Raw genomic sequence first — 57,671 nt, forward strand, 5'->3', positions numbered from 1 at the left:
CAACCAAACATTATCGTTGTTCGTACAGAAATGCCTGTTTCTCAAGATATGAAAGACAAGCTTGCATTATTCTGTGACATCGATACAAAAGCAGTTATCGAAGCTCGCGATGCAGATACTTTATATGCGGTTCCATTATCTCTTCAAGAACAAAACATGGACCAAATCGTTTGTGATCACTTAAAATTAGACAATCCAGCTGCAGATATGACAGAGTGGACTGCGCTAGTTAACAAAGTGCGTAATCTTTCTAAGAAAACAAAAATCGCTCTTGTTGGTAAATATGTAGAACTTCAAGATGCTTATATTTCTGTTGTAGAAGCACTTCGTCATGCTGGTTACTCATTCGACACAGATGTAGAAGTAAAATGGGTAAATGCTGAGCATGTAACAGCAGAAAACGTAAAAGAATTAGTTGGCGATACAGATGGTATCCTTGTACCAGGTGGCTTCGGCGATCGTGGTGTAGAAGGTAAAATCGTTGCGATTCAATATGCTCGTGAAAACAAAGTTCCATTCTTAGGAATTTGCTTAGGTATGCAACTTGCATCAATCGAATTCGCACGTAATGTATTAGGTTTAGAAGGTGCTAACTCTTCTGAAATCAACCCTGACACACCATATGCAATCATCGACTTATTACCAGAACAAAAAGATGTAGAGGACCTAGGTGGTACACTTCGTCTTGGTCTATACCCATGTAAGCTTGCTGAAGAAACAAATGCTTACAATGCTTATAATGAGCCGGTTGTATATGAGCGTCATCGTCATCGTTATGAGTTCAACAACCAGTTCCGTCCTGATATGGAAAAAGAAGGATTTGTATTCTCTGGTACAAGCCCAGACGGCCGTCTAGTTGAAATCATTGAATTAAAAGACCACCCTTGGTTCGTGGCAGCACAGTTCCACCCAGAACTTGTTTCTCGTCCAAACCGTCCACAACCATTGTTCCATGACTTCGTAAGAGCTTCTATTACGAATAAAGAGAGCAAGTAATAAAAAAAGCGCCTGAAATAAGGCGCTTTTTTTAATATTCATTTAACATTTCATCGATTGTAAATTTGATTCCGTGATAAGCAAATAAAGCTACTATTAAACTTGGGAATCCGTAGCGATTACCTTCATCGTCTGGAATAAGACCTTTTAACAGTTTTGTATCAATATGTACGTCTGTATATCGTTCGAGTGATTCCGTACCTTCTTGAAGAGCAGAAATGCCGACAATAGAGTGTCCCTCTTCTTGTAGTTTTTTTGCAATTTCTACAACCGCTTCATCTGTTGAAAAACGGCTAATAAGAAGTACACGATCTGCAGAAGTTACTTCTACTTCTTTACCATTTTCAAATAAGCGTTTTGCTTGCTTCATTGGTTCAGCACCGAATAGTGCCTCGGCAACAACGCCCTCCATTTCATTTGTACCATGTAAATAAATGAAACCATCGCCAACTAGTGCTTGAGCAAGTAAACGAGCGCTATCTTCTATATTCATTTCTTCTTTTTGAGAAACTCTGGAGAAATAACCACTTAATTGAGTTGAAAAAATTTTTAACATAATGTTACTCCCTTCGTACGTGTTTGCCGGCTTTCATTATAATTTATTTTTTTAGAAAGGTGAAATCGTAGGGTAGCATAACAAAATAGGAAACGGTAAAATAAGAAAGAATAGGAAGGAATTTGCCAAAGAATAGCGAAAATAAATCGTTAAGATATAAGAAGCTTTAAATCTTGTACTTACACAGAAAGGTTGGGAATTATGGAAGGTAAAATTTTAATCGTTGATGATCAATATGGGATTCGTGTGTTATTACATGAAGTGTTCCAAAAAGAAGGTTATCAGACATTCCAAGCAGCGAATGGATTTCAAGCTTTAGATATCGTGAAAAAAGATAATCCAGATTTAGTAGTGTTAGATATGAAAATTCCAGGCATGGATGGTATAGAGATTTTAAAGCATGTAAAAGAAATTGATGAGAGTATTAAAGTAATTTTAATGACTGCTTATGGAGAGCTTGATATGATCCAAGAAGCAAAAGATTTAGGAGCTTTAATGCATTTTGCTAAACCATTTGATATTGATGAAATTCGTCAAGCTGTGAGAAATGAGCTCGCTGTAGAGGCGTAAAAATGAATTTTTTATAAAAAATATGGAAAAAAGCGTTTACATGGACTATTGTGCAGGTGAATACGGTTGAGTTTTTGAGTACAAGTTGTTATCCTATTGAGTGTAGAAAAAAGTCCGGTATGTAGATATACATATTTTACCTTATTCTGGTCATACTACCAGCGATAAGAACTTATCGGATACAAAAAACGTTTTTTAGGAGGATTCACCATGCCTTTAGTTTCTATGAAAGAAATGCTAAACAAAGCACTAGAAGGAAAATACGCAGTTGGTCAATTCAACATGAACAACTTAGAGTGGACTCAAGCTATCTTAGCTGCTGCGGAAGAAGAAAAATCTCCTGTAATCCTAGGTGTATCTGAGGGTGCAGCTCGTCATATGACTGGTTTCAAAACAGTTGTAGCTATGGTTAAAGCTTTAATCGAAGAAATGAACATCACTGTTCCTGTAGCGATTCACCTTGACCATGGTTCAAGCTTCGAAAAATGTAAAGAAGCAATTGATGCAGGTTTCACATCTGTAATGATCGACGCTTCTCACCACCCATTCGAAGAAAACGTTGAAACTACTAAACAAGTAGTAGAATACGCACACGCTCGTAACGTATCTGTTGAAGCTGAGCTTGGAACAGTTGGCGGACAAGAAGACGACGTAATCGCTGAAGGCGTAATTTACGCTGACCCAGCAGAGTGTAAGCACCTTGTTGAAGCAACAGGTATCGATTGCCTAGCTCCAGCTTTAGGTTCTGTACACGGTCCTTACAAAGGTGAGCCTAACTTAGGATTCGCTGAAATGGAACAAGTTCGTGACTTCACTGGCGTACCTTTAGTATTACATGGTGGTACTGGTATCCCAACTGCTGATATCGAAAAAGCTATCTCTTTAGGTACTTCAAAAATCAACGTAAACACTGAGAACCAAATCGAGTTTACAAAAGCTGTTCGTGAAGTATTAAACAAAGACCAAGAAGTTTACGATCCTCGTAAATTTATCGGACCTGGCCGCGACGCTATCAAAGCAACTGTTATTGGTAAAATTCGCGAATTCGGTTCTAACGGTAAAGCGTAAGAATAAAATTCCGTTTTGGAAACCGTCTAGTCTTTTAGACGGTTTCCTTTCGTTGTATAATGAAAGCGTGAACAAGTCTAAAGATTTTATCATTTTTGGTTTTTAAATAGAAAATAATGTGCATAGTCCTATTAATAAATGTGATAACGTATCTAAATTGATAAAGTGAATTCGATGAATAGTTGATCTTTATCTATTCGTGCTACAGGAGAAATGAAGATAATGGTTTCCTATTTATTGAGTTTTGGGATGGAAAGAGTAATTGAGATTCTTAAGGGGAGCTTTCTATAAAAAGATAGAAAGTAAATACATTCACAAGAAGGGAGCTCAATATGGAAAAATTGCTAATTGAAGGCGGAAGAGCTTTAAATGGAACAATTCGAGTAAGTGGTGCAAAGAACAGTGCCGTTGCATTAATTCCAGCGACAATTTTAGCAGATACTCCAGTAACTATTGGTGGTATCCCTAATATTTCGGACGTGAAAATGTTAGGAGACTTACTAGAGGAAATTGGAGGGAAAGTAACTTATGGACAGGAGGAAGAGATGGTAGTCGATCCTTCTAACATGGTTGCAATGCCTTTGCCAAATGGAAAAGTGAAAAAATTGCGCGCTTCTTATTATTTAATGGGTGCAATGCTTGGCCGTTTTAAAAAAGCTGTTATTGGGCTTCCGGGTGGATGTCATTTAGGACCGAGGCCGATTGATCAGCATATTAAAGGGTTTGAAGCGCTAGGTGCACATGTTACGAATGAACAAGGTGCCATCTATTTAAGAGCAGATGAGCTACGCGGGGCACGTATTTATTTAGATGTTGTTAGTGTAGGAGCTACGATTAATATTATGCTAGCAGCTGTACGAGCGAAAGGTAGAACTGTTATTGAAAATGCAGCGAAAGAGCCTGAGATCATTGATGTAGCTACATTGTTAACAAGCATGGGAGCACGTATTAAAGGTGCTGGTACTGATGTAATCCGAATAGATGGTGTTGACTCTTTACATGGTTGTCACCATACTATCATTCCAGATCGTATTGAAGCTGGTACGTATATGATTCTAGGAGCTGCATCAGGAGGAGAAGTAACGGTTGATAACGTTATTCCTCAGCATTTAGAATCAGTTACTGCAAAGCTAAGAGAAGCTGGTGTTCAAGTTGAAACGAACGATGATCAAATTACGGTGAACGGTAATAGAAAGTTAAAAGTAGTTGATATCAAAACGCTTGTATATCCAGGTTTTCCAACGGATTTACAACAGCCGTTTACGACGCTTTTAACAAAGGCACACGGGACGGGAGTTGTAACAGATACAATTTACGGTGCCCGTTTCAAACACATTGATGAATTACGTCGTATGAATGCTCAAATTAAAGTAGAGGGTCGTTCGGCAATTGTAACTGGTCCTGTGTTACTGCAAGGTGCAAAAGTGAAGGCGAGTGATTTACGAGCAGGAGCGGCACTTGTTATTGCAGGGTTAATGGCAGATGGAATTACAGAAGTAACAGGACTTGAGCATATTGATCGAGGTTATGAGAATATAGTGGACAAGCTTAAAGGGCTTGGTGCAAACATTTGGCGAGAACAAATGACAAAGCAAGAAATTGAAGAAATGAAGAACGCATAAGTGATACTTCCGCAAGGGGGAAGCGAAGCATCACTACTTGCGGAAGTACACTTTATAGAAAAACACGGTTCACAAAATACGGCAGAAATATAAAGGCTTAAAGGAGAGGGATTATCGTGGAAAGAAGTTTATCTATGGAGTTAGTACGTGTAACAGAGGCTGCAGCTTTATCATCAGCGCGTTGGATGGGGCGCGGGAAAAAGGATGAGGCAGACGGTGCAGCAACATCAGCTATGCGTGATGTATTTGATACAATTCCGATGAAAGGTACAGTTGTAATTGGTGAAGGTGAGATGGATGAAGCACCAATGCTATATATCGGAGAGAAATTAGGTACAGGATATGGACCACGTGTAGACGTTGCGGTTGATCCTTTAGAAGGGACAAACATCGTAGCAGCTGGTGGCTGGAATGCTCTTGCTGTCATTGCAATTGCAGACCATGGTAATTTGTTACATGCCCCTGACATGTACATGGATAAAATCGCGGTTGGCCCAGAAGCAGTTGGGGCGGTCGACATTGATGCGCCTATTATTGATAACTTACGTGCAGTTGCGAAAGCGAAAAATAAAGATATTGAAGATGTTGTAGCGACAGTTTTAAATCGTCCACGTCATCAAGAAATTATCGAAGAAATTCGTAAAGCTGGTGCGCGCATTAAATTGATTAATGATGGAGATGTAGCTGGAGCGATTAATACAGCGTTTGATCGTACAGGTGTAGATATTTTATTTGGGTCTGGTGGAGCACCTGAAGGTGTATTAGCAGCAGTTGCTTTAAAATGTTTAGGTGGAGAAATTCACGGAAAACTATTGCCACAAAACGAAGCTGAATTAGCACGTTGTAAAAAAATGGGCATAGAAGACATTAATCGTATCCTTCGCATGGAGGACTTAGTAAAAGGTGACGATGCAATCTTTGCAGCAACAGGCGTAACAGATGGAGAACTATTACGCGGTGTTCAATTTAAAGGTAGCGTAGGAACAACGCAATCCCTTGTTATGCGCGCAAAATCAGGCACAGTTCGCTTCGTGGATGGACGTCATAGCTTGAATAAAAAACCAAACTTGGTTATTAAATAAAAAGCGTAAGCAGCTCGTTCAGAAAGGTTAAAATGGTCGATCTTTCTAACTATCGGAGCTGGAACTAAATTAAATAAGAAGCGAAGACAAATTTTCTTGTCTTCGCTTCTTGTATTTGTGTTCCAACGTATTGATTAAAACTAGATAAAAGGGTTACAATAGTGAATATTACCCTACTTGAACTTATTGCCTTTCATTATTAATTATTTGCCTTCCGTATTTTTTCCCTTTACCCATGAAAAAAGAGAATAACGTTAAAGTGTGGTGTCTGAATGAATTTGTCAATTGCAGCATTAGAAAACATGAAATTAAAAGAGTTATACGAGCTTGCGAAAGAATTTAAGATTTCGTATTATAGCAAGTTAACGAAAAAAGAGCTGATTTTTTCTATTTTGAAAGCTCGAGCAGAAAAAGAAGGTTTCTTTTTCATGGAAGGCGTATTAGAAATTATTCAATCAGAAGGATTTGGATTCCTACGTCCTATCAACTATTCTCCAAGCTCAGAAGATATTTATATCTCAGCTTCGCAAATTCGTCGTTTCGATTTACGTAATGGAGATAAGGTTTCTGGTAAAGTACGACCTCCGAAAGAAAATGAACGCTATTTTGGGTTATTACAAGTTGAAGCTGTAAACGGAGATGATCCAGATTCAGCAAAAGAGCGTGTGCATTTCCCTGCATTAACACCATTATACCCAGATCGCCAAATGAAATTGGAAACGGAACCGAAAAAGTTACCGACACGCATCATGGATTTAATCGCACCAGTTGGATTTGGACAACGTGGTTTAATTGTTGCGCCTCCAAAGGCTGGTAAAACAAGTCTATTAAAAGAAATCGCGCACAGTGTTACAACAAATCATCCGGAAGCAGAACTAATTGTACTTTTAATTGATGAGCGTCCAGAGGAAGTAACAGACATTGAACGTTCTGTTAAAGGAGATGTTGTAAGTTCTACTTTTGATGAAGTACCAGAAAATCATATTAAAGTAGCTGAGCTTGTGTTAGAACGTGCGATGCGTCTTGTAGAGCACAAGAAAGATGTTATCATTTTAATGGATAGTATTACCCGTTTAGCTCGAGCTTACAACCTCGTTATTCCACCAAGTGGTAGAACATTATCAGGTGGTATCGATCCAGCTGCCTTCCATAGACCGAAGCGTTTCTTTGGAGCTGCACGTAATATTGAAGAAGGCGGTAGCTTAACAATTTTAGCAACAGCCCTTGTTGATACAGGATCACGTATGGACGATGTTATTTACGAGGAATTTAAAGGAACTGGAAATATGGAACTTCACTTAGATCGTTCATTAGCTGAACGTCGTATCTTCCCAGCGATTGATATTCGTCGTTCTGGTACACGTAAAGAAGATCTATTAATTCCAAAAGAACATTTAGACAAGTTATGGGGCATTCGTAAGACAATGCGTGATACACCAGACTTTGTTGAAAGTTTCTTACGTAAGCTTCGTCAAACGAAGACAAATGAAGAGTTTTTACAAAACATTGTTGCAGACTCGAAAAGGTATGTAACAACTAAGTAAAGGGAAAAAAATCAGGACTCGCTTATTTTATAGTAAGCGAGTTTTTTATGCTGTTTAGGTGATATTAAAGAGAGAGATAAGTGAGAGAACCTTAGCCAGTCAGAGCTGGATGAGCTCCCTCCAGCGGCTAAAATCTCCGGTCATTTCACTCTCTCGCATGAAGCAAAAAGCGCTTCAAGGTTGAGAGTTCGAAGTGTCCTGGATTCTGAACGAGCCGCTTCTGCTTTTAAATGATATCCAGTTCCGGTGGCTAGCTCTTCGCATCTAAGAACCTTCCGCCCGAAAGGTAAAAAGCACCTTTAGGGCGAAAGAACCTTAACTGGTCAGAGCTGAGCGAGCCACCTCCACTTTTAAGATAATACCAGCTCCAGCGGCTAGAATGGTCGGTGGCTTCGCGTCTTCCTACGAGGTAAAAAGCACCTCTACGTCAGAAGCTCCATCCCCCTCCCATTCTGAGCGAGCCGCTTCTGCTTTTAAATTGTATCTAGTTCCGACGGCTAGCTCTTCGTGTCTAAGAACCTCCCACACTAAAGGTAAAAAGCACCTTTTGTGCGAGAGAACCTTAGCCAGTCAGAGCTAAACGAGCCGTCTACACTTTTAATTTCAAAAGACAAAAACAGGTAGTTGCAAAATGAAGTTAGCCTTGTTATAATTTCATCATATGTGTTTCATCAATATAGTTGTGTATGCAGCTGAAGATGAAAAACTCTGTTTCGAAAATGATTCAGGGCGGAAGGAGATGAAAAGAATGAAAGCAGGAATTCACCCAGATTACAAGAAAGTTGTATTCATGGACACAAACACAGGCTTCAAATTCTTAAGCGGATCTACTAAAGGATCTAACGAAACTGTTGAGTGGGAAGATGGTAACACTTATCCATTACTAAAAGTTGAGATCAGTTCTGATTCTCACCCATTCTACACTGGACGTCAGAAGTTTGCTACTGCAGACGGACGCGTTGACCGCTTCAATAAGAAATACGGTCTTAAGTAATAAAAACATAAAACAGGCAAGTGTATGTATTCGCTTGTCTGTTTTTTTTGCGAAAATATTATACCTTTACCCTACTTTTAACTGAAAAGTAGATGAAAGGAGAGCTTCATGTACTTAATAAATCAAAATGGCTGGATTGAAGTGATTTGCGGTAGTATGTTTTCTGGCAAGTCAGAAGAGCTAATCCGCCGTGTGCGCCGTACGCAATTTGCAAAACAACATGCAATTGTATTTAAACCATGTATTGATAATCGATATAGTGAAGAAGATGTTGTATCACATAACGGATTAAAGGTAAAAGCAGTTCCTGTTTCAGCTTCAAAGGATATATTTGAACATATTACAGAAGAGCTGGATGTTATTGCAATCGATGAGGTGCAATTTTTTGATGGGGACATTGTGGAAGTGGTGCAAGTATTGGCAAATCGTGGCTATCGTGTCATTGTAGCTGGTTTAGACCAAGATTTCCGTGGTCTACCATTTGGACAAGTTCCTCAGCTGATGGCGATTGCTGAACATGTGACAAAACTACAAGCAGTATGTTCTGTATGTGGATCTCCAGCAAGTCGTACACAACGATTAATTGATGGAGAACCAGCGGCATTTGATGATCCAATTATTTTAGTTGGAGCTTCAGAATCGTATGAACCACGTTGTCGTCATTGTCATGCAGTACCTGCAAACAAAGATAAGTAAAACTCGCTGCGCAAGGCGGGTTTTTTTCAAAATAGAGAGAATGAGCGGTGTGAGCCGCTTACGCTTTTAAATATATCTAGTTCCGGTGGCTAGCTCTTCGCATCTAAGAACCTTCCGCCCGAAAGGTAAAAAGCACCTTTAGGTCGAAAGAACCTTAGCTGGTCAGAGCTGAACAAGCCACCACCACTTTTAAATATAATTTGCGTTTTTTTGAGTAAGTACCATATACTATTTGTATTAGATACTAGGATGTAGAGGTGAATGATGTGTTAGATCGTTTGCAAGCTGTAGAAAATCGTTATGAGAAGTTAAATGAATTGTTAAGTGATCCAGCGATTATTAGTGATTCAAATAAGCTTCGTGAATATTCAAAGGAACAGTCTGATATACAGGAAACGGTAGAGGTGTATCGTGAGTATAAGGATGTTCGTGAGCAATTAAAAGATGCGAAAGCAATGTTAGAAGATAAGTTAGACGCAGAAATGCGTGAAATGGTAAAAGAAGAAGTTTCTGAGTTAGAATCACAAGATAAAACATTATCAGAGCGTCTGAAAATTTTACTTGTTCCAAAAGACCCTAATGATGATAAGAACGTTATCGTTGAGGTTCGTGGAGCTGCTGGTGGAGACGAGGCAGCTTTATTTGCTGGTGACTTATACCGTATGTATAGCCGTTACGCTGAGGTACAGGGCTGGAAAACGGAGATTATTGAGGCTAGCTATACAGAGTTAGGTGGATATAAAGAGATTATCTTTATGATTAATGGTAAAGGTGCTTTCGCGAAGCTGAAATTCGAGAATGGTGCTCACCGTGTACAACGTGTTCCTGAAACGGAATCTGGTGGACGTATTCATACATCTACAGCAACTGTAGCTGTATTACCAGAGGCAGAAGAAGTAGAAATTGATATTCACGAGAAAGATGTTCGTGTTGATACATTCGCTTCTAGTGGACCTGGTGGACAGAGCGTTAATACAACGATGTCAGCGGTGCGTTTAACGCATTTACCGACTGGTGTAGTTGTATCTTGTCAGGATGAGAAATCACAGATCAAGAATAAAGAAAAAGCGATGAAAGTATTACGCGCACGTGTTTATGATAAGTTTAGACAAGAAGCGCAAGCTGAGTATGATCAAAACCGTAAACAAGCTGTTGGTACGGGAGATCGTTCAGAGCGTATTCGTACGTATAACTTCCCGCAAAACCGTGTTACAGACCATCGAATCGGTTTAACGATTCAAAAGCTAGATCAAATCTTACAAGGTAAGTTAGATGATTTCATCAATGCCTTAGTGATGGAAGATCAGGCTCAAAAGATGGAGGCAGCTGAGTAATGCGTGTCTATGAAGCCCTGAAATGGGCTTCTTCTTTTTTACAGGAAAATGGACGAGATGAAAATGCGGGAGAAATTGTCCTTTGTCATGTATTAAAGGTGAATAGAACAGGATTACTTATGAATATGCGTGAAGAAATAACTGAGGAACAAGAGAAAAGCTTTACGGAGTTTATCCATAAGCATGTAGAAGGTATTCCTATTCAATATATGATTGGTTATGAAATGTTTTATGGACGGTCTTTCTTTGTGAATGAAGAAGTATTAATACCAAGGCCGGAAACAGAAGAGCTTATAGTGGGAGTATTAGAAAGAATCGAGCGCCATTTTGGTGATGCGAAACTACATGTAGCAGATATAGGTACAGGTAGTGGAGCGATTTCTATTACGCTTGCTTTAGAAAATAAAAATCTTCATGTGTATACAGTAGATATTGCACAAGAGTCGATTGAAGTTGCAAAAGAAAATGCAAAAGCTTTAGGTGCAGAAGTAACGTTCTATCACGGTGATTTATTGTCACCATTTCATAAAACGGGTCAAAAGCTAGATGTTGTTGTTTCAAATCCTCCATATATACCGGAAGAGGATTGGCGTGGTCTTTCTCCTGTTGTGAAAGAGCATGAGCCGAAGAGAGCACTTGTTGGTGGTGAAGACGGATTAGATTTCTATCGCCGTTTTATGGAAGAATTGCCGAATGTGTTGCAGAAGAAAGCGATTGTGGCGTTTGAAATTGGAGTAGGACAAGGTGAGGATGTAAAAAGATTGTTACAACAAGCTTTTCCACATGCTCATGTTGAGGTTGTTTTCGATATTAACGGAAAAGATCGTATGGTATTTGCAGAGATGGAGTAAGGTTCACACCTTACTCTATTTTTTTGTGGAAAAATTCATATAGATTTTGAATTTAATAGTTTAGAAAGATGAAAGTCTGTCCACACTGTTTGTAGAAGGGACGGTGGAGGAAATGAAAAAACAAGTTATTGCTTATCTTCTTATACTATTAATTGGTGCACAGTTACTTGTGCAGTTTGGATATATGAAAGCTGATGCGAAAGGGCCTTCAGTTATTCCGAAAGAGGCCGTTCGATTACGAATTTTAGCAAATAGTGATTCAGATAAAGACCAGGCATTAAAGCGTAAAGTGCGTGATGAAGTAAAAGCACAAATTGATGGATGGGTAGCGGATTTAACTTCATTTGAAGAGGCGCGCAAAGTAATTCAAAGTCATATTCCAGAAATCGAGAAAACGGTGGAAAATACGTTAAAAAGAGAAGGAAGTAAAGAATCATTTCAAGTGAAATTTAGTAAGAATGTAAAGTTTCCTACAAAGGTATATGGGAATTTTATTTATCCAGCAGGAGAATATGAAGCGGTATTGATTACAATTGGAGAAGGTGAAGGGGCGAACTGGTGGTGTGTATTATTTCCACCAATGTGTTTCTTAGATTTTTCGAGCGGGACAGCTGTAAGAAAAGAAGAGCACGTTGTGAAGGCGGAATCTCCTGAAGAGGAGCAGGTACAACTAGATGAGGAAGTAGTAGATACAGAAGAGAATAAAGTGGATGAGGTAAAAGAAACGAAAGTTGTAAAGCGGGAAGCAGTAAAAAAAGTAACAGCTTCTGAAAAGAAAGTAGTGAAAAATGAAACAAAAGTCGAAGAGCAGCCTGTAAGTAAAGAAGAAACAAAAAATGTGGAAAAAGTGGAGAAACCTGTGGAGAAAAAACAAGAACAGCAAAATGAGTATGTAAAAGTAGAAGAGGAAGAAGAAAAGCCAGAAGTTAAATTGTTTATTGTAGAAGCTTTTACATCTTTATTCTCTAAATAGTACTATTAATAAATCCCTCCTCATATATAAAAATGAGGAGGGATTTATTATGAAGAAAGTGTATTTTGCTACGAAAGCAGATGTGGAAAGATTACATTCTTTTTTCGGACAAGCTAATAAAAAAGATGATAAAATAAATGAGTTGTACGCACAATTTATGATTTTGGAAGAGGCGGAAGAAATACGAGCTGTAATTGGTTATGAACAAAGTGGGGAAGATGTACTTATTCGTTCTTGTTTATTCACACCTCATGTGGATAAACAGACTTTCTTATATTTTTTTGAAATGTTTTTGCAGTATATGAAAGAAAAAAGTGTTCAACAATTGTACTTACTAACAAATCATCCACAATCTGTACCGATCTTTCAGTTCTTTGACTTTTTTACTATAGAAAAGGATGAGGTTCCAGAGGGAATTCAACAGCTAGAACATTTTTGTAAAAATATAAAAGAGCAGAATGCAATAATACTAAATTGTCAGCTATTCACAAAGTTATCCACGGATTAATTAGGTTTATCCACATTTTGTGGATAAACCTTGTTTGTCTTTTGGATAAATCTCATAGTAAACTAAAAATAGACAAGTATTTAAGGCTAGAAAAGGACGTGGAAAAAAATGCATACAAATATGTGGGTTGTGGATAATGTTGTGGAAAGAAAAAAATATTATCCACAGTTACAAGAAGCAGCAAAATTATTAAGAGAAAATGAGGCGGTTGCTTTCCCTACGGAAACAGTATATGGGTTAGGGGCAAACGCGATGGATGATGAAGCAATCGCGAAAATTTTCGAAGCGAAAGGAAGACCGAGTGATAATCCACTCATTGTCCACATAGGTACAAAATCTCAGTTAGATGGGATTGTGAAAGAAATTCCACCAGTTGCAGAGAAGTTAATGGCGCATTTTTGGCCAGGGCCATTAACAATTATTTTGCCGAGAAAAGAAGGAATTTCAGAGAAGGTGACGGCAGGACTTAATACGGTTGGAGTAAGAATGCCTGATCATCCAATTGCACTTGCTCTTATTGAAGAGGCGAATGTACCTGTTGCGGCACCAAGTGCGAATCGTTCAGGGCGTCCAAGTCCAACATTAGCTTCTCACGTATATGAAGATTTGAATGGGAAGATTGCAGGTATTGTTGATGGTGGTGCAACTGGAGTAGGCGTTGAATCAACTGTAATTGATTGTACAAGCACGGTTCCAACAATATTACGTCCAGGTGGGATTACGAAAGAACAATTAGAAGCGGTGATAGGTACTGTTTCTTTAGATCCAGCTTTAAAGGATGAGAAGGAAAAACCGAAATCGCCTGGAATGAAATACACACATTATGCGCCGAAAGCACCACTTAGTATTGTTGAGGGCTCACGTGAGTTTATTCAGCATCTTGTGGATGAGAAGAAGAAAGAAGGATTTAAAGTAGGCGTATTAACGACAGAAGAGTACCAGTATGTATATAGTGCAGATGTTATATTATCTTGTGGTGTTAGAAGTGACTTAGCTAGCGTTGCGACTAAATTATATGATGTACTTAGAACATTTGATGCAAGTGAAGTGGATGTTATTTTTAGTGAGTCATTCCCTAATGAAGGAATAGGGAATGCAATTATGAATCGTTTAACAAAAGCGGCAGGACATCATATTATTATTGAATGATAAGGTAAGATTAGCAAACAGAATATTTCTCCTTGGATAAGCATATTGTGAAGTAGCACGTCCAAGGAGGGGCATGAATGACGTTTGAACAGCTAATACCTTTAATAATTATGGCATTCGCCTTAGGGATGGATGCGTTCTCGGTGAGTCTTGGTATGGGGATGATGCCCCTAAAGTTAAGACAAATCCTGTATATTGGTATGACGATAGGTATATTTCATATTATTATGCCGTTTATAGGAATGGTACTAGGTCGTTTTTTATCAGAGAAATATGGAGATATCGCACATTTTGCGGGTGCTATTTTATTAATCGGACTAGGGTTTTATATTGTATATTCGACCATTTTACAAAATGAAGAGACTCGAACTGCCCCTATTGGAATTAGTTTATTCGTATTTGCATTTGGCGTCAGTATAGATAGTTTCTCAGTAGGGCTTAGTCTTGGTATTTATGGAGCACAGACAATTATTACGATTTTACTGTTTGGATTTGTTAGCATGTTATTAGCGTGGATTGGTTTATTAATTGGGAGACATGCGAAAGATATGCTCGGTACATACGGTGAGATAGTAGGTGGTATCATTTTGGTTGGGTTTGGATTATATATCCTTTTTCCTATATAATTTTATGTAGGAGGGAATTATGAACAAGCTATTGGAATGGTATGTTAAATTTTTAACCTTCTTTCCTCGATGGCTAAGAAGACTTATAATTTGGGGTATTATTTTGCAAATTTCGATGTTAGGTTGGATTAAGTTAATTCGTGAATGGTGAGATAGTTCCTTTCTGTGAATATTTTGTTTGTACTATATTTATTACGCTAAAAATTACAGATATAGAAAGGATGAGATGAATGACGAGATTGAAGCAAGTTTTTGGTATTATTATTAGTTTTTTTGTTTTTTGGTTTAGTATGCTCGGTGTACAAATGTTTGCTGAGTTTTTAGATATTGAGTCATTGAAATTTGTTGCGGGAAAGACTGAGGCGGCGCGTGCCTTTTACTCTCCGTACCCGTTTTTAATTGTTTTTCTTATTACATTGCTTTCCCTATACTTCTTCGTAATTAAGCTAGGGAAGCCGAAAAAAGAGAAAATGCCTACTTTAGAGGAAAAGAAGGAAGAATTACAATGATAAAATCCCCTGCTAAAAAGCAGGGGATTTTATATTTGAGTGATGGGAGGAATCTAGCCCCATTGCTTTTAAATATATCCAGTTCCAGGGGCTAGCTCTTCGCATGAAGCAAAAAGCGCTTCAAGGTCGAGAGCTTGAAGTGCCCTGCGATTCTGAGCGAGCCACTTCCACTTTTAAACTGGCCTAACCAATTCAAATTGTTCTCCTAATTTTGCATAGTTGTGTCCTGCTAGGCGGCTTATTGGTTTGAGTCCTTCGGCGTGAATGCGCCCTTTTTCATATAGATGTTCGGCAACGTGGAAACGAACGACGCGTCCAATTAGTAGATCACAAGCTGGTGAGTCTTCCGTTCCGCCAAGTGGAATTGCACGTTCTAATACGCATTCCATTCGAATATTTGCTTCTTTTACACCTGGAACGGAGATGACTTCACTTTCAATTGGTGTTAGTTTTGCTAGTTCAATTTCACTTTCATTTGGCGGGAGGTTAGCTGCTGTTTCGTTAATTGCTGCTACATATGATTCGTCAGAAATATGTACGACAAATTCTCCTTTTTCAATTGCGTTTCGGGAAGTGTCCTTTCTTTCTCCTGCTTTTCGTTGTACAGATACTGAGATAAGTGGTGGATTAGCAGCGACAATATTGAAATAACTATATGGTGCTCCGTTTAGTACACCTTCTTTTGTTACAGAAGTAACGAATGCGACAGGACGAGGGATGATACTTCCAGTAAGTAATTTGTAATTATCTTTTTCAGTTTGTTCATTTGGATTAATGGATAACATGCTTGTAATCCCCTTTCTAAATATGAATACTTATTGTTTGTTTACAAGATAACGATGAGAAAATCCTGCTGGAAATAATATTTTGTTTCATAAAAAGAACTTACTTCAATTGTAATGAAGTAAGTTCTTTTTCAAGAATCTCAAATTTGAGATAAAAATTAAAGTAAAACGTATGCGCCAGGTCCGATTAAAGCTACACCAACAGCAACAGCGATTAACATTAAGTTATATTCATATCCATTTTGTGTTACCCAGTAACCATTTTTTCCGTGAACAGTGAAGATAGCCATTAACATTGTTCCAACGATAAATAATGAACCAACTACAATGAAAATACCTGATGCGAATAAGAAACCACCTAGTAATTCAGTTGCGCCAGCCATAAATGCCATAAATACACCAGGACGTAAACCGATTGACTCCATCCAGCCACCTGTTCCTTTTAAACCGTAACCGCCGAACCAACCAAATAATTTTTGAGCGCCATGACCTATGAATGTAATTCCTATAATAAGACGAATAATAAGTAGACCGAAATCCATCATTTTTAAAAACCTCCTAAAAGTTATTAACTTATCTTACGTAAGTAATAATAAAATAGTTACTTACTATAGTCAAGTGGATTTTGAAAAAAGTTTGAATTAAATTTTACAAATTAACAACAAAAAATAAAATGTAGTAAAGACCTCTAGACAAGTTGGGCAAAAAAAGAGAAAATATAAATAGAAGTTAACTTCTAATTGTTATTCAGACAATCAGAATTGACTGGAATTTTGTGAAGCGCTACAATAAGAGTCTATTAGTAATGACATAATTTATTTCGAAAGCGTTTTTACAGTATAATATTCGAAGTATGAAGTCTTACATGTATCCCGAGTTTTACTAGGGATTGCCCTATAAACTTTTAGGTAAATTATAAGGAGGACTATCCTATGTTTAAAAAATTATTCGGTCTTGGTTCAAAAACAAATGAAGAAACAATCGTAGCTCCATTAACTGGAGCAGTGAAAAATATTGAAGAAGTACCAGATCCAGTATTTGCTGGTCGTATGATGGGTGACGGTGTTGCAATCGATCCTACTGAAGGTGTAGTTGTATCTCCAGTTGATGGTGAAATCGTACAATTATTCCACACAAAACATGCTATCGGAATTAAAGCGAAAAACGGTACAGAAATTTTAATCCACGTTGGATTAGAAACTGTAAAAATGGAAGGTGAAGGTTTCGAAGCTCACGTTTCTGAAGGCCAAGCTGTAAAAGCTGGAGATAAATTAATCTCATTCGACTTAGAATTAATCCGTGAAAAAGCGAAAAGCACAATTACTCCAATTGTTATTACAAACACAGATGCAGCTGAGTCTATTAAGACAACTGTAGGCGTAGCAGCTACAAAAGGTTCAACAGAAGTAATGAAAGTTACAATGAAATAATTGCAATATAAGAGGAATCCGTTTCGTATGAAATGGATTCCTTATTTTTGTTGCGTGTTCAGTATGTATGTTAAAATACTCTAGGCACTTGGAAATAGGGTTTCACATATATGTGGATAAGGCGCATTTTTCTTAGAAAAAATATAAGAGAAATGCGCCTTTTGTATATTCACATTTCTTTTGTTCTATTCTAATGTAAGTTATGATGAATGATAAGAAATCGAATATAGGGGTGGGTTTGAATGAAACGAGTGTTATTTGTTTGTACTGGCAATACATGTCGTAGTCCAATGGCTGAGGCGTTGCTTCGTCATCACGGAGGAGATAAGTTTGAAGTGCAATCTGCTGGTGTTTTCGCCTATCCTGGGAGCGATGCATCGGTACATGCGAAGGAAGCTTTAGCTGAAAAAGGAATTTCAATTGATCATGCGGCGCAGCAAGTAAATGAAACTTTGCTTGATTGGGCTGATATTGTCGTAACGATGACAGAAAACCATAAGCAAATTGTACTTGGGCATTATCCGAGCGTTGAAAAGAAATTAAATACGTTATATGGATTAACTGAAGGTATAGGCAAGGACATTTCAGATCCATTTGGAGGCTCGCTTTCTATTTATAAAGAAACGTTAGATGAAATGGAAAAACTTGTACAAACTTTACTGAAAAAACATTCAGTAGGTTGATGTTTCGTGTATAATACGATATTGGAGATCACTTCTTCCTATATGAGGTAGCGAGTGTGAAATGAAGATAATTGATTGAAACTTTGGAGGGGTAAAAATGAAAGTAGTAATAGCATCTGATCACGGCGGTATGAATATCCGCAAAGAACTTGTAAGTTTATTAGAAGAGTTAAATATTGAATATATTGATTTAGGTTGTGAATGTGAAGCTGGTTCTGTTGATTACCCTGACTTTGCGTTTCCAGCAGCTGAAATGGTAGCGAATGGTGAAGTAGATCGTGGTATTTTAGTTTGTGGGACAGGCATTGGTATGTCAATCGCAGCAAACAAAGTAAATGGTATCCGTTGTGCGTTAGTTCATGATACTTTCAGCGCTAAAGCGACGAGAGAGCATAATGACACTAACATGCTAGCAATGGGCGAGCGTGTAATTGGTGCTGGTCTAGCGCGTGATATCGCGAAAATCTGGTTAACAACTGATTATGAAGGTGGTCGTCACGAAAACCGCGTAGGAAAAATTAAAACATACGAAACAAAGTAATAGATTCTAACTATCAGTAGTGTGAAATATAATTTGGTGAACCAACCTGTGAAAGGAAGAGGCGTAATGACAGAAATCGTAAAGGTAAGAGAACAGCTACAAATGTCGCTTTCTGATTTCCAAGAACAAGCTTCATTACAAAGCGGTCAAGTTTTTGTAGTGGGTTGTAGCACGAGCGAAGTGCTAGGCGAAAGAATTGGAACATCAGGAACGATGGAAGTAGCAGAGGCGATTTTCTCTGAGTTAAAACAATTTCAAGAGCAAACAGGTATTGAATTAGCGTTTCAATGTTGTGAGCATTTAAACCGTGCTTTAGTAGTTGAGAGAGAAGTAGCGATAAAATATCAATTTGAAATTGTAACAGTTACGCCTGTTAGATCAGCAGGTGGTGCATTGGGGACATACGCGTATCACAATTTGAAAGATCCGGTAGTAGTTGAGTTTATTAAAGCTGATGCAGGAATGGATATTGGTGATACATTTATCGGTATGCATTTAAAGCATGTAGCTGTTCCGGTTCGTACAAGTGTGAAGGAAATTGGAAGTGCGCATGTAACGATGGCCAAAACACGTGGAAAACTAATTGGTGGAGCACGTGCTGTCTATGCGGCAGTGGAAGAGACTACCACTTGCCGTTAAATATGAGAAATTAGGAAGTCATATAGTACCTGTTTATCATAAGGTAAAAGGTATGTTGTCTGACTTTATAATAGAAGAAAGAAAAGACCGATTTTCGGTCTTTTTTTTCTTTTATGATATAGAAAGTCATGTTAGAATGTAGTTGAAAACATGAAGGTTCGAAAGAATTACAACCTGAATTTTCGTTTTTTCTGAATAAATAAGAAAAAACTGTTGGGAATCGATGTAATTCGTTCAGAAAAGGGGGATTTTGGTGGATCATTTAAAACGTCAAGATGAAAAGGTATTTGCTGCAATTGAGGCAGAACTAGGAAGACAGCGTTCAAAGATTGAGTTAATTGCTTCGGAAAACTTCGTAAGTGAAGCAGTAATGGAGGCACAAGGTTCTGTTTTAACGAATAAGTATGCTGAAGGATATCCTGGAAAACGTTACTATGGTGGCTGTGAACACGTAGACGTAGTAGAAGATATCGCACGTGATCGCGTGAAAGAAATTTTCGGCGCAGAGCACGTAAATGTTCAACCACACTCTGGTGCACAAGCGAACATGGCAGTATACTTCACGATTTTAGAGCAAGGCGATACAGTACTTGGTATGAACTTATCTCATGGTGGTCACTTAACACACGGAAGCCCTGTTAACTTCAGTGGAGTACAATATAATTTCGTAGAATATGGCGTGGATGCTGACTCTCACCGTATTAATTACGATGATGTATTAGCAAAAGCGAAAGAACATAAACCAAAATTAATCGTTGCAGGTGCAAGTGCATACCCTCGTGTTATCGATTTCAAGCGATTCCGTGAGATTGCAGATGAAGTGGGCGCTTATTTAATGGTTGATATGGCACATATCGCAGGTTTAGTAGCTGCTGGTTTACATCCAAATCCAGTACCACATGCACATTTCGTTACAACGACAACACATAAAACGTTACGTGGTCCGCGTGGTGGTATGATTTTATGTGAAGAGCAATTTGCAAAACAAATTGATAAATCAATCTTCCCTGGTATTCAAGGTGGTCCACTTATGCACGTAATCGCTGCAAAAGCTGTTGCATTTGGTGAAGCACTTCAAGATGATTTCAAAACATATGCACAAAATATCATTAACAATGCGAACCGCTTAGCTGAAGGTCTTCAAAAAGAAGGACTTACACTTGTTTCTGGCGGAACAGACAATCACTTAATCTTGATTGATGTTCGTAACTTAGAAATCACAGGTAAAGTAGCAGAGCACGTATTAGATGAAGTTGGTATTACAGTGAACAAAAATACAATTCCATTTGAAACAGCAAGCCCATTTGTAACAAGTGGTGTACGTATCGGTACAGCAGCTGTAACATCTCGTGGTTTCGGTTTAGAAGAAATGGATGAAATTGCGTCACTTATTGCTTATACATTAAAAAATCATGAAAATGAAGCTGCGTTAGAAGAAGTACGTAAGCGTGTAGAAGCGTTAACTAGCAAATTCCCAATGTATCCAAATCTATAATAGATTGAAGAAGACTGCCGAGACTTAATTGTTTTGGCGGTCTTTTTTTTGGACATATATTATTTTTAAAGTATGTATACAAATGATGAATAAATTTTGGCGATATAATGAAGGATACAGCTCCCATAATTGGTAAAGATACTAGATAGATTCATTGTAAAATCATGATTTTGCCAAATTTGCCCTTGAATATTAGTAGCGTTTTCTTTACAATCGTAAATAGTGTAAAAAAGCGTGCAAACGCATGAATATCATCTAAAGGAGAGATTCACATGGGAAAACTGTATGTATTTGATCACCCGTTAATTCAACATAAGATTACATATATTCGCGATAAGAATACAGGTACGAAAGATTTTCGTGAATTAGTGGACGAAGTAGCAAGCTTAATGGCTTTCGAAATTACTCGCGACCTTCCACTTAAGGACATTGAAATTGAAACACCTGTAAGCAAAGCGACAACAAAAGTGATCGCTGGTAAAAAACTTGGTTTAATTCCGATTTTACGTGCAGGTTTAGGAATGGTTGATGGAATTCTGAAATTAATTCCAGCAGCAAAAGTAGGACACGTTGGTTTATACCGTGACCCTAAAACATTGCAACCGGTAGAATACTATGTGAAACTTCCAACGGATGTAGAAGAGCGTGACTTTATCGTACTAGATCCGATGCTAGCAACAGGTGGTTCTGCGGCTGAAGCAATTAACTCTCTGAAAAAGCGCGGTGCGAAACAAATTAAATTAATGTGTATCGTTGCAGCTCCAGAAGGGGTAAAAGTAGTACAAGAAGAACATCCTGATGTTGATATTTATGTAGCAGCATTAGATGAGAAATTAAATGACCACGGATATGTAGTACCAGGTCTTGGTGATGCTGGTGACCGTTTATTCGGAACGAAGTAAGACAACTGACGAGCAGGGGAGATTCCCCAGCTCGTCTTTTTTGCTGTAAGCAAGTAGGGGAGGGGGAGAGGATAAATATACATCGTATATACAACATAAGTTGCATACACCTCACATATAATATAGAAGTCTTACGTCTGAGGAACACTATATTATGGAAGAAAAGCGTTATATCTCGAAAATATAATAGTGACAAACTTGTGAACATTTCCTTCTATTATAAAGAGAAAACTGTTAGAAATTGCATATATGTAACCAGTATTTAGAAGGGGAACGTTTTCATTTTTGGGAGGAAATGCCTAATACTCAAATTTTTAGATTTTTTACGATTTCTCGTTGACACTGTTAATACCCTATTGTATGCTAACAACGGGGATAGATGGTAGGGCTTTCAGTGACAAAATTACATCTATTCCGTGACGAAAATGTAAACTTTTTGTTTTGTATAGGATTTATGCAAAAAAATGAGTTATTATTAACACATCGTGAATGAGGGTTACATATTGGAGGGATGAATCCTTGCAAAAAAACGATCGCAGCCATATAAAAGCTTATGCTTTAATGTCAGGTATTCTTGCTCAATTAGTCGGTTCTATTCTTGTTGGAATCTTTGGTGGGCAGTGGATTGATAATAAGGTTGGAACGTTTCCGTTGTTTCTTATTATAGGGTTATTACTCGGACTAGGAACAGGGGTATACGCAATGATTCGACTCATTCGACATTACTATTCGGGAGAGCAATGATGATAGACGTACATGGACTTGTCCAAAGACAAAAGAAATATATGTACTACTTGCTTGCGCTTCTAGTGCTAGGATGGGGATTTACCTCTTACAAGGATGTATTTCTTGGACTGATTATCGGGACGATTTTCAGTTTTCTTAGTTTGCGCATCATTGCACGTAGAACAGACAAGCTGCTAGATCGCGTAACAAATGGAGAAAACGTGAAGTTCAAGGCAACAGCGGTAAGTACATATTCAAGATTCGCCACGATTGGGTTATTAATTTTATTTGCAGCCAAATATCAAGAGTTAATCGCGATGTGGGGCCTAGGTGTAGGATTGCTGACAGGATACCTTGTCATGATCATAGATTTTCTTTATTTAGAGTATAAGAGCAGGGAAGAGAGGTGAATTACTAGTGGAACACGGTAAATTAGTTGAATTTCTAGGTTTAACGTTCGATTTGTCATCAGTTATGATGGTTACTGTAGCAGCAGTTATTGTTTTCTTAATCGCTGTTATCGGAACTCGCAGCTTAGCTCTTCGCCCAACCGGGATGCAAAACTTCATGGAATGGGTGTTTGACTTCGTGAAAGGGATTATCAATAGTACGATGGACTGGAAAACAGGTGGACGTTTCTTAACGCTTGGCGTTACGCTTATCATGTTTATCATCGTATCGAACTTCCTTGGTTTACCATTCATGTATTCAGCAACTGAAGCTGGCGAACATATTGCATGGTGGAGATCACCAACGTCTGATCCAGCAGTTACATTAACATTAGCCGTGATGGTAGTTACCCTCACCCATTATTATGGAATTAAGATGAAGGGTACGAAAGAGTACGTAAAAGGTTATTTCCAACCTATGAAATTCTTATTCCCATTAAAGGTTATTGAGGAGTTTGCTAACACATTAACGTTAGGTCTTCGTTTATTTGGTAACATTTATGCAGGTGAGATCTTATTAGGATTACTTGCTAAGTTGGGCGGAGCATCAGTCCTTGGGGCATTAGGTGCGCTTGTACCAATGTTAGCATGGATGGGATTCAGTGTATTCGTTGGATCAATCCAAGCATTTATTTTCGTTATGTTAACGATGGTTTATATGGCTCATAAAGTAAGCCATGACCATTAATATAATTTAAGTAAGAAAAAATTTATTTTTTTATAATACAAAGGAGGACAAATTAAATGAGTTTAGGTGTAATCGCAGCTGCAATTGCAATTGGTTTATCAGCATTAGGTGCAGGTATTGGTAACGGTCTTATCGTATCACGTACAATCGAAGGTGTTGCTCGTCAACCAGAATTAAAAGGCGCACTTCAAACAATTATGTTCATCGGGGTTGCTTTAGTTGAGGCACTTCCAATCATCGGTGTAGTTATTGCATTCATCGTAATGAACAAATAAGGGAGACTCCCCTTACATAGATGGCGAAGAGTGTTTTTCCGAACTTTCTTCGCCATTGCTTTATGAATGAAACGTATGTCTTTTTTTTTCATATGATCAATTTAGATATTTTGAAGGGAGTGAATCCTTGTGCCAACTTTATTATTAGGTGCTGCCATTCCATTTGGAACGATTGCTTATACATTGTTCATTTTCTTACTTCTATTAGTAATGCTACGCAAATTTGCGTGGGGTCCTTTAATGGGAATTATGAAAGAACGTGAAGAGCATGTTACTAATGAAATCGACGCTGCAGAAAGAAGTAATGCTGAGGCGAAGAAATTAGTAGAAGAACAACGTGAAATGTTAAAACAATCACGTGTTGAAGCACAAGAGTTAATCGAAAGAGCGAAAAAGCAAGCTGTAGATCAAAAAGATGTTATTGTTGCTGCTGCGAAAGAAGAAGCAGAATCAATTAAAGCATCTGCTGTACAAGAAATTCAACGCGAAAAAGAGCAAGCAATTGCTGCTTTACAAGAACAAGTTGCTTCTTTATCTGTTCAAATTGCTTCTAAAGTAATTGAAAAAGAGTTAAAAGAAGAAGATCAAGTGAAGTTAATTCGCGATTATATTAAAGAAGTAGGAGAAGCGCGATGAGCAATGGGATTGTAGCAAAACGTTATGCTGTCGCTCTTTTTAAAATTGCTAAAGAAAAACACGTATTAGAAATGTTTGAAGAGGAATTACGCCTTGTACAAAACGTTTATGTAAAGAACGGAGAACTACATAGCTTTTTAACGCAACCGAACATTTCAAAGGAACAAAAGAAAACGTTTCTTGCAAACGTATTCGGATCTGTTTCTGAATCTATTTTAAATACGTTATATATTTTAATTGATAACAAACGCATTGATATCTTACCTGAAATTGCAGATGAATATGTTGTTCTTGCTAATGAAGAACGTAACGTAGCGGACGCAACTGTATATTCTACTCGTCTTCTATCAGAAGAAGAGAAGCTTAACATTGCAGAAGCATTTGCGAAGAGAACAGGAAAAGATGCAATTCGCGTGAAAAATGTTGTAGATGAAGATTTACTAGGCGGCATTAAAGTACGTATTGGAAATCGCATTTATGACGGAAGTTTACAAGGAAAATTAGCACGTATTCAGCGTGAATTAATGAAGAATAGATAGGGGTGAAGCACATGAGCATCAGAGCTGAAGAAATTAGCGCACTGATAAAGCAACAAATCGAGAACTATCAGTCTGAAATCGAAGTTAGTGATGTTGGTACAGTTATCCAAGTTGGTGACGGTATCGCGCGTGCTCATGGTCTTGATAACGTTATGGCTGGTGAACTTGTAGAGTTCTCTAACGGCGTTATGGGACTAGCACAAAACTTAGAGGAAAACAACGTAGGTATTATCATTTTAGGACCTTACACAGAAATTCGTGAAGGTGACGAAGTTCGTCGTACTGGTCGCATCATGCAAGTACCGGTAGGAAAAGAACTAATTGGTCGTGTTGTAAACCCATTAGGTCAACCAGTTGATGGTTTAGGCCCAATCAATACAACAAACACTCGTCCAATTGAAAGTCCAGCACCAGGTGTAATGGATCGTAAATCTGTTCATGAGCCACTTCAAACAGGTATTAAAGCGATCGATGCTCTTGTACCAATTGGCCGTGGTCAACGTGAGTTAATCATCGGTGACCGTCAAACTGGTAAAACAGCGGTTGCACTTGATACAATCATTAACCAAAAAGATGAAGATATGATTTGTATCTATGTAGCAATTGGACAAAAAGAATCAACTGTACGTAACGTAGTAGAAACACTACGTAAGCACGGTGCATTAGAGTACACAATCGTTGTAACTGCATCTGCTTCTCAACCAGCTCCATTATTATACCTAGCTCCTTACGCTGGTGTAACAATGGGTGAAGAGTTCATGTACAATGGTAAACACGTATTAGTAGTATATGATGACTTATCAAAACAAGCAGCGGCTTACCGTGAGCTGTCATTACTATTACGTCGTCCTCCAGGTCGTGAAGCTTACCCAGGGGATGTATTCTACTTACATTCTCGCTTATTAGAGCGTGCAGCAAAATTAAGTGATGCAAAAGGCGGCGGTTCTTTAACTGCACTACCTTTCATCGAAACACAAGCAGGGGACGTATCAGCATACATCCCAACAAACGTAATTTCTATTACGGATGGACAAATCTTCTTACAATCTGACCTATTCTTCTCTGGCGTACGTCCAGCGATCGATGCGGGTACTTCTGTATCTCGTGTAGGTGGATCTGCTCAGATTAAAGCAATGAGTAAAGTATCAGGTACACTTCGTCTTGACCTTGCATCTTACCGTGAGTTAGAAGCGTTCGCTCAGTTCGGTTCTGACCTTGATAAAGCAACTCAAGCGAAATTAAACCGTGGTGCTCGTACTGTTGAGGTATTAAAACAAGGATTACACAAACCATTACGTGTAGAGAAACAAGTTATCATTCTTTACGCTTTAACACGTGGATTCCTAGATGATATCCCAGTAGTAGATATCACTCGTTTTGAAGAAGAATTCCATGCTTGGTTAGATTCTAATGCGACTGACTTATTAGAAGAAATCCGCACAACTAAGAAACTTGCGGATGACGACAAATTTGCAGCAGCAATCAATGGATTTAAAAAAGTATTCGTAGCTTCTGAATAATAATAAAAAGTGAAGCCGACTGTTCAGCCTCATCGGCTAAGGTTCTTTCTCACAGAAGGTGCTTTTTACCTTCTTGTGGGGAAGGTTCTTAGACGAAAGGGGCTAGGAGGCGGAACTAGATTAATAAAAGCGGAAGCGGCTCGTTCTGAATGTGAGGGGGATGGAGCTTCTGACGAAGAGGCGGTGTTTGCCTCGTAGGAAGAAGTGAAGCCACCGAGCATTCAAGCCGCTGGAGCTAGATAGTATATATAAAAGGCATCTCGGGCTCTGAGATTGCTAAAGGTCATGTAAAGGAAAAGAGTAGGTGCACCTATTCTTTTCCTTCAATCATGAGCAAGAATATCTTGCAACGTAGATTAGGAAGAGGATTCTTACTAATCGTGCCAACTTCCGGAAAAAAGGTGGTGAAAACCTGTGGCATCTTTACGCGATATAAAAGCGAAGATTAACTCGACAAAGAAAACGAGTCAAATTACGAAAGCGATGGAGATGGTATCTGCATCTAAGTTAAACCGTGCAGAGCAAAATGCTAAATCTTTCGTTCCGTATATGGAAAAGATTCAAGAAGTAGTAGCGAGCATTGCGCAAGGAAGCAAAGGGATTAATCATCCAATGCTAAATGCGCGTCCTGTAAAGCGTACAGGATACATCGTTATTACGTCTGATCGCGGACTAGCAGGTGGTTATAACAGTAACGTATTACGTACAGTAAGTAACGTAATTCGTGAACGTCATAATATGGATTCAAACCAATATTCTATTATTGTGCTTGGACGACTAGGACGTGATTATTTAAAACGTCGCGGCTTTAACATTATTGATGAAGTAGTTGGATTATCTGACCACCCATCATTTACTGATATTAAAGACCTTGCTTCTCGAGCAATTGCGATGTTTGCAGATGGTGCTTATGATGAACTGTACATTTACTACAACCATTACGTAAGTAAAATTTCACAAGAGGTAACGGAAAATAAAATTTTACCGCTTACTGATGTGGCGTCTGACAAACCGACGACAGCTTATGAATTCGAACCTTCTGAAGAAGAAATTTTAAAAGTACTATTGCCACAATACGCAGAAAGCTTAGTGTACGGTGCATTACTAGACGGTAAAGCAAGTGAACACGCAGCGCGTATGACAGCAATGAAGAGTGCTACAGACAACGCAATGGAAGTTATCGATTCACTTACACTTTCATTCAACCGTGCGCGTCAGGCAGCGATTACGCAAGAAATTACGGAAATCGTTGGTGGAGCAGCAGCGTTAGAATAGTATTAAAAAGCGGAAGCGGCTCTGTCAAAAGAGTCGCGTAAGCTATAAACCAATAAAAAATTAAAAGCTAGCTGCTCGTAGAAAGTTGGCTAATTAAAAGAAAGCTAGGAGGGAACCCGATGAATAAAGGGCGCGTTACGCAAATCATGGGTCCGGTTGTAGACGTTAAGTTTGATGGCGGAAAGCTACCAGAAATCTACAACGCCCTTACGGTAAAACAAAGCAACGAAAACGGAAGTATTAACTTAACATTTGAAGTTGCACTTCATTTAGGTGATGATACAGTTCGTACAGTTGCAATGTCTTCCACAGATGGACTTGTTCGTGGCACAGAAGTAGAAGATACTGGTAAACCAATCTCTGTACCAGTTGGTGATGTAACACTTGGTCGCGTATTTAACGTATTAGGTGATGCAATTGACTTAGATGGTGAGGTTCCTGCAGATGTACATCGTGATCCAATTCACCGTCAAGCACCTGCATTCGAAGAATTATCTACTAAAGTAGAAATTCTTGAAACTGGTATTAAAGTAGTAGACTTACTTGCTCCTTACATTAAGGGTGGTAAGATCGGCCTATTCGGTGGTGCCGGCGTAGGTAAAACAGTATTAATTCAGGAATTAATTAACAACATCGCACAAGAGCACGGTGGTATCTCTGTATTCGCTGGTGTAGGTGAGCGTACTCGTGAGGGTAATGACTTATACCACGAAATGAGCGATTCTGGCGTAATCAAGAAAACTGCGATGGTATTCGGACAAATGAACGAGCCACCTGGAGCACGTCAACGTGTTGCATTAACAGGCTTAACAATGGCTGAGCATTTCCGTGATGAGCAAGGACAAGACGTACTTCTGTTCATCGATAACATCTTCCGTTTCACGCAAGCGGGTTCTGAAGTATCTGCCCTTCTTGGTCGTATGCCATCTGCGGTAGGTTACCAACCAACACTTGCAACAGAAATGGGTCAATTACAAGAGCGTATTACATCTACAAATAAAGGGTCTATCACGTCTATCCAAGCGGTATATGTACCAGCCGATGACTATACTGACCCAGCACCAGCTACAACGTTCGCTCACTTAGATGCAACAACAAACTTAGAGCGTCGTTTAACGCAAATGGGTATTTACCCAGCCGTAGATCCATTAGCATCTACATCTCGTGCACTTTCTCCAGAAATCGTAGGAGAAGAACATTATGAAGTAGCTCGTCAAGTACAGCAAACTTTACAACGTTATAAAGAGCTTCAAGATATCATCGCTATCTTAGGTATGGATGAGTTATCTGAAGAAGATAAGTTAGTTGTACATCGTGCTCGTCGTATTCAATTCTTCTTATCTCAAAACTTCCACGTAGCTGAGCAGTTTACAGGTCAAAAAGGTTCTTACGTACCTGTAAAGAATACAGTTAGTGGTTTCAAAGAAATTCTAGAAGGAAAATATGATGACCTTCCAGAAGATGCATTCCGCTTAGTAGGTGGCATTGAAGAAGTTATTGAAAACGCGAAGAAAATGATGGCGTAAGGCCTTAGGAGGGACGAAGTATGAAGACATTTCCAGTCAGTATTGTAACTCCTGATGGACCGGTTTACGAAAAAGAGGTAGAAATGGTAAGTGTAAAAGCAGAGAGTGGGGAAATGGGGATCTTACCAGGCCACATTCCAACTGTTGCACCATTAAAAATTAGTGCAGTTCGTCTGAAAAATGGTGGACACACTGATTATGTAGCAGTAAGCGGTGGCTTTATCGAAGTTCGTCCAGATAAAGTGACTGTATTATCATCATCTGCTGAAGAAGCAAACCATATCGATATCCATCGCGCAAATGAAGCGAAGCGTCGCGCTGAGCAACGTCTGCAAGATAAACAAGCACATGTTGACTTTAAACGTGCAGAAATGGCATTACAACGTGCTGTGAACCGTTTGAACGTTTCCGATATGAAGTAAAAAAATCCGTAAGGGCTTTGCCTTTACGGATTTTTTTTTGTGTATTTTATGGATAATTTTACAAAACTGGTATAATTATATTGATGCTTGTATAAGTAGAAGTGTACAACAATTTATATTTCATAAAGGGGATGGATCAATGATTGGTGAAATGAAGCGAGAAGCATTGTACTCTTTAAAGGGAAAATGGGGACTAGGTGTTGGATCAACAATTTTATATTTTATTTTAAGTTATGTTGTTTCGCTGGCTGCAATGCTTATACTATTAATTCCAGGAATTATTATATTTCTCTCAGTTGTAAGCTTAACTGGATCATTTGAAGAGGAAACGATGTCAATTGGAGCAGGTATTACCTTTGGAATTTTTTATTGCATTATGATAATTTTGAGTAACGCATCGTATGGGATTACGTCATATGGTTATACAAATGTATTTTTACAGATTAGTAAACGAGAAGATGCTAAAGTAGATTACTTATTCGAAGGATTTCGTGGCTTTAAAAGAATGATGAAAACAATGTGGGCAATGCTTGCGATTTTGTTATATACAGGTACATGGATTCCGATGCTGTTAATAGGCTTATTTGCATTGTTAGGTGAAGAAGGGAATACGTCATTTGCAATAGCTTTCTTCGTACTATTAGCAATTTCAATTGTTGGTATGATTGTGATGTATTTTTCTTATGCACTGACGTACTATGTGATGATTGAAAATCCAGAATATAGTGTTTCGCAGGCGATGAAGGAAAGTAAGAATCTTATGAAGGGTCATAAGTTAGATTTGTTTCTTTTATGGCTGAGCTTCATAGGATGGGCTATTTTAGCGCTGCTTACTTTTGGAATAGGATTTCTTTGGCTTAGTCCGTATATGAGTACGACGACAGCACACTTTTATCGCTACATTTCAAAAGGTGAATTTCAATAGGAACATGCTATACTAATAGAATTATTGTGTATAGGAGGCGAGGCTACGCATGATTAGTGATTTAAAAGGAGAAGCACTAGATTCATTAGAAGGGAAATGGGGATTAGCTGTTGGAGCTACACTACTCATTTCAATTCTTATCACGGCTTTTAGTTTTAGTGTTGATTGGGGATTTTCTTTAATTTTCGGTTGGCAAAAAACAAATGGTTCACTTTCAACGAATATTCTTTCATTTTTTGTTACTGGACCGTTAACTTTAGGTGGATATTACCTTGGTTTAAATATCCTTCGTGAAAAGCAAGCTAGTATTGGTAATGTATTCATTTGGTTTTCAGAGGGAAAGAGATTTCTAAAATCATTTTTATTATATTTATTAGTAAATCTTTATCTTTTCTTATGGACGTTATTGTTCATTATTCCAGGTATTATTAAATCATTTTCTTATGCGATGACATACTTTATTATAAACGATCATCCTGAGTATTCACTGAACCAAGCTATTACAGAAAGTCGTCGTATGATGGATGGACATAAGATGGAGTATTTCATTTTATGTTTAAGTTTTATTGGCTGGTTTATATTAAGTTGTATTACGTTAGGGATTGGATTCTTATGGTTAATTCCATATTTCTATACGACATCTGCAGCTTTTTACGAAGAGATTGCAGAAGAATATTATGAGAAAAAAATTTAGCACTATAAAACCCCCAGTATGAATTATTTGTTCATACTGGGGGTTTTTTGTAGAAATTTTATAAATTGATTACTAGTAAGTGGTTTACTGAAATAGTAACCTTGCATATATTTACAGTTATGTTTTTGCAGAAACTTAAGCTGTTTTTCAGTTTCAATTCCTTCGGCAACGACTGAAAGATTTAAAGTATTTGCGAGGGAAAGTATTGTAGAAACGATGGCTCGTTCTTCAGGACGATGATCAGCTAATTGTGTAAATTCTCTCGGTACTTTTAATGTGTCGATTGGAAAAATTGATAAATAAGCAAGAGAAGAATACCCAGTACCGAAGTCATCAATGGAAGTTTGGATACCGTACTCTTTTAATTGCTTCAGTCTCAATAACGTTTCTTTCTCGTCAATCATTGCAATTCTTTCTGTTAACTCAAGTGTTACATATTTTGGGTTGACTTGCACGTCGTTTAATATTTGTGAAATGTTTTCGATTAATTGATCTTGCCGGAATTCTTTTGCGGATAAATTAACACTTATTTTTAAATTTTGGTAGCCAAAGGTATGCCATATTTTTAATTGGAGACAAGCTTCTTGTAATACCCAATGTCCAAGTGGGACTACTTGTGGCGTCTCTTCTACAATTGGAATAAACTCACATGGTGAAATGTCACCTAATAGCGGGTGTTTCCATCGTATTAAAGCTTCAGCACCGATAATTTTATTTGTTGTCGTATCAATTTGTGGTTGATAAACGAGATAAAATTCTTTGTTTACTAAAGCGATTGGCAAATCTTTTTCAATTCGAGCTTTTCGTTCCATTTTTTTATATAGTTCTTTCGTGTAAAGAGAGCTACCGTTTTTTCCTTTATTCTTTGCCTCGTACATGGCCATATCAGCATGCTGCAAAATGGATAGCGCATCTTCACCTGCTTCAGGATATATTGCAATTCCGATGCTCGGTGAGATTTGTAAATGTTGATTTTCGATTTCAAATGGCTCATTCATGGCCGCTACAATCCTATCAGCTATTTTTTGGACATCTGGCTTTTTTTTGTAATTCTCGATAAGGATTGTGAACTCATCCCCAGCTAGCCGCGCGAGTTTCATATTTGATGTTGCTATTCTTTCGAGCCTTTTTGCTACTGCGATGAGCAATAGGTCTCCTACTCGATGACCGAGGGTATCATTAATAACTTTAAAACGGTCTAGGTCGAGAAACATAACAGCAAAAGGCTTTTTCGATATTTTTGCTCGTGCAATTGCCTGTTCTAAATGTTGATGAAATGCACGTCGATTTGCAAGCTCTGTTAAAGTATCATGGTATGCTAGGAAGTTGATTTGTTCTTGTTGTTGTTTGCTTTCCGTAATATCTTTAATCATTAAATAAACCCCAGAAATTTTCTCCTTTAAAAAGATCGGTACGGCGGTAACGTGCAAGTAGTAAATATCTCTGTTTTTATGGTAAGCCCGTATTTCTAAAGAAATAGAATATCCCTTTTTCACGCGATGAAAGGCGTTAATCATTTCTTCTAAATCTTCTTCGTATATGAGTGAATAGTAAGGCTGGTTTAATAATTCATTCGTTTGATAACCGAGTAAAGTAGTACCAGCGTTATTTACTTTGAGAAAATTACCGTACAAATCTAATGTAAAAATTGGATCTGGATGATGCTCGTATAAAGATTTAAACATTTGTTGATTATGATAGAGTTCATTTTTCTGTTCTACTAAATCTTCTGTACGTAGTTTAATTTGTTTCTCGAGTTCTGAGTTGAATTGCATTTGAGCGATCAATAATATTTTATTTTGTTTTCGAACTAAACTATGACGTATGAGAACGAAAGAAAAAGTTATTATAAGTCCGATTACTATAATAGGCGCAAAAACGTATTCAACTAATATAAAAACAATAAGCATTACTACCGAAATATACGGTAATGATAATCGGATTGATTCGCCAATTTTAGGTGTTAGTAGTACTTGTTCTTGTTTTTCAGGCTTTTTTGTATGGAGAATACAGGCGATTGCTACTAGTACTAAGGTTACTTGATAGAAAGGAGTAACTGTAAACATAGAATACTCTGGTATGAAGTATTTTATATAAGCATAAATCGCATCTGTAGTAGCATATAAAATTAAAGCACTGCCAAGAAGTGCACCGACCTTTTTAGGTAATAAGGATAGTGGTTTGAATAAAAGGTTGATTCCTATTAAGAGAAAGAGTAAATCAGCCATTGGATAGGTAAGTTGAACAAATATGTCGATATAGGATGTTGTAAAGATATGAATAGTTCGTTCAATAAGTAAGTAGTAACTTAAAGTAAATTGGGCTGTAACGATAATACAAATATCACATAGCATAAAAAGTTTTTCTAATAAATCTCGGTTATAAATGATTTCGTATAGAAAGGCAAACGTAAAGCTAACTAAAAAAAGTAAGTAAAAAAAGTCAGATGGATCAACGAACGTATAGAAGTCCTTTACAATTAAACGCTGATAGGCAACGACTATATCACCGATAAAATAAGAGAGAGCTCCAACAGATAATATGATCCAAAATAAACGAGATAGCCCTTCTTTCATGTTTGAAAAATAAAGTATATAACTACAAGCGATAATATCAATTAATAGGGTGCTCGTTCCGATTAATAGCTGAAAAGGAAATGAGTATTCATATACAAAAGGCATTGCTACATAGTGAAGCGTTATAGACAGCAATACAATGCTTATAAGAATACTTACATGTGTTTGTTTTTTCATTTATATCACCTACGGTTTCTTGAAAAGCATATATAAGTTTTATATTTATTTTGCACAATTATAGCAAGTTGTAAAGATAGATTTTAATAATTCTTGTTTCTGTCTCCCAACATATCGACATAGGAATTTGAAGTTTGCTATAATGATTAGAATAGTTGCATTATTTAGAAAAATTTAAAAATAATAATTACTGCAACTAGGACATATTGTTTACTATGTGAACTTGTTCTTAATTTAGGGGGGAGGGTTTCACAATGGCAAGTGTATATGAAAATAGTTATATGATCGTTTTGATTTTCTTGCTATTAGGTATATTGCTGCCGGTAGTGGCTCTTACATTAGGAAGGATGCTGCGCCCAAATAAACCAAGTGCAGCAAAGGCGACGACGTATGAGAGTGGAATTGAGCCTTTTCATGATGCAAATATTCGGTTTCATGCTCGTTATTATATTTTCGCTTTATTGTTTGTGATCTTTGATGTAGAAACTTTATTTTTATATCCTTGGGCTGTTGCGTATGACAAGCTAGGTTTATTTGCATTAATTGAAATGCTCATCTTTGTTGTAATGTTGCTAGTTGGATTAGCGTATGCTTGGAAAAAGAAGGTGTTACAATGGTTATAAATTTTGAGGAATTACATCCAAATGAGCGAGCAGAATTAGAACGAAATATCTTTTTTTCTACATTGGAACAGTTGAAAGGATGGGCGAGGAGCAACTCTTTATGGCCGATGACATTCGGACTGGCATGCTGTGCAATTGAAATGATGGGGGTAGGCTCATCACATTACGATTTAGATCGATTTGGGTCATTTTTTCGAACTTCACCAAGGCAATCGGACGTCATGATTGTATCGGGAACAGTAACGAAGAAGATGGCTCCTATTGTTCGGCGTTTATATGATCAAATGCCCGAACCGAAATGGGTTATTGCGATGGGATCTTGTGCGACAGCAGGTGGTCCGTATGTAAATTCATATGCTGTTGTGAAAGGTGTAGACCAAATCGTACCAGTTGATGTGTATATTCCTGGTTGTCCCCCAAATCCAGCTGCTTTAATCTATGGAATTAATAAATTAAAAGAGAAAATTCGTTACGAGGCAAAGACCGGAAAGCAGGTGACGAATAAATGAGTAATCCAAATAAAGATTTAGAGGATCTGAAAAAAGAAGCAGCTAGGCGTGCGAAAGAAGAAGCGAGAAAACGCCTTGTAGCGAAACACGAGGCGGAAATAAGTGAACTTGAGGAGGAAGATCGAGAAAAAGAGAAAGCGCTACCAAAAAATGATGATATTACTATAGAAGAAGCAAAGCGACGTGCAGCAGCCGCAAAAGCAAAAGCGGCGGCGTTAGCGAAACAGAAAAGAGAAGGAACCGAAGAAGTAACGGAAGAAGAAAAAGCGAAAGCCAAGGCGAAGGCAGCAGCAGCTGCAAAGGCAAAAGCGGCAACATTAGCGAAACAGAAAAGAGAAGGAACCGAAGAAATAACGGAAGAAGAAAAAGCGAAAGCCAAGGCGAAGGCAGCAGCAGCCGCAAAAGCAAAAGCGGCAGCATTAGCAAAACAGAAAAGAGAAGGAACCGAAGAAGTAACGGAAGAAGAACAAGCGAAAGCCAAGGCGAAGGCAGCAGCAGCTGCAAAAGCAAAAGCGGCGGCGTTAGCGAAGCAGAAAAGAGAAGGAACCGAAGAAGTAACGGAAGAAGAACAAGCGAAAGCCAAGGCGAAGGCGGCGGCAGCTGCCAAGGCAAAAGCGGCGGCGTTAGCGAAGCAGAAAAGAGAAGGGACAGAAGAAGTAACGGAAGAAGAAAAAGCGAAAGCCAAGGCAAAAGCGGTGGCGGCGGCAAAGGCAAAAGCGGCAGCATTGGCGAAGCAGAAAGCCTCGCAAGGTGATGGGGATTCGGGAGATGAAAAGGCAAAGGCAATTGCAGCGGCAAAAGCGAAAGCAGCAGCGGCTGCCAGAGCGAAGACAAAGGGAGCTGAAGGTAAGAAAGAGAATGAGCCGAAGCAGGAAGAACCGTCCGTAAATCAGCCGTATTTAAATCAGTATGTTGAGGCTATTAGGGAGAAGTTAGGAGAGGGTGCATTAGTAGATTCCTACATTAATAAACTGTCAAAGGATGTGCCAACTCTTGTGGTGGATCCCGAAAAGTATTATGAAGTGATGGAGTCACTGCGATTCCATGAGGGACTTGCTTTTGATTATATGTCAGAGCTACATGCGACGGATTTTGTGACACATATGGAAGTGTATGTTCATTTGTTTTCATATGGCAAGAAACAATCGGTAGCGGTGAAGGTAAAGCTAGACCGGGAAGCGCCGCAAGTCGAATCTGTGACAGCGCTTTGGAAAGGAGCTGACTGGCCGGAGCGAGAAGCATACGATTTGCTCGGCATTATATTTAAAGGGCATCCGAATTTAACACGTATTTTAATGCCAGAGGATTGGGTAGGATATCCGCTTAGAAAAGACTATGAACCGTATGATGTGGAGGTGTAGCTATGATCCGCACGGAAGAGATGCTTTTGAATGTAGGACCTCAGCATCCGAGTACACATGGTGTGTTCAGGCTCGTAATTAAGATTGACGGGGAAATTATTAAAGAAGCTACACCTGTTATTGGGTATTTACATCGCGGGACGGAAAAGATCGCTGAGAGCTTACAGTATACGCAAATTATCCCTTATACAGATCGAATGGACTATTTATCAGCTATGACGAATAATTACGTCATTTGCCATGCTGTAGAGACGATGATGGGGCTTGAAATTCCAGAGCGTGCCGAATACTTGCGAGTACTTGCGATGGAGCTAGGAAGAATTGCGAGCCATCTCGTTTGGTGGGGGACGAATCTTCTTGATATAGGAGCGGTTAGCCCGTTTTTGTACGCGTTTCGTGAACGAGAGATGATTATAAATTTATTAAATGAATTATGCGGGGCACGGCTTACTTTTAACTATATGAGAGTTGGTGGTGTGAAGTGGGATGCGCCAGATGGTTGGATTGAAAAGGTGGAAGAGTTTGTTCCGTATATGAGGGAGCAACTGGCAGGTTATCATGATCTTGTTAGCGGTAATGAGATTTTCTTAAATCGTGTGAAAGGCGTTGGTATATATAGCGCGGAAGAAGCGATTTCGTATTCTTTAAGCGGAGCAAATTTGCGGTGCACTGGAGTAAACTGGGATCTTCGCAAAGATGAGCCGTATTCGATTTATGATCGTTTTGATTTTGATATTCCTGTTGGAAGCATGGGAGATGCTTGGGATCGCTACGTTTGCCGAATGCAAGAAATCGAGGAGTCTTTAAAGATTGTTGAGCAAGCGGTTCAGCAGTTCCCGAAAGATGGAGCTGTGCTGGCAAAAGTACCAAAAATTATTAAGGCACCTAAGGGAGAAGCATTTGTACGTATCGAATCGCCGCGCGGAGAGATTGGGTGTTATATCGCTAGTGACGGAAAGAAAGAGCCGTACCGTTTGAAGTTTCGTAGGCCATCTTTTTATAACTTGCAAATTTTACCAAAGTTATTGAAAGGTGAAAACATCGCTAATTTAATTACGATTTTAGGTGGAGTTGATATTGTACTTGGGGAGGTTGATGGCTAATGATTGAGACGCTCTTACAATCACCTTCAAGCTGGACGAATTTCTTCATTTTTTTCGGATTAGCGGTACTTCTACTATTTGCAGTCCTTGGCTTCGTTACATATGGAATCTTGGCAGAACGGAAAGTGATGGGGTTTATGCAAGGGCGGATTGGCCCAAACCAGGTTGGAGGCCGATTTGGTTTACTGCAAACGGTAGCTGATGTTTTAAAACTATTATTGAAAGAAGATAGTATTCCAAAAGCAGCAGATAAACCGCTGTTTATATTAGCGCCTGTCATTGCATTTGCACCAGCATTTATGGTGCTTGCAGTTATCCCGTTCACTGATAAATTTCAATTTGCAGATATTGGAGTCGGGCTACTTTATTATATTGCTGTTTCCGGTATTACGACGATAGGTGTTGTAACTGGAGGATGGGCATCGAATAATAAATATTCCCTTTTAGGAGGGATGCGTGCGGCGGCGCAAATGATTTCTTATGAGATTCCGCTCGTAATGAGTGTAATTGGTATCGTTTTGCTAGCTGGTAGCCTGAATTTAAATGAGATTGTAGCGGCGCAGGAGAAAGTTTGGTACATTTTCGTACAGCCAATTGGCTTCGTCGTTTTCTTAATCGCAGCAGTTGCAGAGTTAAATAGAACGCCATTCGATTTGCCAGAAGCGGAGTCAGAACTTGTTTCTGGATATCATACGGAATACTCAGGGTTTCGCTGGGCGTTTTTCATGCTTTCAGAGTACGTATATTTCTTCGGGATGGCATCGTTAATTACAGTGCTCTTTTTAGGCGGATGGAATCCAGTCATGTTTCTTGGATTTATCCCAGGTGCCGTATGGTTTGCTTTGAAATTTAGCAGTGTAGTCTTTCTATTAATTTGGTTCCGCGTTACGTTCCCGCGTATAAGAGGTGACCAGTTAATGGAGTTTGGTTGGAAAGTATTATTGCCGATTGCACTTGCAAATATTTTCTTAACGGCATTGATTAAGGAGTTATTCTTCTAATCTATGAGGGGGGTGCCAGTAAGAGATGAAAGGACTATTTAAAGGATTAAAATATACATTAAGTAATTTGAGCAAGAAGAAGGTAACGTATGATTATCCAAATCAACCGTTGCCGTTGCCAGACCGTTTTCGGGGGATTCAAAAATTTTATCCGGAGAAATGTATTGTTTGTAATCAGTGCTCTAACATTTGTCCGACAGACTGTATTCAGTTAACAGGAAAGAAACATCCGGATCCTACGAAAAAAGGAAAAATTATCGACACGTATGATATTAATTTTGAAATTTGTATTCTTTGTGATTTATGTACAGAAGTTTGTCCGACAGAGGCAATTGTCATGACAAATAACTTTGAACTCGCGGAATATTCACGTGATGACTTATTTAAAAATTTGCAGTGGCTTGACGAAAACGACGAAAACGTCAGGAAGGAGAATAAGGCATGAATGGCGAGTTTGTAGCATTCTTTATACTATCCTTGTCTGCAATTATCGGCGGTGTTCTTATGTTGAACTTAACGAAAGTTATGCACATGATGCTAGCTCTCGTTCTGACATTTCTCAGCATTGCAGGTTTGTATTTTCTTTTGTCAGCCGAGTTTATAGGCGTTGCACAAATTTTACTTTACTCTGGTGCAATCACAATTATTATGATTTTCGGCATTATGTTAACGAAACATAACGCGGAAAATGAATCGCGTCTTACTCTTCGAAAATGGATTATCTTCTTTGCAGTTGTAGCATTTGGAGCGGTTATGTATTTCGCTGTTAATAATGTTGATTTTGCAAATGAAAGCACACAAGGAAGTTTACCTCTCCATGAAAACAACACACTTCAAATCGGTACGCTTCTCTATTCAAAATATATTATTCCATTTGAACTAACTTCAGTTATTTTACTTGTAGCACTCGTTGGCGCAATTATACTTGCGAAAAAGGACGAGAAAGAGGAGGATTCCAATGAGTAGCGTTCCAGCTTCTGCATATTTAACACTTGCAATTATTTTGTTTTGCATCGGTCTATTTGGAGCTTTAACAAAGCGGAATACAGTAATCGTATTAGTTTGTATCGAATTAATGCTGAATGCTGCCAATTTAAACTTAGTGGCGTTTAGTAAATTAGGCTTATTTCCGAATTTAACAGGTCAAATTTTCTCACTGTTTACGATGGCTGTAGCGGCAGCGGAAGCGGCGGTAGGACTCGCTATTTTAATTGCTTTATATCGTAATCGTACAACAGTTCAGGTGGATGAAATGGATACGCTTAAAGGATAGCATTGTGACCGAAAAAGGGGGAAGGAAACAATGATCGATTATGCATGGCTCATACCGCTTTTCCCACTCGTTTCGTTTTTGTTACTTATTATATTCGGGAAGAAAATTAGAGAAGGAAGCAGCGTACTTAGTATTTTTTTCGTCTTTCTCTCCTTTATACTTGCGGTACTTGTGTTAATAGAAAGGTTTTCAGAAGCAAGCGTGAAGCATAAGTGGGTGTGGCTTAGAGCTGGAGATGTGGATATATCATTCGGCTTTGAAGTGACTGCATTAGGAGCTTTAATGTTATTTATCGTGACGCTTGTGAGTCTACTTGTACATGTGTATTCGAAAGGTTATATGAAAGGTGATGAACGATTACCGACCTTTTACGCATATTTAGGACTCTTTACATTTGCGATGTTAGGGCTTGTTATATCAACGAATTTATTACAGCTTTATATATTTTGGGAATTAGTCGGCCTTGGCTCATTTTTACTTATCGGTTTTTATTTCTTTAAAGAAGAAGCGAAGGCTGCTGCAAAAAAGGCTTTTATTATGACCCGTATTGGGGATGTTGGTTTATTTATCGGGATGATTTTAATTTTTTGGTACGCAGGTAGTTTTGAATATGACGCAATATTTAGGGCGATTTATACAGGGGATCTACCTCCTTACATGATTACAATAACAGCGATATTAATTTTTATCGGGGCGATGGGGAAATCAGGTCAGTTCCCGCTTCATACGTGGTTGCCAGATGCAATGGAGGGGCCAACACCCGTTTCGGCACTTATTCACGCGGCGACGATGGTCGCAGCTGGCGTATATTTAGTAGCGACGATGTTCCCTCTATTTTCAGCAAGTACAGTGGCGATGCAGACAGTGGCAATCGTTGGAGCTTTCACTGCAATCTTTGCGGCCTCTATCGGTCTTGTGCAAACAGATATAAAGAGGGTGCTTGCTTATTCTACAGTTAGCCAGCTCGGGTATATGATGCTCGCGTTAGGTTCTGCCGGTTATGTAGCTGGTATATTCCATTTAACGACACATGCTTTTTTTAAAGCACTACTATTTTTGGCGGCAGGAAGTGTAATTCATGCTGTGCATACGCAAAACATTAATAAAATGGGCGGTTTACAGAAGAAGATGAAAGTAACTGGTACGCTATTTTTAATAGGTACCCTTGCCATTAGCGGTGTTCCGCTGCTTTCCGGTTTTTTCAGCAAAGATGAAATTTTAGCGGCGACGTGGATGAATGGCAATTACGTTTTATTTACTTTAGCGGTAATTGCGGCGTTTTTAACAGCGTTCTATATGTTCCGCCTATACTTTCTTGTCTTTACTGGAGAAACGAAGACGAAGGAAGAAGTGCATGAATCGCCTCGCGTTATGACGTATCCAATGATTGTTCTCGGCGTTCTCGCAGTAGTGGTAGGATATATAAATACACCATGGTTTGGGACGTTTCTCGGAGATTGGTTGACGAAAGATGTAGGGTTTAAGGTTGAAGAAGCGCATGGACCAGTTTGGATTATGATTGTTGCGACACTCGTTTCATTTGCGGGAATCGCTCTTGCATATTTCATATATAGCAAGAAATCAATTTCTAGGAATTGGGCTGGGGGTACGGAAACATCGCTTTATAATCTTTTGAAAGAAAAATATTATGTGGATGAACTATACAACATGACGGTGATCCCTATTACGAAAGGAATCGCTCATGTGCTTCGCTTATTTGAATTGTATGTAGTCGAAGGAATTGCAGTTTTAATTGCAAGTGTAGTGAAAGGCACAAGTAACCTTGGATCGAAACTTCAAAACGGGAATGTACAAGTGTACGGTACTGTAACGGCGGTTTCGCTCGCTGTACTCGTCATTATTTTGCTCTATACGGGAGGGGATTTACGATGAATGATTTGTTGTTAACGTTCTTCATTTTTTCCCCGCTTTTAGGAATTTTATTGCTTGTATTAACACCGAAAAAGGAATTGCGTACAGTGCGAGCGCTTGGCTTATTTGGGACGGCACTTCCATTTGGAATCGCTATCGTCCTCGCTTGTACATATGCTTCTGGAAAGAATTTGTCACTATTCGATGAAAAGATGAAATGGATTAAGTTCGGCGATTTTACAGCGGTAGATAAAAGGTGGTTTTCTATTTATTACGAGCTTGGTATTGATGGTTTGTCGCTTGTCATGATGGTACTGACGGCTCTTCTAGCAACGCTTGCAGCAATTGCAGCCTTTTCTATTAAAAGAAATTTAAAAGCATTTTATATGCTGTTACTCATGCTAGAAATAGGAATGCTCGGCGTCTTTGCTGCTCAAAACTTAATGTTGTTTTTTATCTTCTTTGAAATTACGTTGCCACCAATGTTCTTATTAATTGGAAAGTGGGGAAAATTGTCGAGTGAAAAGGCTGCGTATAGTTATTTAATATATAACGGTATTGGCTCAGCTATTTTGCTCATTGTTTTCTCAATTTTGTTCGCGAAAACAGGTACAACAAATATTGTGGAGCTGAAAGAGATATTAAGAAGCGTAAACGCAGAGGGAGCACTCGTCATCCCAAGTAGTTTGCAGCTTAGTGTATTTATTGCCATAATGATTGCTTTTGCAATTAAACTACCTGTTTTTCCGTTGCACCGCTGGATGGTCAATGTACACATAGAAGCGCATCCAGCTGTAGTTATGCTTCATGCGGGTGTTTTGCTGAAGATTGGAGCGTACGGTATTATTCGCTTCGGGAAAGGGCTATTCCCGGAATATTTTCACGATGTTGCAACACTAATTGCGATATTAGGCGTAATTAATTTATTATACGGTGCCTTTTTAGCGCTCATCCAAACGGACTTTAGGAAAGTACTGGCTTACTCTAGTATTTCGCATATGGGAATTGTTTTAATGGGGCTCGCGGCACTTAATGCACCGGGGACACAAGGAGCGTTATTCCAAGTTGTATCACATGGTTTAATTGCAGCCTTGCTGTTTTTCTTACTCGGTGTTATAGAACAACGTTTCGGAACATCAGACATTACAGCGCTTGGTGGACTCGCAAAAAGTGTCCCAGTACTTAGCGGCTTCTTCTTAGCAGGAGGAATGGCATCGCTCGGATTACCAGGGATGTCTGGGTTTGTTAGTGAATTTCTTGCCTTTCTCGGTTTATTTCAAGGAGAGCCCGTCATTGCTGCAGTCGGTGTGATTGGCATCATTTTAACCGCTGTATATGTATTAAGGGCGACACTTCAAGTAACATTTGGAAAGAAAGAGTGGGAAGCAAAATCTGATATACACGGATGGGAGTATGTCCCTGTTTTACTACTTATCTTTTGTATTATTGCAATTGGAGTTATGCCAGAGATACTAGGAGATCCGCTTCAAAATACATTGAAAACATTGGGGGTGAAGTAGGATGGATATGAATACGTTACTTAGCTTATCGTGGCATCTAATGGTGCCAGAATTTATTATTCTCGGCGCCGCCATCCTTCTTTCCATATGTGATTTGTTTTTTAAGCTGAACCATAGATATGTAGCTCTTGGTGCGATTGCTGCCATCGTATTAGCAATCGTGTCATTAATTACTCTATATAGCGAACCAGCAGGAGATATTTTAAATGGATCGTTTGTGTTAGATGGATTTTCAAAAGGGTTTAAAACGTTGCTATTAGGTGCCTCAGCCCTCATTTTATGCACCGCAATGAGCGATGATAAGAAGAATCCAATCGAAGATAAAGGTGAATATTATTATTTATTTTTAATGGCACTTCTTGGTGCGATGTTCATGGCCTCTAGTGTTGATTTTATTACCCTTTTCGTTGGTTTGGAGTTACTTTCACTTTCTTCTTATATTTTAGTAGGAATACGAAAAAAGAGCCGTGCATCAAATGAAGCGGCAATGAAATACGTCATTAGCGGAGGAATTGGAACGGCGATTACGCTCTTCGGAATGAGTTATTTATACGGTATTACAGGTTCAACTAACATTGTAGATATGCAAAAGGTACTCACTGGGGAACTCGCTAGTGGTATTCAGTTATTGTTAGCTCTCGCATTTCTTTTATTGCTAGTTGGTCTCTCATTTAAAATTGCCACAGTGCCGTTTCATATGTGGGCACCTGATGTGTATGAAGGAGCGGCTACACCAGTTACTGCTTTTCTTGGAACGATTTCTAAAATTGCCGGGTTCCTACTCATTATTCGTTTGTTCCTTATGATCTTTGCAAGTGTATTAATACAAGGAGATATGCAATCTTTATATGGGCATATGAGTATATATATTGCGGTGCTAGCAAGTATTACGATGATTGTTGGGAATGTAGTCGCGTTAAAACAATACAATATAAAGCGTTTATTTGCTTATTCAGGCATTGCACATGCGGGGTATTTACTCGTTCCACTTGTGGCATTATCACCATTTACGATGGATAGCATGTGGTTTTATATGCTGGCATACATGCTTATGAATATAGGCGCATTTGCCATTATCCACGGCTTAATCTTACAAAATGATGAGGAAAATATAACAATTTTCACAGGTTTATATAAAAGGTCGCCATTTACAGCGATAATGATGACAATTTTTATTTTATCGCTGGCTGGGATACCAGGAACGGCTGGATTCATTGGAAAGATTAACATCTTTTTAGGCGCACTTCATGTAGAGCCAGCACATTACGTACTAGCTTCGATTATGATGGGTACGACAGTTGTTTCATTCGTATATTATTTCCGTATTTTACAACAAATGTTTTTCCGCACCGGAGAGACAGAAGAGAGAATACGGTTACCGTTAAATATAAAGGTTGTTATGAGCCTTTGTGCAATTTCGATTGTAATACTAGGGATTATGCCGATGATTGGGTACAATTTCTTTTATGAATATTTTCCATTAATGAAAGATTTCTTCTTCTTAGGGAACGTGGTACAATAGTGAAAATAAAAGGTGTGGAGTCAGTACTCTGCGCTTTTTATTTTGTGTTAACTTGTAATGTAGATATACGTTTTTGGAAAGAAAATCACGATGTAAAATGTAAGATGTCTATGTGCATTTGAAAAAGTGTAGCTCCTACTTATTATGGTATCGTTTTTATATTCTTTCATAAGTAGTAGCTGAGTAAAAAGGGGTCGATTTTTTGGCACAACTTTTAGGGCAACAAGCACTGATTGCCATTGTTTCGCATTTATTGTTTATTACCATTACGTGGTGGGCCTTACAAGGCATTCACATTGAGCGTTTAATGAAGTCCGGAAAAGTGCTGCAGACGCGAGTATTACTCATCTTAATTACAATTGCAATTGGGACATCTGTAAGTAACTTTTTCCTTGATTATTTAGGCTATTCGAAGAGTTTAACGTATTTAGTAAAGTAAGTGTATAGAACCTCAAATCTCCGTTAACAATGGGGATAGGAGGGGATGAAATTGAAGTTTAAAGCCATTCTTATTGTTGCACTTAGTGTTGTTTTATTTTTGGTTGGATATAGAGAGATGAAACCGATAAGCGATGAACAGAAAATGGAGAGCATGATCAAGGCTTTAGAGAAAAATGATGCTAAAGTAGAAAAATGGTCATGGTTAGCGAGAGAAACAAAAACAATTTCTAACATACATACGTTTCAAAAGTTGTTAAACGATGTGAAGGAAAAGGCAAATATTCAAAAGTGGGAAGTAGAGCAATCTCCAGATGGATATAAAGCTACATCCTATAAAAAGCTTTCTTCTTATGAAGAACGAGTAGTAGTAACTTGGAGTAAAGAAAATACTAAAGAAAACACTTTCATTATCTTTGAAGTAAGTGGGGCGAAATGGGACCCGAAGTATGTTCAAAACATGAATAAAATTTTTAGTGAAAAACCTATAATTTACACTTGTGTTCAAGGTGTACTGAATGATAAGATTGAAGGTGTTTTGCAAAATAAAACCAATCAGGTTTTGAAAGATCTTTCAGCAAGAGCGATCGAACAAGTAGAAGAAAGAGCATTTGTGTCAGTCTCCGCATACAATAAAAAGTGGGATGACGCTCTTTCAACAAATAGAGAGAAAATAAATGTGCAAATAGCAATACGTTCTACAGACAACAAAGATACAATTGTGGTTGGCACACCGATCATAACTTCTGAGTATTGAGTGAATAGATACTGAAAAAAGGACACGGAGGGGAATAATTTGGAAAAGATCATCGTCCGTGGCGGAAAGCGGTTAAACGGCACAGTGCGTGTTGAGGGCGCAAAAAATGCTGTATTACCTATAATCGCTGCAGCCCTATTAGCGAGTGATGGAAAGAATGTACTATCTGAAGTACCAGTTTTGTCTGATGTATACACAATTAATGAGGTATTACGTCATTTAAATGCTGAAGTCGTATTTGAAAATAATCAAGTAACAATCGATTCTTCTAAAGAACTAAACATTGAAGCACCATTTGAATATGTACGTAAAATGCGTGCATCTGTTCAAGTAATGGGACCATTATTAGCACGTAACGGTCGTGCTCGTATTGCACTTCCTGGTGGATGTGCAATTGGTTCACGTCCAATTGACCAACATTTAAAAGGCTTCGAAGCAATGGGAGCAAAAGTACAGGTTGGTAACGGTTTTGTTGAGGCATATGTTGAGGGAGAACTAAAAGGAGCTAAAATCTACTTAGACTTCCCAAGCGTAGGCGCGACAGAAAACATTATGTCTGCAGCTACATTAGCAAAAGGGACAACAATTCTTGAAAACGCAGCGAAAGAACCAGAAATCGTTGACTTAGCTAACTTCTTAAATGCGATGGGAGCGAAAGTACGCGGAGCTGGAACTGGAACGATTCGTATCGAAGGCGTTGATAAATTATATGGTGCAAACCACTCTATTATTCCTGACCGTATTGAAGCGGGAACATTCATGGTTGCAGCAGCAATTACTGGTGGAGACATCTTAATTGAAAATGCTGTACCTGAACATTTACGCTCAATTACAGCGAAAATGGAAGAAATGGGTGTTAAAATTATTGAGGAAAACGAAGGTGTACGTGTTATCGGCCCAGATAAGTTAAAAGCGGTTGATATTAAAACTATGCCTCACCCAGGTTTCCCAACAGACATGCAATCACAAATGATGGCATTATTACTACAAGCTGATGGAACAAGCATGATTACAGAAACGGTATTCGAAAACCGCTTTATGCACGTTGAAGAATTCCGTCGTATGAATGCTGATATTAAAATTGAAGGTCGTTCTGTTATTATGAACGGTCCAAACAGCTTACAAGGTGCTGAAGTAGCAGCAACTGACTTACGTGCTGCAGCTGCATTAATCTTAGCTGGTTTAGTATCAGAAGGTTATACTCGTGTAACTGAGTTAAAACATCTTGACCGTGGCTATGTAAACTTCCATAAGAAATTAGCTGCATTAGGTGCAACTATTGAACGTGTAAACGAAAAAGTAGAAGAAGTGAAAGAACAAGAAGTTTCTGATCTTCACGCTTAATTGAAATAGTCTCTATGTCTTTTGACATAGGGGCTATTTTTTTTGGTTATTACTGTTATAGTCAATAAATTCTATACTTATGCACGTACCAGTAAAAATATTTAGAAAATTTCCGTTTTATACTCTTCCCCTTAAGTCTGTTCTAAAAGAAAGAGTTGTTCCATAAGAATGAATGGAGTAAAGCTTTTATATTGGGGGAAAATAGGATGAAATTTTCAAAGCCACTTTTTATTACAGTAGCGCTCTTAATAGCGCTCGTTATCATTGTACCTGCAGCCCTTGTTATTCCATTTGCGAAAGCAAAAGTAGGGGAAGAAACGGCCTCTAAAACTCCTCCAGCGATAGAAAGCATACCAGCTCCAGGAAAAGTAGATACAGCTGTTCAAGTTGCTGTATATCGCGAAAAACAGAAGAAGGTAGAAACATTACCAGTGGAGGAGTATGTGACAGGTGTAGTAGCTTCTGAGATGAATGCCAGTTTTGAAATAGAGGCACTAAAGGCGCAGGCATTAGCAGCGAGAACATTTGTAGTACAACGTATGCTAAGCGGAGGAAAGAAAAATAATGCGGACGTGACAGATACGGTGAAAGATCAAGTGTACAAAAGTAAAGATGAATTGAAGAAGCAATGGGGTAATAACTACGAAAATAATTTGAAGAAAATCGAAGAAGCCGTTTCGAAAACAGCAGGACAAGTTTTAACGTATGATGGAAAACCAATTTCAGCATCCTTCTTTTCAACGAGTAATGGTCGAACAGAAAATGCAGCTGACTATTGGGGAAATGATTATCCGTACTTGAAAAGTGTAGATAGTCCGTGGGATCAAGCCTCTCCAAAGTTTACGAGCGAGCAAACATTTACAGTAGCTGATTTTCAAAAACGTCTCGGTGTGAAAGTGCTAGCAGACGGGAAGGTTGGAAATATTAAAGACCTTACGGAAGGAAAGCGCGTAAAGGATGTAGCTTTTCAAGGAAAAACATTAACTGGAAAAGAAGTCCGTGAAAAGTTAGATTTACGTTCTTCTGATTTTACGTGGAAACAACAAGGAGATAAAATCATCGTTACGACGAAAGGCTTCGGTCACGGCGTTGGTATGAGTCAATACGGGGCGAACGGCATGGCAGCGGAAGGAAAGAAATATACAGATATCGTCGCTCATTACTATAAAGGCGTTGAAATAAAGACGATGAATGATTATGAAGGAAAATTGATGGTGAAGAAATAGGTGTCAGAACTCTGGCACCTATTTTTTTCTGTTTAAAATATCATAATTTTCCATTAACTGTTTGATATAATAGGATAAAAAGGCATTTGGGGGAAATGAAATGGCGTTACTAGAGTTGAAACAATTAGGGAAGGCGAACCAGTTACCGGCAATTGAGCTAGAGGTGGAGAAGGGACAATGTATTGTTTTGCAATGCAATAATCATACAGCTAAAGTGTTACACCGCATCATTATTGGTGAAGAAGAGGCGTCGACTGGCAATGTACTGTTTGAAGGAGAAGCAATTGGAAAGAAAAATTATTCCCGCATCGGTTTTTGTTTTTTGAAAGATGAGGCATATGATCGTTTGAAGGTGAAAGAATACTTCAAATTTCTATTAGGGCTTTATGAATCAAAGATAAGTATAGAAGAAGTTGTGCAGTCTGTTGGTCTCCTAGATAAACTAAACGTTAAAATAGAAAAATTATCATTTTCAGAGAAACGCCGTCTTCATATCGGACGAGTGATGATTCATAATCCGGATTTAATCATTTTGGAAGAACCGGAGCAAAATGTAGATATAGAGAGTACGGTTATTATTCGAAAAGCAATCATGAAAATGAAAGAACAAGGAAAGGCGATTTTTATTACGTCATCTTTTCTATCGGATGCCCTTTCGTTAACGGAAGATGTATACATATTAAACAACGATGGTGTGAAAAAGATAGAAATTGAGCAAGAGGAAGTGGAAGAAGTCGGTGAAGAAAAAGTCATTCAAATGATTCCGCAAATGAAGTTAGAAAGAATACCTGCGAAAGTGAACGATAAAATCATTTTACTTGATCCGATGGAAATCCATTTCATTGAAACGCAAAACGGAGTAACGCATATTCACGTTCGTGAAGGCGATTTCGTATGTGCATTAACATTAAGTGAACTAGAAGCGAGATTAACAGGTTTTGGTTTCTTTAGATGTCATCGCTCGTACCTTGTAAATTTACAAAGAGTACGAGAAGTGATTACATGGACTCGTAACAGTTTCAGTTTAATTTTGGATGACGAAAGAAAAAGTTCAATTCCACTTTCAAAAGGACGCATGGATGAATTAAAAGGTGTGATTGGGCTATAAAAAGTGCTCCAATAAGCTCAACATGCGATTCATTCACCGGTAAAAATACTCCTTTTACCGGTATTTTACTGCGTAATCCCTTTGTTTTTCATATGATTGAGTCAAGAAAAGCGAAACAAACGAACGAAAAGCGCTAAAGCGACTTTCATCTATAAAGAAGAAAAACAAAGGAGATGAAGAAATGACATTGGCAATTGAAATGAAAGATGTAATGAAAAGTTTCGACGGAAAAACGGCACTTGGAAATGTAAATATTGAGGTGAAGCAAGGAGAGATTTTTGGATTCCTCGGACCGAGTGGATCTGGTAAGACGACAACAGTAAAAATTTTAACTTCTCAATTGCTTCATAGTGTTGGAACGGTAAGAGTATTAGGGAAAGATATTACAGGACCAAGTAGCATCGATTACAAACGAATTGGTATTTTAACAGATAACAGCGGCTTATATGAAAGACTTAGCATTTATGATAACTTATTATTATTTTGTGACTTATACGATTGCAAAAAAGAACGAATCGATGAAGTACTAGCACAAGTAAATTTATTAGATGATAAAAAAACACCAGTAAAGAAACTATCAAAGGGAATGAAGCAACGCGTCACATTAGCAAGAGCAATCCTTCATAAACCAGACATCCTCTTCTTAGACGAACCAACATCTGCACTTGATCCAGTAAACGTACAAAACATTCATAAAATCTTAAAAGACTTAAATGAAGAAGGAACGACGATTTTCTTAACGACGCACAACATGGACGAAGCAGAAACGCTGTGTAACCGTATTGCCTTCCTTTGTGGCGGAGAAATTGTAGCACTCGATACGCCAGAGAACCTGCGCTTACAATACGCTAAGGATCAAATAGAGGTCGTATTAAAAGGTAAACGAAAAGAAGTAGTGCAAAAAGATGAATCAGGCGCAAATCGTATTTCAGAATGGATGAAAAAGGGCGAACTGTTATCTATTCATTCATACGAACCAACGCTAGGCGATATCTTTATTGAAGTTACTGGGAGGGGATTATAATGACATTTTCAATGAAACGGTTTTCGGCTATTGTAAGAAAAGAAATAAGTGATGCAGGTAAAAACTCACAAGTTATATTAATGGCGCTATTACCTATTCTACTTGCTGTATTTTATAGTAATATGGATTCTATAAAAGAGTTCTTTGCAGGTTTTATTATTGTAATGACGATTACCATGGTGGGAAGTTATGTGCAAGCAATTATTATTGCAGAGGAGAAGGAAAAACACACGTTACGAGTATTGATGTTGTCTCCAGCAAGTCCAATAGAAGTTATTTTAGGTAAAAGTGTATTAACTGTATTTTTTGTACTAGCATCTAGTTTTATTAGTTTAGTGATTTTAGATACTTTTAAAGGAAATATTAGTATGCTAGTTATTATTATTTTAATAGGAACATTGTTATGTGTCGTTTTAGGTACTATAGTTGGCTTACTATCCCAAAATATAGCACAAACATCTATATTGGGGCTTCCGATTTTTATAATATTCATAATGGGGCCGATGCTACAAGAAATGGTTAAGAATGAGTTTATTATAAAAGTAGTTAAGCTTCTTCCGACAAATCATGTTATGGAAGCATTGCAAAAAGTTATAAAGGGAGAAGGATTTATTGCGATTCAAGAACATATTTTAAACAATACAATTTGGACTATATGCCTTATCATTCTTTGTATTATTGTGTACAAAAAGAAACAATTAGACTAAAAACTGAGCTAAAAGTGCTCAGTTTTTTCTTTTTTCTATCATTTCCTCGGAAATTTTACAGTTCTTATACATATTTTTACAGATTTTGTCGAAAAGTAATTAGTTATACGTTGTATAGGATACGTGAATATTGTTCAAAATGATTGCTGAGGTGATGATGGAATGCGAGGAAGAAATAATAAAAAGTCGCAAAAGGTAGTACATTTATTTCAAAAAAGATGGGTGTTTCCGGCACTATACATTGCTTGTGCAGCGGTAATCTTAATGGTTGCGCTATGGTTCCAAGGAGCTAATCCGAAGAAGACTCCAAACCACGATCAAGCAACACCGTATACACAATCGGAAGATCCAGCAGTACCAGTAACGAAATCTTCAGAAGTAGTGAAAATGCCAGCTGCCGCGAATGCGGAAGTAGTCGTACAGAAGAAATTCTATGAAGATGCAGCAACTGAGGCGGAACAAGAAAAAGCACTTGTCTTTTATAACAACACATATTCCCCGAACAAAGGAATTGACATTGCTGCGAAGAATGGAAAAGAATTCAATGTTGCTGCTGCTTTAAGTGGTACAGTAACGAAAGCTGAAAAAGATTCACTTCTTGGTTATGTTGTAACAGTTGATAGTGGAAATGGTGTAGCGGTATCTTATCAAAGCTTAGGCAGTGTGAAAGTAGAAAAAGGTGCAAGAGTTGCACAAGGTGAAGTATTAGGAACATCCGGTCTAAGTGCAATGAATAAAGAGGCAGGCTCTCACGTTCACTTTGAAGTACGTAAAGACAATGTGGCTGTGAACCCTGAACGTTACTTAAATAAATCAGTAACAGAAATTAAAGCTGATGCAGGTGCTGCAAAGGCTACGAATGCTTCTGGTAAAAAAGCTGATGACAAATCTCAAAAAGAAGAGAAGTCAACGAGCACGAAACCTGAAAGTAAAACAGAAGACAAGTCTCAAAAAGAAGAGAAATCAACAAGCGGTTCAACTAGTGACAAAAAAGAAGAACCGAAGAAAGAAGAAAAATCAACAAATGGTTCTACAGAATCATCTAACGATTCTTCTTTACAAGAATAAGAAAGTGAAAAAATCAGTTCCCACTAGGGGAGCTGATTTTTTTATTTTTATATAAAAATACTCAATTTCGAGAAAAAAGTTGCAAAAACAAGGAAAAATGACGAGATTCTCGAATATATATTACAAAAGGGAGGGGATACTGTGTCATTTTTATTTGTTCTGTCGACTGCTATTATTTTATTGTTTGTTTTATTCACCTTATATTATTATATTGCCGGTAAGAAAGAGGTTCCCCACCATCAATTATTAGAAGAAGAGTTTGAAAGAGAAGAATGACGCCTTATATATAAGGTGTCATTTTTTTTCGTCAAAATAGTCACTGTTAACGTATTTCTCACAAAAAAACGTAATTTTTCTTAACTTAGTCCGCAAAAATAGTGAACATGTAGCATATATCAGTAGTGCGGGCAATACAATGGTATAAACCAAAGCAAAGAGAGTGTTTGAGGTGAGAAATCGTGAATCATTTCATTATAAATCCAAGAATGTTTAACGCTTACAAACAGCACTCACACTTACTTCTTAGTCGTATGCAGCGAGGCTCATTTCACCCTTCTCACATCCAAATTAGGGAGGCGAGTGGTGTGCACGATTACATCAAAGAGAGAACTATCAAGATTGGTAAGTATATCGTGGAGACAAGAAAGACAGTGCGTGTCATTGCAAAGGAATTTGGGGTATCAAAGAGTACAGTCCATAAAGATTTAACAGAGCGTCTACCAGAAATTAATCCAGAGCTCGCAAATGAAGTGAAAGAAATTCTTGATTATCATAAGTCTATTCGTCATTTAAGAGGTGGAGAAGCAACAAAGCAAAAGTATAGAAAAGAAGATGTAGAGAAGCCTGTACGTCAATAATGTTACATTAGCAAACATTCCGTTCACATTCGGTAATATTTTTCAGAAGAATTCTTTTTGCGAATATTACGTTTCTGTTAAATTTATGATAAAATCAGAAATTAGGTGAAAAGAATTCGGGTGTAACCTGATTTTGAATATCGAGGAGGAAAAAACGGGAATGTTTGCGCGAGATATCGGAATTGACCTAGGTACGGCTAACGTATTAATTCATGTTAAAGGTAAGGGTATTGTATTAAATGAGCCATCTGTTGTGGCAATTGATCGTAATAGTGGTAAAGTATTAGCAGTAGGTGAAGAAGCGAGAAGCATGGTGGGACGTACGCCTGGTAATATTGTAGCAATTCGTCCACTTAAAGATGGTGTAATCGCAGACTTCGAAATTACAGAAGCAATGTTAAAGTATTTCATTAACAAATTGGACGTAAAGAGCTTCTTTTCAAAACCTCGTATTTTAATTTGTTGTCCAACAAATATTACATCAGTAGAACAAAAAGCAATTCGTGAAGCTGCTGAACGTTCAGGTGGTAAAACAGTATTTTTAGAAGAAGAACCAAAAGTAGCCGCAGTTGGTGCTGGTATGGAAATCTTCCAACCAAGCGGTAACATGGTTGTTGATATTGGTGGAGGTACAACAGATATCGCTGTACTATCTATGGGTGATATTGTTACCTCTTCCTCTATCAAAATGGCTGGCGATAAGTTTGATATGGAGATCTTAAACTATATTAAACGTAAGTATAAGCTATTAATCGGAGAACGTACTTCAGAAGATATTAAAATTAAAGTTGGTACAGTATTCCCAGGTGCACGTAGCGAAGAACTTGAAATTCGCGGACGTGACATGGTAACAGGCTTACCACGTACAATTACAGTATGCTCTGAAGAAATTACAGAAGCATTAAAAGAAAATGCAGCTGTTATTGTACAAGCTGCAAAAGGCGTATTAGAGCGCACACCACCAGAACTATCTGCAGATATCATCGACCGCGGTGTTATTCTAACAGGCGGTGGAGCTTTACTACACGGTATCGACATGCTTCTAGCAGAAGAACTAAAAGTACCAGTATTAATTGCTGAAAACCCAATGCACTGCGTTGCGGTTGGTACAGGTATTATGTTAGAGAATATCGACAGATTACCAAAGCGTGCTTTGAGATAATTTGAAAGAACTAAGGCTGACGCCTTAGTTCTTTTTTTTGTTTTTATATTTTTTTATTTTGTTTTTTTGCGAAAATGGAAGGAAAATAGAGAAATATGAAGGAAACAGGTAAAATATTCATATATATGGTTAAATTTAATATTTCCTTAATTGAAAACGTTTATAATATAATGAGTCGAATACGACATTAAGGCAAATAATGTTTCAATACATATTGCCTTTCCCTAATTTGGGCATACACTCTTTTCCACCTCCGTGTCAGTTGCAAAAATGTGCAACTATTTTAATGGAATAGAGTGTGTGCATTTTTTTTTAGGAAGTTGTGCTAAATATAAAGTGTTACTTTGTAATGACAAACAATAAACAAAATGGGATAATAGCAATATGTCCAAGTGGTAAGACCAATATTACAAAAGGGGCGATTGTTACATGCTAAATATAGAACAAATTAAAGAAATCATTCCTCACCGCTATCCATTTTTACTTGTTGATAAAATATTAGAAGTAGATGAAGGAAAAAGAGCGGTTGGGATTAAAAATGTATCCGCAAACGAAGAATTCTTTAACGGACACTTCCCTGACTATGCAGTTATGCCTGGTGTACTTATTGTAGAAGCATTAGCACAAGTCGGAGCAGTTGCAGTATTAAAGAAAGAAGAAAACCGCGGAAGACTTGCTTTCTTTGCAGGTATCGACAATTGCCGTTTCAAAAAACAAGTACGCCCAGGTGATCAGCTTCGTCTAGAAGTAGAAATGACACGCGTACGCGGCCCAATTGGAAAAGGAAAAGCAATCGCAACAGTAGATGGTGAAGTTGCATGTGAGGCAGAAATTACATTTGCAATTGGTGATAAAAAAGAATAGATAGTACTAAAAAAATCTCCTTGTAAAAAGACAAGGAGATTTTTTTAATTTCTGCTATATAACGATGAAACAATAATATACAAACTAATCAGAAAATATCTTGTAAATAGATGGTAATTACCATATACTTACTTTATTGTTTATCTAGAAAACAGGATAAGTGATAAAGGTAATAAAGAAATAAGGGCATTGTCATATTGTTAAGGTACTTAAATAAGACAAAGTAGAATGTTATTGATTATGATGAAATGTGGGGAACTCAGCAAGAATATTAATTAGACGTATGAAATCGAGCATAAGAGAGAGAAAAGGGAAATGTCGCATTTCACAAAAGGAGATTATGAATATGTTCGGGAGAAAGAAAAGAAAACCATTACGACAATTAATTACACATAAAGAGCCTAAATCGCGTATTACAGAACAATACCGTAACATTCGTACAAACATTGAGTTTACATCTGTAGATAATCATGTTCGTTCTATTATTGTTACTTCGGCGGATCCAGGTGATGGGAAAACAACAACAATCGCAAACTTAGCAGTTGTTTTCGGACAGCAAGGAAAGAAAGTTTTATTAATTGGAGCTGACTTGCGTAAGCCGACGATACAAAACTTATTTGCCGTTCATAGTTCAAATGGGTTAACGAACTTATTATCAGGACAAGCAAAACTTATGCAATGCATTCAAAAAACAGATATAGAGAACGTATACTTAATGGCAGCAGGTCCAATCCCGCCAAACCCAGCAGAACTATTAGGGAGCCGGGCAATGGACGAGGCGTTGCTAGAAGCATATAGCATGTTTGATATTATATTAATAGACACACCACCTGTCCTTGCGGTTACAGATGCACAAATACTTGCGAATAAATGTGATGGAATCGTACTCGTTGTACGAAGTGAAAAGACAGAAAAAGATAAAATCGTAAAAGCGAAACAAATATTAGATAAAGCATCAGGAAAACTACTAGGTGTTATTTTGAACGATAAAAGAGAAGAAAAAGAGCAGTATGGTTATTACTAAAATATGAAAAAGCCAACAATAATTTGTTGGCTTTTTTGTTTTCTGAAAATTATTTATCAAGTTATACAGTGTAAAAAGCATGATATGATAAAATTTTTGGGAAATCATTGGAATGTGTTGTCATATTTAAGATTATTTTGTAAGATTAAACTTGTTTCTTGTGAACAAATATAGAACTGAATTATTAAAAATAAAAAATGTAAGATTTATATGTTATAATTTTTCCTATGTGTAAATTTTAGAAAGTTGGAGGAACCTATGGAAGAAACAATTAGTCTAAAAGAGTTATTTCATATCTTAAAAAAACGTTTAGCAATAATCCTCGTAATCGCATTTGGTACAGCTATTGCAAGTGCTATCATTAGCTTTTTCTTTATGACACCAATCTATCAATCTTCGACGCAAATTCTTGTTAACCAGAAGAAGCAAGAGGGTGCAGCAATTCAGTTGGGGGAAATTCAATCAAATATTCAATTAACGAATACATATAAGGTTATTATTAAAAGTCCAGTAATCTTAGAACAAGTGAATGAAAAATTAAATTTAAATATGACAGCGCAAGAGTTAACGAAAAAAGTTAATGTTGCGAATGAAAAGGATTCGCAAGTAATCTCTGTAACAGCTGAGGATAAAGACCCTAAAATAGCTCGTGATATTGCGAATGCGACTGCAGATGTGTTCAAAGGTGAAGTTGCGAAAATTATGAGCGTTGATAACGTAACAGTATTATCTAAAGCAGAAGTTGCAGAAAATCAATCTCCGATTAAACCAGCTCCTATGCTTAATGTAGCAATTGCTTTCGTTGTTGGTTTAATGGCTTCAGTTGGTCTTGCATTCTTACTAGAATACTTAGATAACACGGTGAAAAAAGAAGAAGATGTAGAAAACTTACTTGGCTTACCGGTATTAGGAATTGTAGCTCGTATGGATGAAGAAACAATGAACGTGAAATCACACGCTCCATCATCAAGAAAAGTGAGGGGACAAACAATTGGCTCTTAATTTATTTAAAAAGAAAAAGAATCATCGTCAACGCCGTCAATTAATTGCTCATCAACAACCGAAATCACCAATTTCAGAACAATATCGTAATATTCGAACGAATATTGAATTTGCAGCTATTGATACGAATTTACATTCATTAATGGTCACGTCTGCAAACCCAAGTGAAGGAAAAACGACAACGACAGCGAATATGGCAGTTGTGTTTGCTCAACAAGGAAAAAAAGTATTATTAATTGATGCGGATATGCGTAAACCAGCAATGCATCAAATGTTCCAAGTAGATAATATTTTCGGATTAACGAACGTATTAACACATAGTGAA

The 57,671-nt window shown here is 37.9% G+C and carries 65 protein-coding genes (2 of these 65 running past the window's edge); 61 read left to right on the forward strand and 4 right to left on the reverse strand.

Annotated features, from left to right (window positions below; translation table 11 throughout):
- Window positions 1-996, forward strand: the 3' portion of a protein-coding gene (pyrG, locus tag ACTFRU_RS18450; RefSeq protein ID WP_000170460.1) for a CTP synthase. It extends 612 nt beyond the left edge of the window; 996 of the gene's 1,608 nt are visible here — the last part of the coding sequence; the start codon falls outside the window, past its left edge; its stop codon occupies window positions 994-996.
- A gap of 31 nt (window positions 997-1,027) precedes the next feature.
- Here the strand turns inward: pyrG and ACTFRU_RS18455 are convergent, their stop codons facing one another.
- Entirely contained in the window at window positions 1,028-1,552 is a 525-nt protein-coding gene (locus ACTFRU_RS18455; protein ID WP_000912404.1) for a DUF2529 domain-containing protein, read from the reverse strand.
- A gap of 201 nt (window positions 1,553-1,753) precedes the next feature.
- Between ACTFRU_RS18455 and spo0F the strand changes: the two genes are divergently transcribed.
- The 15 genes from spo0F (at window position 1,754) to ACTFRU_RS18530 (ending at window position 15,078) form a co-directional block, all read left to right on the forward strand.
- The gene (gene spo0F / locus ACTFRU_RS18460) at window positions 1,754-2,122 is read left to right on the forward strand and encodes a sporulation initiation phosphotransferase Spo0F (RefSeq protein ID WP_000398594.1); all 369 of its coding nucleotides are present in this window, start codon (window positions 1,754-1,756) and stop codon (window positions 2,120-2,122) included.
- 210 nt (window positions 2,123-2,332) lie between these two features.
- Window positions 2,333-3,190: a class II fructose-bisphosphate aldolase gene (locus tag ACTFRU_RS18465; RefSeq protein WP_001131855.1), complete on the forward strand. Its 858-nt coding sequence runs from the start codon at window positions 2,333-2,335 to the stop codon at window positions 3,188-3,190.
- Window positions 3,191-3,522: 332 nt separating this feature from the next.
- Window positions 3,523-4,812, forward strand: coding sequence for a UDP-N-acetylglucosamine 1-carboxyvinyltransferase (gene murA, locus ACTFRU_RS18470; protein ID WP_290102055.1), 1,290 nt, complete (start codon window positions 3,523-3,525; stop codon window positions 4,810-4,812).
- Window positions 4,813-4,928: 116 nt separating this feature from the next.
- Window positions 4,929-5,894 (forward strand): class II fructose-bisphosphatase, encoded by a 966-nt coding sequence (gene glpX, locus ACTFRU_RS18475; protein ID WP_000442340.1) that lies wholly within the window; start codon window positions 4,929-4,931, stop codon window positions 5,892-5,894.
- A gap of 272 nt (window positions 5,895-6,166) precedes the next feature.
- Entirely contained in the window at window positions 6,167-7,438 is a 1,272-nt protein-coding gene (gene rho / locus ACTFRU_RS18480) for a transcription termination factor Rho (protein WP_001053903.1), read from the forward strand.
- 748 nt (window positions 7,439-8,186) lie between these two features.
- Window positions 8,187-8,432 carry a type B 50S ribosomal protein L31 gene (locus ACTFRU_RS18485; RefSeq protein WP_000643433.1) on the forward strand — a complete coding sequence of 82 codons (246 nt, stop codon included), beginning with the start codon at window positions 8,187-8,189 and terminating at the stop codon, window positions 8,430-8,432.
- 108 nt (window positions 8,433-8,540) lie between these two features.
- A complete protein-coding gene (locus tag ACTFRU_RS18490) occupies window positions 8,541-9,128 on the forward strand; it encodes a thymidine kinase (protein WP_000280859.1) in 588 nt (195 codons plus the stop codon).
- A 266-nt stretch (window positions 9,129-9,394) separates the two neighbouring features.
- A complete protein-coding gene (gene prfA, locus ACTFRU_RS18495) occupies window positions 9,395-10,462 on the forward strand; it encodes a peptide chain release factor 1 (protein ID WP_000887064.1) in 1,068 nt (355 codons plus the stop codon).
- Window positions 10,462-11,313 (forward strand): peptide chain release factor N(5)-glutamine methyltransferase, encoded by an 852-nt coding sequence (prmC, locus tag ACTFRU_RS18500; RefSeq protein WP_006919031.1) that lies wholly within the window; start codon window positions 10,462-10,464, stop codon window positions 11,311-11,313. Before prfA ends, prmC begins: the two co-directional genes overlap by 1 nt.
- A 112-nt stretch (window positions 11,314-11,425) precedes the next feature.
- The gene (gene spoIIR, locus ACTFRU_RS18505) at window positions 11,426-12,286 is read left to right on the forward strand and encodes a stage II sporulation protein R (RefSeq protein ID WP_033692039.1); all 861 of its coding nucleotides are present in this window, start codon (window positions 11,426-11,428) and stop codon (window positions 12,284-12,286) included.
- 49 nt (window positions 12,287-12,335) lie between these two features.
- On the forward strand, window positions 12,336-12,794 hold the full coding sequence (locus ACTFRU_RS18510) for a mechanosensitive ion channel protein (RefSeq protein ID WP_000758437.1): 459 nt from the start codon (window positions 12,336-12,338) through the stop codon (window positions 12,792-12,794).
- Between the two features lie 108 nt (window positions 12,795-12,902).
- Entirely contained in the window at window positions 12,903-13,943 is a 1,041-nt protein-coding gene (locus tag ACTFRU_RS18515; protein WP_000557354.1) for an L-threonylcarbamoyladenylate synthase, read from the forward strand.
- A 77-nt stretch (window positions 13,944-14,020) separates the two neighbouring features.
- Window positions 14,021-14,569 carry a manganese efflux pump MntP gene (locus ACTFRU_RS18520; RefSeq protein WP_000142475.1) on the forward strand — a complete coding sequence of 183 codons (549 nt, stop codon included), beginning with the start codon at window positions 14,021-14,023 and terminating at the stop codon, window positions 14,567-14,569.
- Between the two features lie 19 nt (window positions 14,570-14,588).
- Window positions 14,589-14,720, forward strand: a complete 132-nt coding sequence (locus ACTFRU_RS18525; RefSeq protein ID WP_001037634.1) for a hypothetical protein — start codon at window positions 14,589-14,591, stop codon at window positions 14,718-14,720.
- Window positions 14,721-14,799: 79 nt separating this feature from the next.
- Window positions 14,800-15,078, forward strand: coding sequence for a DUF3935 domain-containing protein (locus tag ACTFRU_RS18530; protein ID WP_000197472.1), 279 nt, complete (start codon window positions 14,800-14,802; stop codon window positions 15,076-15,078).
- A 173-nt stretch (window positions 15,079-15,251) separates the two neighbouring features.
- On the opposite strand, the gene ACTFRU_RS18535 is transcribed toward ACTFRU_RS18530, so the two are convergent.
- On the reverse strand, window positions 15,252-15,863 hold the full coding sequence (locus ACTFRU_RS18535; protein WP_000949055.1) for a flavin reductase family protein: 612 nt from the start codon (window positions 15,861-15,863) through the stop codon (window positions 15,252-15,254).
- A gap of 158 nt (window positions 15,864-16,021) precedes the next feature.
- A complete protein-coding gene (locus ACTFRU_RS18540) occupies window positions 16,022-16,408 on the reverse strand; it encodes a DoxX family protein (protein WP_440037746.1) in 387 nt (128 codons plus the stop codon).
- Between the two features lie 387 nt (window positions 16,409-16,795).
- Here ACTFRU_RS18540 and ACTFRU_RS18545 point away from each other — a divergent pair, with 387 nt between their 5' ends.
- From ACTFRU_RS18545 to ACTFRU_RS18635, 19 genes are all read left to right on the forward strand, one after another.
- Complete coding sequence (locus tag ACTFRU_RS18545) at window positions 16,796-17,293, forward strand: PTS sugar transporter subunit IIA (RefSeq protein WP_000473665.1); 498 nt, start codon at window positions 16,796-16,798, stop codon at window positions 17,291-17,293.
- 242 nt (window positions 17,294-17,535) lie between these two features.
- The gene (locus tag ACTFRU_RS18550; RefSeq protein WP_000832373.1) at window positions 17,536-17,976 is read left to right on the forward strand and encodes a low molecular weight protein arginine phosphatase; all 441 of its coding nucleotides are present in this window, start codon (window positions 17,536-17,538) and stop codon (window positions 17,974-17,976) included.
- Window positions 17,977-18,073: 97 nt separating this feature from the next.
- Window positions 18,074-18,517 (forward strand): ribose 5-phosphate isomerase B, encoded by a 444-nt coding sequence (rpiB, locus tag ACTFRU_RS18555; protein WP_000869542.1) that lies wholly within the window; start codon window positions 18,074-18,076, stop codon window positions 18,515-18,517.
- A 66-nt stretch (window positions 18,518-18,583) separates the two neighbouring features.
- Entirely contained in the window at window positions 18,584-19,156 is a 573-nt protein-coding gene (locus tag ACTFRU_RS18560; protein WP_000136386.1) for a TIGR01440 family protein, read from the forward strand.
- A 253-nt stretch (window positions 19,157-19,409) separates the two neighbouring features.
- Entirely contained in the window at window positions 19,410-20,651 is a 1,242-nt protein-coding gene (gene glyA / locus ACTFRU_RS18565; protein WP_000349806.1) for a serine hydroxymethyltransferase, read from the forward strand.
- A gap of 272 nt (window positions 20,652-20,923) precedes the next feature.
- Entirely contained in the window at window positions 20,924-21,553 is a 630-nt protein-coding gene (gene upp / locus ACTFRU_RS18570; RefSeq protein ID WP_000517539.1) for a uracil phosphoribosyltransferase, read from the forward strand.
- A gap of 379 nt (window positions 21,554-21,932) precedes the next feature.
- On the forward strand, window positions 21,933-22,046 hold the full coding sequence (locus tag ACTFRU_RS18575; protein WP_000232962.1) for a DUF4024 domain-containing protein: 114 nt from the start codon (window positions 21,933-21,935) through the stop codon (window positions 22,044-22,046).
- A gap of 26 nt (window positions 22,047-22,072) precedes the next feature.
- Window positions 22,073-22,297 carry an AtpZ/AtpI family protein gene (locus ACTFRU_RS18580; protein WP_001171223.1) on the forward strand — a complete coding sequence of 75 codons (225 nt, stop codon included), beginning with the start codon at window positions 22,073-22,075 and terminating at the stop codon, window positions 22,295-22,297.
- Entirely contained in the window at window positions 22,297-22,689 is a 393-nt protein-coding gene (locus tag ACTFRU_RS18585) for an ATP synthase subunit I (protein WP_000567600.1), read from the forward strand. Before ACTFRU_RS18580 ends, ACTFRU_RS18585 begins: the two co-directional genes overlap by 1 nt.
- 7 nt (window positions 22,690-22,696) lie before the next feature.
- Entirely contained in the window at window positions 22,697-23,416 is a 720-nt protein-coding gene (gene atpB, locus ACTFRU_RS18590; protein ID WP_000399871.1) for a F0F1 ATP synthase subunit A, read from the forward strand.
- A 56-nt stretch (window positions 23,417-23,472) separates the two neighbouring features.
- A complete protein-coding gene (gene atpE / locus ACTFRU_RS18595) occupies window positions 23,473-23,691 on the forward strand; it encodes a F0F1 ATP synthase subunit C (protein WP_000052064.1) in 219 nt (72 codons plus the stop codon).
- Window positions 23,692-23,820: 129 nt separating this feature from the next.
- Window positions 23,821-24,327 (forward strand): F0F1 ATP synthase subunit B, encoded by a 507-nt coding sequence (gene atpF / locus ACTFRU_RS18600; RefSeq protein WP_001142618.1) that lies wholly within the window; start codon window positions 23,821-23,823, stop codon window positions 24,325-24,327.
- Window positions 24,324-24,866, forward strand: a complete 543-nt coding sequence (gene atpH / locus ACTFRU_RS18605) for a F0F1 ATP synthase subunit delta (protein WP_000064683.1) — start codon at window positions 24,324-24,326, stop codon at window positions 24,864-24,866. Before atpF ends, atpH begins: the two co-directional genes overlap by 4 nt.
- Window positions 24,867-24,877: 11 nt before the next feature.
- Window positions 24,878-26,386, forward strand: a complete 1,509-nt coding sequence (atpA, locus tag ACTFRU_RS18610) for a F0F1 ATP synthase subunit alpha (RefSeq protein WP_000027518.1) — start codon at window positions 24,878-24,880, stop codon at window positions 26,384-26,386.
- 414 nt (window positions 26,387-26,800) lie between these two features.
- A complete protein-coding gene (gene atpG / locus ACTFRU_RS18615) occupies window positions 26,801-27,661 on the forward strand; it encodes a F0F1 ATP synthase subunit gamma (protein WP_000157696.1) in 861 nt (286 codons plus the stop codon).
- Window positions 27,662-27,780: 119 nt separating this feature from the next.
- A complete protein-coding gene (atpD, locus tag ACTFRU_RS18620) occupies window positions 27,781-29,187 on the forward strand; it encodes a F0F1 ATP synthase subunit beta (protein ID WP_001032593.1) in 1,407 nt (468 codons plus the stop codon).
- 20 nt (window positions 29,188-29,207) lie between these two features.
- Entirely contained in the window at window positions 29,208-29,609 is a 402-nt protein-coding gene (gene atpC, locus ACTFRU_RS18625) for a F0F1 ATP synthase subunit epsilon (protein ID WP_000847211.1), read from the forward strand.
- Window positions 29,610-29,748: 139 nt separating this feature from the next.
- Window positions 29,749-30,534, forward strand: a complete 786-nt coding sequence (locus ACTFRU_RS18630; protein ID WP_000578820.1) for a DUF975 family protein — start codon at window positions 29,749-29,751, stop codon at window positions 30,532-30,534.
- A 49-nt stretch (window positions 30,535-30,583) separates the two neighbouring features.
- Window positions 30,584-31,228 (forward strand): DUF975 family protein, encoded by a 645-nt coding sequence (locus tag ACTFRU_RS18635; protein ID WP_000622462.1) that lies wholly within the window; start codon window positions 30,584-30,586, stop codon window positions 31,226-31,228.
- A 23-nt stretch (window positions 31,229-31,251) separates the two neighbouring features.
- Here ACTFRU_RS18635 and ACTFRU_RS18640 read toward each other — a convergent pair whose 3' ends face one another.
- A complete protein-coding gene (locus ACTFRU_RS18640; RefSeq protein WP_088859684.1) occupies window positions 31,252-33,981 on the reverse strand; it encodes an EAL domain-containing protein in 2,730 nt (909 codons plus the stop codon).
- A 254-nt stretch (window positions 33,982-34,235) separates the two neighbouring features.
- Here ACTFRU_RS18640 and nuoA point away from each other — a divergent pair, with 254 nt between their 5' ends.
- From nuoA to ACTFRU_RS18770, 26 genes are all read left to right on the forward strand, one after another.
- Complete coding sequence (nuoA, locus tag ACTFRU_RS18645; protein WP_000179273.1) at window positions 34,236-34,604, forward strand: NADH-quinone oxidoreductase subunit NuoA; 369 nt, start codon at window positions 34,236-34,238, stop codon at window positions 34,602-34,604.
- Window positions 34,595-35,113, forward strand: coding sequence for an NADH-quinone oxidoreductase subunit NuoB (gene nuoB / locus ACTFRU_RS18650; protein ID WP_000236331.1), 519 nt, complete (start codon window positions 34,595-34,597; stop codon window positions 35,111-35,113). Before nuoA ends, nuoB begins: the two co-directional genes overlap by 10 nt.
- Window positions 35,110-36,474 carry an NADH-quinone oxidoreductase subunit C gene (locus tag ACTFRU_RS18655; protein ID WP_440037747.1) on the forward strand — a complete coding sequence of 455 codons (1,365 nt, stop codon included), beginning with the start codon at window positions 35,110-35,112 and terminating at the stop codon, window positions 36,472-36,474. Before nuoB ends, ACTFRU_RS18655 begins: the two co-directional genes overlap by 4 nt.
- 2 nt (window positions 36,475-36,476) lie before the next feature.
- Window positions 36,477-37,577, forward strand: coding sequence for an NADH-quinone oxidoreductase subunit NuoD (gene nuoD, locus ACTFRU_RS18660; RefSeq protein WP_000621430.1), 1,101 nt, complete (start codon window positions 36,477-36,479; stop codon window positions 37,575-37,577).
- Window positions 37,577-38,578 carry an NADH-quinone oxidoreductase subunit NuoH gene (gene nuoH / locus ACTFRU_RS18665; RefSeq protein WP_000573426.1) on the forward strand — a complete coding sequence of 334 codons (1,002 nt, stop codon included), beginning with the start codon at window positions 37,577-37,579 and terminating at the stop codon, window positions 38,576-38,578. Before nuoD ends, nuoH begins: the two co-directional genes overlap by 1 nt.
- 25 nt (window positions 38,579-38,603) lie before the next feature.
- The gene (gene nuoI, locus ACTFRU_RS18670; RefSeq protein ID WP_000677191.1) at window positions 38,604-39,023 is read left to right on the forward strand and encodes an NADH-quinone oxidoreductase subunit NuoI; all 420 of its coding nucleotides are present in this window, start codon (window positions 38,604-38,606) and stop codon (window positions 39,021-39,023) included.
- Window positions 39,020-39,544 (forward strand): NADH-quinone oxidoreductase subunit J, encoded by a 525-nt coding sequence (locus ACTFRU_RS18675; RefSeq protein ID WP_001012812.1) that lies wholly within the window; start codon window positions 39,020-39,022, stop codon window positions 39,542-39,544. Before nuoI ends, ACTFRU_RS18675 begins: the two co-directional genes overlap by 4 nt.
- Window positions 39,537-39,851 (forward strand): NADH-quinone oxidoreductase subunit NuoK, encoded by a 315-nt coding sequence (nuoK, locus tag ACTFRU_RS18680; protein ID WP_000100079.1) that lies wholly within the window; start codon window positions 39,537-39,539, stop codon window positions 39,849-39,851. Before ACTFRU_RS18675 ends, nuoK begins: the two co-directional genes overlap by 8 nt.
- 30 nt (window positions 39,852-39,881) lie before the next feature.
- On the forward strand, window positions 39,882-41,744 hold the full coding sequence (nuoL, locus tag ACTFRU_RS18685; RefSeq protein WP_088361756.1) for an NADH-quinone oxidoreductase subunit L: 1,863 nt from the start codon (window positions 39,882-39,884) through the stop codon (window positions 41,742-41,744).
- Complete coding sequence (locus ACTFRU_RS18690; protein ID WP_016123878.1) at window positions 41,741-43,243, forward strand: NADH-quinone oxidoreductase subunit M; 1,503 nt, start codon at window positions 41,741-41,743, stop codon at window positions 43,241-43,243. Before nuoL ends, ACTFRU_RS18690 begins: the two co-directional genes overlap by 4 nt.
- Window positions 43,244-43,250: 7 nt before the next feature.
- The gene (nuoN, locus tag ACTFRU_RS18695; RefSeq protein WP_033696090.1) at window positions 43,251-44,765 is read left to right on the forward strand and encodes an NADH-quinone oxidoreductase subunit NuoN; all 1,515 of its coding nucleotides are present in this window, start codon (window positions 43,251-43,253) and stop codon (window positions 44,763-44,765) included.
- A gap of 202 nt (window positions 44,766-44,967) precedes the next feature.
- Window positions 44,968-45,204, forward strand: a complete 237-nt coding sequence (locus ACTFRU_RS18700; RefSeq protein WP_000057889.1) for a DUF1146 family protein — start codon at window positions 44,968-44,970, stop codon at window positions 45,202-45,204.
- A 51-nt stretch (window positions 45,205-45,255) separates the two neighbouring features.
- The gene (locus ACTFRU_RS18705; protein ID WP_000669016.1) at window positions 45,256-45,960 is read left to right on the forward strand and encodes a YwmB family TATA-box binding protein; all 705 of its coding nucleotides are present in this window, start codon (window positions 45,256-45,258) and stop codon (window positions 45,958-45,960) included.
- A 39-nt stretch (window positions 45,961-45,999) separates the two neighbouring features.
- Complete coding sequence (murA, locus tag ACTFRU_RS18710; protein WP_000411274.1) at window positions 46,000-47,304, forward strand: UDP-N-acetylglucosamine 1-carboxyvinyltransferase; 1,305 nt, start codon at window positions 46,000-46,002, stop codon at window positions 47,302-47,304.
- Window positions 47,305-47,510: 206 nt separating this feature from the next.
- A complete protein-coding gene (gene spoIID, locus ACTFRU_RS18715) occupies window positions 47,511-48,530 on the forward strand; it encodes a stage II sporulation protein D (RefSeq protein WP_000672663.1) in 1,020 nt (339 codons plus the stop codon).
- Between the two features lie 100 nt (window positions 48,531-48,630).
- Window positions 48,631-49,638, forward strand: coding sequence for a LytTR family transcriptional regulator DNA-binding domain-containing protein (locus ACTFRU_RS18720; RefSeq protein ID WP_430748671.1), 1,008 nt, complete (start codon window positions 48,631-48,633; stop codon window positions 49,636-49,638).
- Between the two features lie 181 nt (window positions 49,639-49,819).
- Window positions 49,820-50,662, forward strand: coding sequence for an ABC transporter ATP-binding protein (locus tag ACTFRU_RS18725; RefSeq protein WP_157418418.1), 843 nt, complete (start codon window positions 49,820-49,822; stop codon window positions 50,660-50,662).
- Window positions 50,662-51,369 carry an ABC transporter permease gene (locus ACTFRU_RS18730; RefSeq protein ID WP_006926555.1) on the forward strand — a complete coding sequence of 236 codons (708 nt, stop codon included), beginning with the start codon at window positions 50,662-50,664 and terminating at the stop codon, window positions 51,367-51,369. Before ACTFRU_RS18725 ends, ACTFRU_RS18730 begins: the two co-directional genes overlap by 1 nt.
- 162 nt (window positions 51,370-51,531) lie before the next feature.
- Window positions 51,532-52,437, forward strand: a complete 906-nt coding sequence (locus tag ACTFRU_RS18735) for a M23 family metallopeptidase (RefSeq protein ID WP_001214925.1) — start codon at window positions 51,532-51,534, stop codon at window positions 52,435-52,437.
- A gap of 141 nt (window positions 52,438-52,578) precedes the next feature.
- On the forward strand, window positions 52,579-52,713 hold the full coding sequence (locus ACTFRU_RS18740) for a hypothetical protein (RefSeq protein ID WP_000008901.1): 135 nt from the start codon (window positions 52,579-52,581) through the stop codon (window positions 52,711-52,713).
- Between the two features lie 308 nt (window positions 52,714-53,021).
- A complete protein-coding gene (gene spoIIID / locus ACTFRU_RS18745) occupies window positions 53,022-53,294 on the forward strand; it encodes a sporulation transcriptional regulator SpoIIID (RefSeq protein WP_000544012.1) in 273 nt (90 codons plus the stop codon).
- A 160-nt stretch (window positions 53,295-53,454) separates the two neighbouring features.
- A complete protein-coding gene (locus ACTFRU_RS18750) occupies window positions 53,455-54,456 on the forward strand; it encodes a rod shape-determining protein (protein ID WP_000457978.1) in 1,002 nt (333 codons plus the stop codon).
- A 429-nt stretch (window positions 54,457-54,885) separates the two neighbouring features.
- The gene (fabZ, locus tag ACTFRU_RS18755) at window positions 54,886-55,320 is read left to right on the forward strand and encodes a 3-hydroxyacyl-ACP dehydratase FabZ (RefSeq protein WP_000931959.1); all 435 of its coding nucleotides are present in this window, start codon (window positions 54,886-54,888) and stop codon (window positions 55,318-55,320) included.
- Window positions 55,321-55,666: 346 nt separating this feature from the next.
- Window positions 55,667-56,344: a CpsD/CapB family tyrosine-protein kinase gene (locus ACTFRU_RS18760; RefSeq protein WP_116291516.1), complete on the forward strand. Its 678-nt coding sequence runs from the start codon at window positions 55,667-55,669 to the stop codon at window positions 56,342-56,344.
- 258 nt (window positions 56,345-56,602) lie between these two features.
- A complete protein-coding gene (locus tag ACTFRU_RS18765; protein ID WP_000393117.1) occupies window positions 56,603-57,346 on the forward strand; it encodes a YveK family protein in 744 nt (247 codons plus the stop codon).
- Window positions 57,336-57,671 carry the start of a CpsD/CapB family tyrosine-protein kinase gene (locus ACTFRU_RS18770; RefSeq protein ID WP_001207150.1) on the forward strand. 366 nt of this gene lie beyond the right edge of the window, so 336 of the gene's 702 nt are visible here — the first part of the coding sequence; it begins with the start codon at window positions 57,336-57,338; its stop codon lies off the right edge, out of view. Before ACTFRU_RS18765 ends, ACTFRU_RS18770 begins: the two co-directional genes overlap by 11 nt.

Source organism: Bacillus cereus group sp. MYBK220-1 (assembly GCF_051916445.1).
Classification (GTDB): domain Bacteria; phylum Bacillota; class Bacilli; order Bacillales; family Bacillaceae_G; genus Bacillus_A; species Bacillus_A cereus.

Excerpts from the sequence above, each read along its gene's own strand:
- ACTFRU_RS18455 (WP_000912404.1), bottom strand. The coding sequence starts at position 1,552 with ATGTTAAAAATTTTTTCAACTCAATTAAGTGGTTATTTCTCCAGAGTT.
- spo0F (WP_000398594.1), top strand. The coding sequence starts at position 1,754 with ATGGAAGGTAAAATTTTAATCGTTGATGATCAATATGGGATTCGTGTG.
- ACTFRU_RS18465 (WP_001131855.1), top strand. The coding sequence starts at position 2,333 with ATGCCTTTAGTTTCTATGAAAGAAATGCTAAACAAAGCACTAGAAGGA.
- murA (WP_290102055.1), top strand. The coding sequence starts at position 3,523 with ATGGAAAAATTGCTAATTGAAGGCGGAAGAGCTTTAAATGGAACAATT.
- rho (WP_001053903.1), top strand. The coding sequence starts at position 6,167 with ATGAATTTGTCAATTGCAGCATTAGAAAACATGAAATTAAAAGAGTTA.
- ACTFRU_RS18485 (WP_000643433.1), top strand. The coding sequence starts at position 8,187 with ATGAAAGCAGGAATTCACCCAGATTACAAGAAAGTTGTATTCATGGAC.
- ACTFRU_RS18490 (WP_000280859.1), top strand. The coding sequence starts at position 8,541 with ATGTACTTAATAAATCAAAATGGCTGGATTGAAGTGATTTGCGGTAGT.
- prmC (WP_006919031.1), top strand. The coding sequence starts at position 10,462 with ATGCGTGTCTATGAAGCCCTGAAATGGGCTTCTTCTTTTTTACAGGAA.
- spoIIR (WP_033692039.1), top strand. The coding sequence starts at position 11,426 with ATGAAAAAACAAGTTATTGCTTATCTTCTTATACTATTAATTGGTGCA.
- ACTFRU_RS18510 (WP_000758437.1), top strand. The coding sequence starts at position 12,336 with ATGAAGAAAGTGTATTTTGCTACGAAAGCAGATGTGGAAAGATTACAT.
- ACTFRU_RS18515 (WP_000557354.1), top strand. The coding sequence starts at position 12,903 with ATGCATACAAATATGTGGGTTGTGGATAATGTTGTGGAAAGAAAAAAA.
- ACTFRU_RS18520 (WP_000142475.1), top strand. The coding sequence starts at position 14,021 with ATGACGTTTGAACAGCTAATACCTTTAATAATTATGGCATTCGCCTTA.
- ACTFRU_RS18525 (WP_001037634.1), top strand. The coding sequence starts at position 14,589 with ATGAACAAGCTATTGGAATGGTATGTTAAATTTTTAACCTTCTTTCCT.
- ACTFRU_RS18530 (WP_000197472.1), top strand. The coding sequence starts at position 14,800 with ATGACGAGATTGAAGCAAGTTTTTGGTATTATTATTAGTTTTTTTGTT.
- ACTFRU_RS18535 (WP_000949055.1), bottom strand. The coding sequence starts at position 15,863 with ATGTTATCCATTAATCCAAATGAACAAACTGAAAAAGATAATTACAAA.
- ACTFRU_RS18540 (WP_440037746.1), bottom strand. The coding sequence starts at position 16,408 with ATGATGGATTTCGGTCTACTTATTATTCGTCTTATTATAGGAATTACA.
- ACTFRU_RS18545 (WP_000473665.1), top strand. The coding sequence starts at position 16,796 with ATGTTTAAAAAATTATTCGGTCTTGGTTCAAAAACAAATGAAGAAACA.
- ACTFRU_RS18550 (WP_000832373.1), top strand. The coding sequence starts at position 17,536 with ATGAAACGAGTGTTATTTGTTTGTACTGGCAATACATGTCGTAGTCCA.
- rpiB (WP_000869542.1), top strand. The coding sequence starts at position 18,074 with ATGAAAGTAGTAATAGCATCTGATCACGGCGGTATGAATATCCGCAAA.
- ACTFRU_RS18560 (WP_000136386.1), top strand. The coding sequence starts at position 18,584 with ATGACAGAAATCGTAAAGGTAAGAGAACAGCTACAAATGTCGCTTTCT.
- upp (WP_000517539.1), top strand. The coding sequence starts at position 20,924 with ATGGGAAAACTGTATGTATTTGATCACCCGTTAATTCAACATAAGATT.
- ACTFRU_RS18575 (WP_000232962.1), top strand. The coding sequence starts at position 21,933 with ATGGTAGGGCTTTCAGTGACAAAATTACATCTATTCCGTGACGAAAAT.
- ACTFRU_RS18585 (WP_000567600.1), top strand. The coding sequence starts at position 22,297 with ATGATAGACGTACATGGACTTGTCCAAAGACAAAAGAAATATATGTAC.
- atpE (WP_000052064.1), top strand. The coding sequence starts at position 23,473 with ATGAGTTTAGGTGTAATCGCAGCTGCAATTGCAATTGGTTTATCAGCA.
- atpH (WP_000064683.1), top strand. The coding sequence starts at position 24,324 with ATGAGCAATGGGATTGTAGCAAAACGTTATGCTGTCGCTCTTTTTAAA.
- atpA (WP_000027518.1), top strand. The coding sequence starts at position 24,878 with ATGAGCATCAGAGCTGAAGAAATTAGCGCACTGATAAAGCAACAAATC.
- atpD (WP_001032593.1), top strand. The coding sequence starts at position 27,781 with ATGAATAAAGGGCGCGTTACGCAAATCATGGGTCCGGTTGTAGACGTT.
- atpC (WP_000847211.1), top strand. The coding sequence starts at position 29,208 with ATGAAGACATTTCCAGTCAGTATTGTAACTCCTGATGGACCGGTTTAC.
- ACTFRU_RS18630 (WP_000578820.1), top strand. The coding sequence starts at position 29,749 with ATGATTGGTGAAATGAAGCGAGAAGCATTGTACTCTTTAAAGGGAAAA.
- ACTFRU_RS18635 (WP_000622462.1), top strand. The coding sequence starts at position 30,584 with ATGATTAGTGATTTAAAAGGAGAAGCACTAGATTCATTAGAAGGGAAA.
- ACTFRU_RS18640 (WP_088859684.1), bottom strand. The coding sequence starts at position 33,981 with ATGAAAAAACAAACACATGTAAGTATTCTTATAAGCATTGTATTGCTG.
- nuoA (WP_000179273.1), top strand. The coding sequence starts at position 34,236 with ATGGCAAGTGTATATGAAAATAGTTATATGATCGTTTTGATTTTCTTG.
- nuoB (WP_000236331.1), top strand. The coding sequence starts at position 34,595 with ATGGTTATAAATTTTGAGGAATTACATCCAAATGAGCGAGCAGAATTA.
- ACTFRU_RS18655 (WP_440037747.1), top strand. The coding sequence starts at position 35,110 with ATGAGTAATCCAAATAAAGATTTAGAGGATCTGAAAAAAGAAGCAGCT.
- nuoD (WP_000621430.1), top strand. The coding sequence starts at position 36,477 with ATGATCCGCACGGAAGAGATGCTTTTGAATGTAGGACCTCAGCATCCG.
- nuoH (WP_000573426.1), top strand. The coding sequence starts at position 37,577 with ATGATTGAGACGCTCTTACAATCACCTTCAAGCTGGACGAATTTCTTC.
- nuoI (WP_000677191.1), top strand. The coding sequence starts at position 38,604 with ATGAAAGGACTATTTAAAGGATTAAAATATACATTAAGTAATTTGAGC.
- ACTFRU_RS18675 (WP_001012812.1), top strand. The coding sequence starts at position 39,020 with ATGAATGGCGAGTTTGTAGCATTCTTTATACTATCCTTGTCTGCAATT.
- nuoK (WP_000100079.1), top strand. The coding sequence starts at position 39,537 with ATGAGTAGCGTTCCAGCTTCTGCATATTTAACACTTGCAATTATTTTG.
- nuoL (WP_088361756.1), top strand. The coding sequence starts at position 39,882 with ATGATCGATTATGCATGGCTCATACCGCTTTTCCCACTCGTTTCGTTT.
- ACTFRU_RS18690 (WP_016123878.1), top strand. The coding sequence starts at position 41,741 with ATGAATGATTTGTTGTTAACGTTCTTCATTTTTTCCCCGCTTTTAGGA.
- nuoN (WP_033696090.1), top strand. The coding sequence starts at position 43,251 with ATGAATACGTTACTTAGCTTATCGTGGCATCTAATGGTGCCAGAATTT.
- spoIID (WP_000672663.1), top strand. The coding sequence starts at position 47,511 with ATGAAATTTTCAAAGCCACTTTTTATTACAGTAGCGCTCTTAATAGCG.
- ACTFRU_RS18720 (WP_430748671.1), top strand. The coding sequence starts at position 48,631 with ATGGCGTTACTAGAGTTGAAACAATTAGGGAAGGCGAACCAGTTACCG.
- ACTFRU_RS18725 (WP_157418418.1), top strand. The coding sequence starts at position 49,820 with ATGACATTGGCAATTGAAATGAAAGATGTAATGAAAAGTTTCGACGGA.
- ACTFRU_RS18730 (WP_006926555.1), top strand. The coding sequence starts at position 50,662 with ATGACATTTTCAATGAAACGGTTTTCGGCTATTGTAAGAAAAGAAATA.
- ACTFRU_RS18735 (WP_001214925.1), top strand. The coding sequence starts at position 51,532 with ATGCGAGGAAGAAATAATAAAAAGTCGCAAAAGGTAGTACATTTATTT.
- ACTFRU_RS18750 (WP_000457978.1), top strand. The coding sequence starts at position 53,455 with ATGTTTGCGCGAGATATCGGAATTGACCTAGGTACGGCTAACGTATTA.
- fabZ (WP_000931959.1), top strand. The coding sequence starts at position 54,886 with ATGCTAAATATAGAACAAATTAAAGAAATCATTCCTCACCGCTATCCA.
- ACTFRU_RS18760 (WP_116291516.1), top strand. The coding sequence starts at position 55,667 with ATGTTCGGGAGAAAGAAAAGAAAACCATTACGACAATTAATTACACAT.
- ACTFRU_RS18765 (WP_000393117.1), top strand. The coding sequence starts at position 56,603 with ATGGAAGAAACAATTAGTCTAAAAGAGTTATTTCATATCTTAAAAAAA.